The sequence below is a fragment of the Affinundibacterium fentianense genome, assembly GCF_018139545.1.
Classification (GTDB): domain Bacteria; phylum Pseudomonadota; class Gammaproteobacteria; order Burkholderiales; family Burkholderiaceae_D; genus Undibacterium; species Undibacterium fentianense.
This window is the reverse complement of record NZ_JAGSPJ010000007.1, coordinates 1-57671: the sequence shown is the minus strand read 5'-3', so window position 1 is coordinate 57671 and position 57671 is coordinate 1. Positions and strand designations below refer to the sequence as shown.

43 protein-coding genes (1 of these 43 running past the window's edge) are annotated in these 57671 nt (G+C 46.8%); 29 read left to right on the top strand and 14 right to left on the bottom strand.

Features of this window, described 5'->3' with window-relative positions; all coding sequences use genetic code 11:
• Positions 1–1242, bottom strand: the 5' portion of a protein-coding gene (locus KDM90_RS15650; protein WP_212676577.1) for a DNA cytosine methyltransferase. The gene continues 129 nt to the left of window position 1, outside the view; only the first 1242 of its 1371 coding nucleotides appear in the window; its start codon is at positions 1240–1242; its stop codon lies beyond the left edge, outside the window.
• 169 nt (positions 1243–1411) lie between these two features.
• On the opposite strand from KDM90_RS15650, the gene KDM90_RS15645 reads away from it, so the two are divergent.
• Together KDM90_RS15645 and dcm are read left to right on the top strand one after the other, a co-directional pair.
• Entirely contained in the window at positions 1412–2131 is a 720-nt protein-coding gene (locus KDM90_RS15645; RefSeq protein ID WP_212676576.1) for a PmeII family type II restriction endonuclease, read from the top strand.
• A 257-nt stretch (positions 2132–2388) separates the two neighbouring features.
• Positions 2389–3696, top strand: coding sequence for a DNA cytosine methyltransferase (gene dcm / locus KDM90_RS15640; RefSeq protein WP_212676575.1), 1308 nt, complete (start codon positions 2389–2391; stop codon positions 3694–3696).
• 43 nt (positions 3697–3739) lie between these two features.
• On the opposite strand, the gene KDM90_RS15635 is transcribed toward dcm, so the two are convergent.
• Positions 3740–3967 (bottom strand): hypothetical protein, encoded by a 228-nt coding sequence (locus KDM90_RS15635; protein ID WP_212676574.1) that lies wholly within the window; start codon positions 3965–3967, stop codon positions 3740–3742.
• 155 nt (positions 3968–4122) lie between these two features.
• Here KDM90_RS15635 and KDM90_RS15630 point away from each other — a divergent pair, with 155 nt between their 5' ends.
• The 3 genes from KDM90_RS15630 to KDM90_RS15620 all read left to right on the top strand — a co-directional run bounded on the left by KDM90_RS15630 (position 4123) and on the right by KDM90_RS15620 (position 6301).
• Entirely contained in the window at positions 4123–4602 is a 480-nt protein-coding gene (locus KDM90_RS15630) for a MarR family winged helix-turn-helix transcriptional regulator (protein ID WP_212676573.1), read from the top strand.
• A gap of 50 nt (positions 4603–4652) precedes the next feature.
• Complete coding sequence (locus KDM90_RS15625; protein ID WP_230409846.1) at positions 4653–5063, top strand: DUF1398 family protein; 411 nt, start codon at positions 4653–4655, stop codon at positions 5061–5063.
• A gap of 542 nt (positions 5064–5605) precedes the next feature.
• On the top strand, positions 5606–6301 hold the full coding sequence (locus KDM90_RS15620; RefSeq protein ID WP_212676572.1) for a DUF3334 family protein: 696 nt from the start codon (positions 5606–5608) through the stop codon (positions 6299–6301).
• Between the two features lie 139 nt (positions 6302–6440).
• On the opposite strand, the gene KDM90_RS15615 is transcribed toward KDM90_RS15620, so the two are convergent.
• Positions 6441–7337, bottom strand: a complete 897-nt coding sequence (locus KDM90_RS15615) for a LysR substrate-binding domain-containing protein (protein WP_212676571.1) — start codon at positions 7335–7337, stop codon at positions 6441–6443.
• Between the two features lie 274 nt (positions 7338–7611).
• On the opposite strand from KDM90_RS15615, the gene KDM90_RS15610 reads away from it, so the two are divergent.
• The 4 genes from KDM90_RS15610 (at position 7612) to KDM90_RS15595 (ending at position 9839) form a co-directional block, all read left to right on the top strand.
• Positions 7612–7890, top strand: coding sequence for a CBU_0592 family membrane protein (locus KDM90_RS15610; RefSeq protein WP_212676570.1), 279 nt, complete (start codon positions 7612–7614; stop codon positions 7888–7890).
• Positions 7891–7899: 9 nt separating this feature from the next.
• Complete coding sequence (locus KDM90_RS15605; protein WP_212676569.1) at positions 7900–8364, top strand: GNAT family N-acetyltransferase; 465 nt, start codon at positions 7900–7902, stop codon at positions 8362–8364.
• 163 nt (positions 8365–8527) lie between these two features.
• Complete coding sequence (locus KDM90_RS15600; RefSeq protein WP_212676568.1) at positions 8528–8866, top strand: KTSC domain-containing protein; 339 nt, start codon at positions 8528–8530, stop codon at positions 8864–8866.
• A 352-nt stretch (positions 8867–9218) separates the two neighbouring features.
• Positions 9219–9839, top strand: coding sequence for a glutathione S-transferase (locus KDM90_RS15595; protein ID WP_212676567.1), 621 nt, complete (start codon positions 9219–9221; stop codon positions 9837–9839).
• Between the two features lie 132 nt (positions 9840–9971).
• Here the strand turns inward: KDM90_RS15595 and KDM90_RS15590 are convergent, their stop codons facing one another.
• Together KDM90_RS15590 and KDM90_RS15585 are read right to left on the bottom strand one after the other, a co-directional pair.
• Positions 9972–11030 carry an alkene reductase gene (locus KDM90_RS15590; protein WP_212676566.1) on the bottom strand — a complete coding sequence of 353 codons (1059 nt, stop codon included), beginning with the start codon at positions 11028–11030 and terminating at the stop codon, positions 9972–9974.
• A 139-nt stretch (positions 11031–11169) separates the two neighbouring features.
• A complete protein-coding gene (locus KDM90_RS15585; protein WP_438947443.1) occupies positions 11170–11778 on the bottom strand; it encodes a TetR/AcrR family transcriptional regulator in 609 nt (202 codons plus the stop codon).
• Positions 11779–12056: 278 nt separating this feature from the next.
• On the opposite strand from KDM90_RS15585, the gene KDM90_RS15580 reads away from it, so the two are divergent.
• The 5 genes from KDM90_RS15580 (at position 12057) to KDM90_RS15560 (ending at position 18226) form a co-directional block, all read left to right on the top strand.
• On the top strand, positions 12057–12863 hold the full coding sequence (locus tag KDM90_RS15580) for a tRNA-uridine aminocarboxypropyltransferase (RefSeq protein WP_212676565.1): 807 nt from the start codon (positions 12057–12059) through the stop codon (positions 12861–12863).
• Positions 12864–13048: 185 nt separating this feature from the next.
• Positions 13049–13297 (top strand): DUF3297 family protein, encoded by a 249-nt coding sequence (locus KDM90_RS15575; RefSeq protein WP_212676564.1) that lies wholly within the window; start codon positions 13049–13051, stop codon positions 13295–13297.
• 20 nt (positions 13298–13317) lie between these two features.
• The gene (locus KDM90_RS15570) at positions 13318–14538 is read left to right on the top strand and encodes a hypothetical protein (protein ID WP_212676563.1); all 1221 of its coding nucleotides are present in this window, start codon (positions 13318–13320) and stop codon (positions 14536–14538) included.
• A gap of 104 nt (positions 14539–14642) precedes the next feature.
• The gene (locus KDM90_RS15565) at positions 14643–15065 is read left to right on the top strand and encodes a guanosine-3',5'-bis(diphosphate) 3'-pyrophosphohydrolase (protein WP_212676562.1); all 423 of its coding nucleotides are present in this window, start codon (positions 14643–14645) and stop codon (positions 15063–15065) included.
• 263 nt (positions 15066–15328) lie between these two features.
• Complete coding sequence (locus KDM90_RS15560; protein WP_212676561.1) at positions 15329–18226, top strand: M16 family metallopeptidase; 2898 nt, start codon at positions 15329–15331, stop codon at positions 18224–18226.
• Between the two features lie 131 nt (positions 18227–18357).
• On the opposite strand, the gene KDM90_RS15555 is transcribed toward KDM90_RS15560, so the two are convergent.
• Positions 18358–21609 carry a PKD domain-containing protein gene (locus KDM90_RS15555; protein ID WP_212676560.1) on the bottom strand — a complete coding sequence of 1084 codons (3252 nt, stop codon included), beginning with the start codon at positions 21607–21609 and terminating at the stop codon, positions 18358–18360.
• A gap of 831 nt (positions 21610–22440) precedes the next feature.
• On the opposite strand from KDM90_RS15555, the gene KDM90_RS15550 reads away from it, so the two are divergent.
• Both KDM90_RS15550 and KDM90_RS15545 read left to right on the top strand, forming a co-directional pair.
• On the top strand, positions 22441–22827 hold the full coding sequence (locus KDM90_RS15550; RefSeq protein WP_212676559.1) for a hypothetical protein: 387 nt from the start codon (positions 22441–22443) through the stop codon (positions 22825–22827).
• Positions 22828–22885: 58 nt separating this feature from the next.
• A complete protein-coding gene (locus tag KDM90_RS15545) occupies positions 22886–23860 on the top strand; it encodes an alpha/beta fold hydrolase (protein WP_212676558.1) in 975 nt (324 codons plus the stop codon).
• An 86-nt stretch (positions 23861–23946) separates the two neighbouring features.
• Here KDM90_RS15545 and KDM90_RS15540 read toward each other — a convergent pair whose 3' ends face one another.
• Positions 23947–25362, bottom strand: a complete 1416-nt coding sequence (locus KDM90_RS15540; RefSeq protein ID WP_212676557.1) for an FHA domain-containing protein — start codon at positions 25360–25362, stop codon at positions 23947–23949.
• Positions 25363–25731: 369 nt separating this feature from the next.
• On the opposite strand from KDM90_RS15540, the gene KDM90_RS15535 reads away from it, so the two are divergent.
• A complete protein-coding gene (locus KDM90_RS15535; protein ID WP_212676556.1) occupies positions 25732–27135 on the top strand; it encodes an aspartate kinase in 1404 nt (467 codons plus the stop codon).
• A gap of 83 nt (positions 27136–27218) precedes the next feature.
• On the opposite strand, the gene KDM90_RS15530 is transcribed toward KDM90_RS15535, so the two are convergent.
• Positions 27219–27587, bottom strand: a complete 369-nt coding sequence (locus tag KDM90_RS15530) for a DUF4124 domain-containing protein (protein WP_212676555.1) — start codon at positions 27585–27587, stop codon at positions 27219–27221.
• Between the two features lie 270 nt (positions 27588–27857).
• Here KDM90_RS15530 and KDM90_RS15525 point away from each other — a divergent pair, with 270 nt between their 5' ends.
• Both KDM90_RS15525 and KDM90_RS15520 read left to right on the top strand, forming a co-directional pair.
• Complete coding sequence (locus tag KDM90_RS15525) at positions 27858–29057, top strand: hypothetical protein (RefSeq protein ID WP_212676554.1); 1200 nt, start codon at positions 27858–27860, stop codon at positions 29055–29057.
• Positions 29058–29197: 140 nt separating this feature from the next.
• On the top strand, positions 29198–34636 hold the full coding sequence (locus KDM90_RS15520) for a type I secretion C-terminal target domain-containing protein (protein ID WP_212676553.1): 5439 nt from the start codon (positions 29198–29200) through the stop codon (positions 34634–34636).
• 130 nt (positions 34637–34766) lie between these two features.
• On the opposite strand, the gene KDM90_RS15515 is transcribed toward KDM90_RS15520, so the two are convergent.
• The 5 genes from KDM90_RS15515 to KDM90_RS15495 all read right to left on the bottom strand — a co-directional run bounded on the left by KDM90_RS15515 (position 34767) and on the right by KDM90_RS15495 (position 42897).
• The gene (locus tag KDM90_RS15515; RefSeq protein ID WP_212676552.1) at positions 34767–35813 is read right to left on the bottom strand and encodes a polymer-forming cytoskeletal protein; all 1047 of its coding nucleotides are present in this window, start codon (positions 35811–35813) and stop codon (positions 34767–34769) included.
• Positions 35814–35881: 68 nt separating this feature from the next.
• Positions 35882–36364 carry an SRPBCC family protein gene (locus KDM90_RS15510; RefSeq protein ID WP_212676551.1) on the bottom strand — a complete coding sequence of 161 codons (483 nt, stop codon included), beginning with the start codon at positions 36362–36364 and terminating at the stop codon, positions 35882–35884.
• A 176-nt stretch (positions 36365–36540) separates the two neighbouring features.
• Complete coding sequence (locus KDM90_RS18365; RefSeq protein WP_212676550.1) at positions 36541–38406, bottom strand: methyl-accepting chemotaxis protein; 1866 nt, start codon at positions 38404–38406, stop codon at positions 36541–36543.
• Between the two features lie 348 nt (positions 38407–38754).
• Positions 38755–39132, bottom strand: coding sequence for a DUF423 domain-containing protein (locus KDM90_RS15500; protein WP_212676549.1), 378 nt, complete (start codon positions 39130–39132; stop codon positions 38755–38757).
• A 165-nt stretch (positions 39133–39297) separates the two neighbouring features.
• Positions 39298–42897 (bottom strand): indolepyruvate ferredoxin oxidoreductase family protein, encoded by a 3600-nt coding sequence (locus KDM90_RS15495; RefSeq protein ID WP_212676548.1) that lies wholly within the window; start codon positions 42895–42897, stop codon positions 39298–39300.
• 336 nt (positions 42898–43233) lie between these two features.
• Here KDM90_RS15495 and KDM90_RS15490 point away from each other — a divergent pair, with 336 nt between their 5' ends.
• From KDM90_RS15490 to KDM90_RS15460, 7 genes are all read left to right on the top strand, one after another.
• Positions 43234–45534 carry a methyl-accepting chemotaxis protein gene (locus KDM90_RS15490; protein WP_212676547.1) on the top strand — a complete coding sequence of 767 codons (2301 nt, stop codon included), beginning with the start codon at positions 43234–43236 and terminating at the stop codon, positions 45532–45534.
• Between the two features lie 25 nt (positions 45535–45559).
• The gene (gene dapF / locus KDM90_RS15485) at positions 45560–46417 is read left to right on the top strand and encodes a diaminopimelate epimerase (RefSeq protein ID WP_212676546.1); all 858 of its coding nucleotides are present in this window, start codon (positions 45560–45562) and stop codon (positions 46415–46417) included.
• A gap of 55 nt (positions 46418–46472) precedes the next feature.
• On the top strand, positions 46473–47132 hold the full coding sequence (locus KDM90_RS15480) for a DUF484 family protein (RefSeq protein ID WP_212676545.1): 660 nt from the start codon (positions 46473–46475) through the stop codon (positions 47130–47132).
• 31 nt (positions 47133–47163) lie between these two features.
• Positions 47164–48090 carry a tyrosine recombinase XerC gene (gene xerC / locus KDM90_RS15475; RefSeq protein WP_212676544.1) on the top strand — a complete coding sequence of 309 codons (927 nt, stop codon included), beginning with the start codon at positions 47164–47166 and terminating at the stop codon, positions 48088–48090.
• A gap of 111 nt (positions 48091–48201) precedes the next feature.
• Positions 48202–50046 carry a CIA30 family protein gene (locus KDM90_RS15470; protein ID WP_212676543.1) on the top strand — a complete coding sequence of 615 codons (1845 nt, stop codon included), beginning with the start codon at positions 48202–48204 and terminating at the stop codon, positions 50044–50046.
• Positions 50047–50122: 76 nt separating this feature from the next.
• Complete coding sequence (locus KDM90_RS15465) at positions 50123–51241, top strand: sensor histidine kinase (protein WP_212676542.1); 1119 nt, start codon at positions 50123–50125, stop codon at positions 51239–51241.
• Between the two features lie 58 nt (positions 51242–51299).
• On the top strand, positions 51300–51905 hold the full coding sequence (locus KDM90_RS15460; RefSeq protein ID WP_212676541.1) for a response regulator transcription factor: 606 nt from the start codon (positions 51300–51302) through the stop codon (positions 51903–51905).
• Positions 51906–52050: 145 nt separating this feature from the next.
• Here KDM90_RS15460 and KDM90_RS15455 read toward each other — a convergent pair whose 3' ends face one another.
• Complete coding sequence (locus KDM90_RS15455) at positions 52051–53604, bottom strand: amino acid permease (protein ID WP_212676540.1); 1554 nt, start codon at positions 53602–53604, stop codon at positions 52051–52053.
• Between the two features lie 706 nt (positions 53605–54310).
• Between KDM90_RS15455 and KDM90_RS15450 the strand changes: the two genes are divergently transcribed.
• From KDM90_RS15450 to KDM90_RS15440, 3 genes are all read left to right on the top strand, one after another.
• Positions 54311–55306 carry a TraB/GumN family protein gene (locus tag KDM90_RS15450; RefSeq protein WP_212676539.1) on the top strand — a complete coding sequence of 332 codons (996 nt, stop codon included), beginning with the start codon at positions 54311–54313 and terminating at the stop codon, positions 55304–55306.
• The gene (locus KDM90_RS15445; RefSeq protein ID WP_212676538.1) at positions 55306–55698 is read left to right on the top strand and encodes a hypothetical protein; all 393 of its coding nucleotides are present in this window, start codon (positions 55306–55308) and stop codon (positions 55696–55698) included. Before KDM90_RS15450 ends, KDM90_RS15445 begins: the two co-directional genes overlap by 1 nt.
• 571 nt (positions 55699–56269) lie before the next feature.
• On the top strand, positions 56270–57671 hold a 1402-nt coding region (locus KDM90_RS15440), incomplete at its 3' end, for a calcium-binding protein (RefSeq protein WP_268977754.1).

Here is a 57671-nt window from a genome sequence, read left to right as displayed (position 1 = left end):
ACACTCTAATTTTCGACGTGCGCCCCCCGTTGTATATGGACCAAGAAACTCAAACCAATCTGGAAATGATTGGAGCCTCGCATTCTCGCGAACCGTGAGTATTCGAGGTTCAGAGTAATGCAAAATGTCGTCAGGTAAAGTTGTCACTGTGGGCGAAGGAAGACTCTTTTTTAGCACTGTAATCGAATGTTTTTTTGTCCCAACTTTTTTCATTTCATCCAACGAAATAGAAACCCCCGCACGACAGACTTCTCTAATTTTCTTAAAATGCTCTATCGTTTTCGCCTTGTGTTTAGCAAGTCGTAAACTGTTAGGCTTAAGTTCTTCACAATCGCCCCTCATCAATTTCAGATAGGGTGATAACTCTCGTCTCGTCCAGTAATTGAGTTCTTGAAATCCCTTTATTGGCGAGTCGGTCGAAGAAACCAATTTTTTTCCATATGTCTCAAGATCATAAAGTGCATCGTGTGAACTAACATTTCGATCAACAGGAAGGTTTTTATTCACCAGATAGGATGATCGAGTTTTCAGAAATTCAGAAAAGAGGTTTTGGAAATTTGTCTTATCATCTTGGCGCTCGCAAATTAAAAAAAATCTCTTACGATTTTGCGGAACCCCAAAATCAGCGCAATTCAGTAAACCAGCAGAAACGGAATAACCCAATTCTGTTAAGCGATGTGCGATATACGCGGCGTAACTTTTTTGCTTATTTCCATCAACTAGAAGCGCATCGCCCTCAGCACCACCGAATCCAATGTTAAAGCCAGCGACGTTCTCAATAACAATGTACTTCGGCATGACCAAACCGACCACTGCTAAATATTGCTCACTCATTTTATTTCGAGGGTCAGCTGGATTACGTTTGCCCGCAGTCGAGAAGCCCTGACACGGTGGGCCTCCAACAATTAGATCGACATGTCCACGCAACTGAGATACTTGAACCGAGTAATCTTTTAGTAGATCTTCACAAGTTTGTGCTTTTTGAGGTAACCATGTAGGCCAAGAAAAAAAGCCTTTATCGTTATTAATCAAATTCTTTTCGAACGTAGAAAAAGCGCTTTCACTTTTCTCTATGGCGAACAAGCCATTCCAACCTGACTTGACGAGGCCCAAGGAGAGTCCTCCACATCCTGCAAAGAGGTCAATGAAAGTGAGTTTTCGTGTCATATTAGGTCCTGATGATAGGTTGCGATTCAAATACGAATCAAGGCTTCTGAAGCACTGGCTCTCTTGACGCAACATTCTATTAGTTAATGCACAAATTCGGGAAGTTTTGTGATCCTTTTTTATTGATTACAACATAAAGATGATCGAATTTGTCCATTCAAAGTTGCAAAATGCACGTTATCATATCGCTGAGAATATCGAGTGACCCCTAACTTCATAAGAATAGTAAGAAAGTCCCTTCTTAATGATCGAAAACAAAAACACCATCCTAGCCAAAGCAAAAACCTGGTTCCGCGAAACCATCGTCATCAATCACGCAGGCAATTCTCAAAAACTCGTTGATCCCAAAGAGTTCAACATCAATCCTTTTCTAACGGTCTATTTGGCGAATTTTTTGACAGGTAATTCTTCACCGCAGAGTATCGCTAAGGCACTGATTTATCCGCGCGTGTTGGGTCAATCCATCACGACTTCGTTTGGTGCGAACATTCAAAAATTTGCTTCGGATGTGCTGGATGGTTTTGCTAGTACGACTAGCGGGATTGATATTGAGTTTATTGATCAGGTTGATGGCGTTCGTAAATATTGCCAGCTTAAAGCGGGACCGAATACGATTAATAAAGATGATGTGGAATCGATTGCCGGGCATTTTAAGGGTGTGATTAATCTCGCTAAGGTAAATGGCTTGCGGGTGAGTTATGACGATATGGTGGTGGGTTTGATTTATGGTGAGGCGCATCAGTTGAGTGGGCATTACAAACGGATTACTTCGCAATATAACTACCCAGTATTGGCAGCGCATGATTTTTGGTTTCGCTTGACCGGTGATGATGGTTTTTATGGTGAGCTGGTTGCTGCGATTGGTGAAGTGGCGATTGAGGCTGATTATAGCCAGGAGCTGAATAAGATTATTGACGAATTGGCTCAGCAGGATGAGATTATTCGCTTGTCGCGAATTAAGTAGTTTTTGTTTTGGTCGGGTTGTTATTGGGCGTTATCCTTCTGAAGTTTTTGTAGTCATGCTTAACCTCCCTCATCCCCAGCCCCAGAATTTTCACCTCACCGCTTGCGGGAGAAGGGAGTTTGTATCGCTCTCCGCGCTGGCGTTCCTCACAAGCTTTTTTCCTCATTTTTTACACACTCAATAAAAATAGGTTGACAGATTTACTGAATAAAAATACAGTAGTAACCATGTATAAGGTTTGAGTAAAAGGATGAAACATGGAAGATCGTGCTGATTATTATTCTATCGCCCAGGCGGCGGATATTTTGGGCGTAACGAAAGAGACTTTGCGCCGTTGGGATGAGAATGGCACGATGGTAGCCCAGCGTATTGAGTCGAATAACTATCGCGTTTATCATAAGTCACAATTAGAGTTTTTTGAGAATACGCAGCATATGTTCAAAAACGCTTGGGATGCTGAATTCGTGACCAAGCCAAATCGCGGATATAAATTATTAGAACTATTCGCTGGTGCGGGTGGTTTAGCGATTGGTATGGAGCGTGCTGGGTTTGAATCTGTTTTGCTCAATGAACTCGATAAGCATGCGTGCAATACGCTGCGGCAAAATCGCCCTGATTGGAATGTAGTTGAGGGTGATATTTCTAAAATTGACTTCACCAAATATCGCGATCAAATTGATATTCTCTCTGGCGGATTTCCTTGCCAATCATTTTCTTATGCGGGTAAACAATTGGGTTTTGAAGATACGCGCGGCACTTTGTTTTATGAGTTTGCGCGTGCTGTGCGTGAGACTAATCCTAAAGTATTGTTAGGTGAAAATGTACGTGGTTTGCTCAATCACGACAATGGCGCAACACTTAAAACGATAAGCAATATTATTCGCGACCTAGGCTATACCTTGGTTGAACCGCATGTGTTGAAAGCGATGTTCTATCAAGTGCCACAGAAGCGGGAGCGTCTATTTTTAGTCGGTATTCGCAATGATCTAGCAGATAAAGTGAAGTTTGCTTGGCCGTCTTCCTACAAGCGCATTTTGACCATGCGTGATGCACTGAAAAAAGGTGAGTTGTATCCATGTGATGTGCCAAAATCAGAAGGTCAAACTTATCCGAAGCGTAAGGCCGAAATTTTGAAGATGGTGCCGCCTGGTGGCTACTGGCGCGATTTACCAGACAATATTCAACGTGAATATATGATGAAGAGCTACTTCCTTGGTGGTGGCAAAACAGGCATGGCGCGTCGCTTATCATGGGATGAGCCGAGCTTGACTTTGACGTGTGCACCAGCACAGAAACAAACCGAGCGCTGTCATCCAGAAGAAACCCGCCCACTCACGGTACGCGAATATGCTCGCATCCAAACCTTTCCTGATGATTGGCAATTTGCTGGGCCAGTGTCTGCCCAATATAAGCAAATCGGTAATGCGGTGCCAGTGAATTTAGCTCACGCGATGGGTCGTGCTCTTGTGCGTCTATTAAATCAAATTGATGATCACATGAACATACCAGCTAGTGCTAAGAAGAAAAAGACTTCAGCAAAAGATTTCGACGAAGTCACTGCTTAGCTCATTTAGTAAAGGTGCGACGTCGCTCGCACCTCTTTTGTTTTCAATACGAACACGGTCTCGCGACTAGCGCATTAACATATTTATTTGCAACTCTTTCCGCTAATCGCCTCGAATACTCTAAGCCACAGTCTAGCTCTTCATCTCTCAAGCTCACTGACCATATAAATCCACCACGCCATGTGTCTGGATTGGGGTCGATTGTTATCTCATAGCTGTTGATTTTTTCTTCGGCCACACTAACACCACTAGCTGCATGATTGCTTCTCATCGCGAACCTCCATTTGTCTAACGCAATAGCGATATTGCGCTAATCATCAAGGTAGGTCTACGGACTATGAGTGACATTTCTAACTCGTTAAAAATAAAATTGATTTTAGTTTCCAAGGAAACTAAACTACGAACATTCAATAAACGACGTTAGCCATGAAACCCACATCAAAACCAACCACTAAACTCCTCCCCAGCGCCCTAGAAGCCCATCTCGGCTTCTGGATGCGTTACGTCTCAAACCAAGTCTCCGCTCGCTTTGAAGCAGAGTTAGCTACGCACGATGTGAGCGTGACGGAGTGGGTAGCTTTGCGGGCTTTGTATGCGGAAGCGATTACGACCCATGCCGGTTTGATTGATGCTTTGGGTATGACTAAGGGCGCGGCTTCTAAGATTATTTCTAAGTTGGAGGCCAAGGATTTGGTGGCGCGAGATTTTGTCGATGGTGGTGCGCGTGAGCAGGTGTTGCGTTTGACTGCCGCTGGGCGGTGGTTGGTGCCTAAGTTGGCGAAGCTGGCAGATCAGAATGATGATTATTTTTTTGCGCATTTGGGCGATAAGAAACGCCAAGCTTTGATTGCTGATTTGCAGGAATTGGTGGCCTATCATCAGATGAAGCAAGTGCCTGTCAAATAGCGAGCTTTTCTTCTTTTTTTATTGAGTTAAACATAAATATGAGTACAAATATGAGTACAAATATGAATGCAAACAATAAGCACGAGTTGATTCACCAGACTTTTGTAGCTTCGCAAGCTGGCAGCATCCATTTTGGTCAAGTGATCGCTGCTTTGATGAGCGTTGATGTGGAGTCTTACTTTGTTGATTACCGTACGCGCCAAGTGACGTATTACTTTCCTAGCGATGAGACTTTGCAATTAAGCTATGACGCGGATGGTGAAGTGTTTGCTCAAGATTTTGATCAAGCGGCGGTGAAGGCGGCGATTGTGGGGGCGCAAAAGGGCGAAGTGATGTATCCCGAATTTAAAAAGCTAACGCAAAAAGCGGGTTGTATCGGCTATTTTGTGTGGATTAAGGGTCGTCATGTGTCTTATCTTGGCCGTAATGGTGAGACGCATGTTGAACATTTTCCTAATTAGCCTCGTGTTTTTTTATTTATTAATTATTAATTTTGATCATTAATTATTGGCTTTAAGCTACTTGTTTCGGTTGTCTACCAATACCGTTTGCGCATCACTCTTGTCGCGTTGAAACTTGCGAATGCAGCGTAAATTGAAGTCGATTTCCCTCGGCTACGCCACAAATCCCACATTAATAGTGAAATTACTAGACGGACGAAGCGCCATTGAATATTCTTTCACTATGGCAAATAGTTATCGTAGATAGCATTGTTGTAAACATATAATTTAACTTCCGTCTAGGGAAGTGCGTATGTTTCTTTCATCCGCGACCTGCGAATCAATTATGGCTATTTTCACACTATATTCACATCACGTGCTCGCTGAGGCTTTCCATCTCTTTTTCGCGGCGTCCGCGCAGTTGAACGGCTAAGAGGAAGACTGGGGTCGATAAAGTAGGCTGAACAGCCAACACGAGTAGTCAAAGTGAAACCCTGTCCTAGAGCGAGATGGCCCGATTCGCCATGCTTGGGACTATTTGGATTTAAGTAGAGGAGTATGTAATGGATCAGCATGAAAAAACGGTCGTGTACGGCACCGAAGACCTGCTCACAGGCTTGTGTAACTCAGTCACTCGTGTGCTCAACGTCGCCACTCAAAGTAAGATTCATTATTCGGCAATGGTGCAACGTATTACCAAGATTGGCTTGAAGCCTGATATTGGTTGCTTCGTCTTGTTTGATGGCGGTTTTTCGGGCTTGGTGGTGTTGAATTTTTCTGGCCAAGCAGCAATGGAAATTTACGCCAAATACATGCTGACAATGGGAATGCCAGAATCAGAATTGGCATCGGCATTTACCTCGGATGAAGTGGCAAATATTTTGGGCGAATTGATGAACCAAATCGTTGGCGATTTCACTGGCAAGATCCGTCGTGAATTGCAAACCAACATCACCCAAAATCAGCCAAAAATGTTGGTGTTGACCAAGCAGGTCATGTTAAGCGTGGATACGCCTTTGGATAGACCTGAGATCCGCCGCGTGTCGTTCTTTACTGAAAACAATAATATTTTCTATCTCGAACTCGCGATTGATCGTACAGAATTCATCAAATTGCATGACTTCGATATCAGCGAAGTGCCTGATCCAGATGATTTGCTGGAGTTTCAACAATCCAACCAAGGCAAGTCGGCGGCAAGCCCTTCAGCGCCGAGCGGCGATGACGATAGTGACGAATTATTGCGTTCACTTGGGATGTAAGGCGGCCCCATCTTAGCAATGCTTTTTGAGGATCGCCACGTCTAAGAAGTCGTGAGCATCTTCCTGTTGCGCGTGGTCTCTATTGGATCAAAATAGGACCACCGCGCGATTTATCTTGATCCGCAGGCCCGTCAAGCGGCTACGACAGTCCCATACGAAAGTCGAATTGTTCCATCACACCTAAGAAAATCTGCAAAGCCGGACTGGTGTCTTGCGCTCGCCACAATGCCAATAGACTAGACGTCGCAGGTAAAGGTATAAATTTCAAATGATGATTCAAATGATGCGAATACGAAATGGGCATCACTGAGATTCCAAGGCCTTTCGATACCAAGCCCAAGAGAGTCACACCAAAATCTGATTCGACACGGATGAGGGGATCAAATCCCGCAGCTTCAAACACGGCTTTGACTTGGGAAGCGTGCTCGCTGTTCCCCGTTAATGCAGGTAGCACGAATACTTCATCTCGAAGTTGGAGCAAGTCCTTATATTGCAGACTGCGCTTGTTGGCATAGCGATGCTGTTCCGGCACAACCAATGCGAAATGTTCGTGCATCAGGGGTCTAGAAATCAAATCGCGTGCCTTAGCACTTTCACGATTAAAGGCGATATCGATCCGATGTGCTTGCAAAAATGGATCAACATCCGCTGCATCGACCTCAAACATTTGTACAGCAATTTGGGGATATTGCTGGTGTAAGGCAAGCAACAGATCGGGCAAGATCGAAAATGTAATCGAGGCGGGATGCCCTATCCGTAGGGTGGCAACCTCACCTTTGGCAATTTGACTGGCGCGTCGTGTCACGCTCTCAAATTCACTGAGAAGTCGTCCATAGTGATCGCGCAGAAATTCACCAGCTGGTGTCAGATTCACATTGCGTTTATCTCTTTCAAACAAGGCAAATCCCAATTCTTCTTCCATGCTCTTAATGTGGCGACTCAAGGCCGATTGCGTGATAAATACTTTTTCTGAAGTTTTCCAGAAATGCTGTTCTTCAGCGAGCGCTAAGAAGTAGCGTATTTGTTGTAAATGCATGAGGACCACCGATTTTTTGCACTTGCTTGTGCTTGCTTGTGCTTGTTTGAGTTTGCTGGAGGAGTGATCTGCTTCAATCGGGAAGACGATCTTTTAAATCAATATTCGCATTAATCAACTCGAATTTAGCATTTTATTGCATTAAACAGAAGCGTAAATTATGTCCTAAGTCATTAAGCACGAGTCCATCCCAGTCGCGCTATTCGACACTGTAAGAACAGGAATAGCAAAGTCGCGTTTACGCACCGCCCAGCACATTCAAGAAAGCTAGCCTATGCAAGTACGTCCTATGAAAATACGTCAGTTATCCAGCCAAATCGCGCATCATTATTTGAACAGCCTGGGATGGGGAGGCGGCATCGTTTGCCTAATTGCATATGGCTTGAATACCCAGGAGCTGATTGCCAGCACCTCACTGACCTTTCTGCTGATGAATGTATTTGGCTGTTGTTGCTTAATCTATTACACCTATAAAAAAGAAGCCTTCGCGAACACGTTTCTCAATGGCGTGTATTTATTCATGACTGTCTTGGCATTGATCAAACAATTCTAGGAGTAAAACATGCTGCAATTTATTCGTACTGATTCTAACAATCTCGACTTTCAACAATTGGTGCTTGCGCTTGACCGCTATCTAGCGATTACCGACGGCGATGAACATGCGTTCTACGCACAATTCAATAAATCAGACGGCTTAAAGAACGTGCTGGTGGTCTATCAACAAGATCAGGCCATTGCCTGCGGAGCAATCAAACACTATGCGGATGGCGTAACCGAACTCAAACGTATGTATGTAGCACCCAATGCCCGTGGCCGCGGGCTTGCTTCGCAAGTCTTAACGCATCTCGAGAATTGGGCAATTGAATTGGATTATGGCAGTTGCATACTTGAAACCGGTGTCAAACAGCTTGAAGCCATTCGACTCTATCAAAAGAATAGCTATCAGGTGATTCCCAACTATGGACAATATGTGGGCATGCAAAATAGTGTTTGCTTTTGCAAGAATCTCTCTAAATCAGCGGCATGATGGAATTGCACTGAGCAACTCTGCGCACAATGTGAACGCAGATCATTTGATTCCCACAACGCGATACATGATGAGGGCTAGCGTGCGTATCTTGCAATTTTATTTTGGGTGCCGTGCCTTTGCGTGATATCGTGATGTAAGAGCATTTTTTGAAAGCACATCGATGAATATGCAGAAAATCCATGCAGGTAAGCTTCGCGCCATAGGCTACGATGCACGTGAACGTGTGCTACGGGTGGAATTAGACGATGGGAGTGCGATCGATTATTCAGGTGTCGGGCAAGAGATTTGGCGTCGCCTCTCTAGCGCGTCATCGAGTGCCGCTTGGAGTTTTTATCGCGACAATATTGAAGAAGAATTTCATGGGAAACGTGGACGTGCGTCGACTTCATCGGCCAACAACCGCGCAGCCTTAGACGCATTGTTTGGTCCCGCTGCTTCTGCTTCTGCTTCTGCTTCTGCTTCTGCTTCCGATTCTGCTTCTGACTCTGGGTCGGAATGAAAATCGGAATTGGACGAAGGTCTCCCAACGATTCTGACAAGGTGTGCTGATTTGCCCGATATGACATGTCCGATTGCAATGCAATTTCTTAGTTCAGAGCGACGACTCTGATTCCTCTCCAGCCGCCTTCAGATAAGATTATTCACGCGTGATATCATAGTTATGTTTATGTCGAGGCGACGTTTCTTGCGGCGGATGCGAAGAACGATCTTTCGACATATTTCATGCGTTTCATGCTTTTTTAAGGATCGAATTTCAGTGCGTGCAGCTGGGCGTACCGCGCCCAACTCAATCCCGTTATTTCTGCGCACCTATTCGCGTTTATTTAGGGCTTACTTTGAAAGAATTTTCTATGCCAAAACTTAAAATCACCTATTTTGATTTTCATGGTGGCCGTGCAGAGCCTGTACGTCTCGCGCTCGCAATTGGCGGTGTGCCGTTTGAAGATCACCGTTTTTCTTATCCTGAGTTCGCTGAAGTTCGTAAAAACACTCCGTTTGGACAGGTACCAGTGTTGGAAGTGGATGGCGAACAGATTACGCAATGCGATGCGATGTTACGTTATGCGGGCAAACTAGCAGGCTTGTATCCAAGCGATGCTTTGCAAGCTTTGGTATGTGACGAAGTCATGTTCGTAATTGAAGAAGCCGGAATCAAGATGGGGCCAACTTATCGCATGTCTGGCGAAGAGCAAAAAGCTGCGCGCCTTGCCTTGGTGAATAGTTCTATTCCAGTTTATCTAACATGGTTAGAGAAGAAGCTTGCGGCTGGAGGTGGCGAGTACTTTGCAGATCATCGTTTGACAGTTGCCGACTTAAAAGTTTTCATTGATATTCGGACTTTAAATTCTGGCCGCCTCGATCATATTCCAACTGACTTGGTTGAAAAAGTGGCACCGAGCTTGAATGCGCATATGAAACGTGTGGCTGAACATCCAGCGATCGTGGCCTATTACGCTCAGTTTGCGAAATAAGCTTCGAATTGGCGCAAAGCCGAGGATATAAAAAGGGTCTCAAAATAGAGACCCTTTTCTTTTGCCTGCGCCGAAAGCGATGCGTGAAAATTTGCTCGGTCAGCAGAACCGAACAAGATCATGGCTGTACGATTAGGACATGCTTGGGTAATCGGTATAGCCTTTAGCGCCTGGCGTATAGAAGGTCGATGCGTCCGGTGCATTCAATGCTGCGCCTGCTTGTATGCGCGCTGGCAAATCGGGATTCGCCAAGAAGCCGGTGCCAAATGCAACTGCATCCAGTTTGCCGTCTTGAATTGCCTGCTCTGCTTCGGCTCCTGTGTAGCCCATGTTACCGATCAACACGCCCTTGTAATGAGCACGTGCCACTGTCATCACATCGCCTGTTTGCGCTTGGAAGAAGTCGGCACGCATCACGTGCAAGTACGCCAAATTGAAACTATTCAAGTGGGCACTCAAATACTCCATCCACGCCAATGGATTGCTGTCTTTCATGCTGTTATAACTATTCAGCGGTGACAAACGCAAGCCCACGCGATCCGAACCAATTGCCGCGCACACAGCGGTCAATACTTCGTTGAGGAAGCGAGCACGATTTTCTATATTGCCACCGTATTCGTCCGTACGTTGATTAGATCCATCGCGCAAAAACTGATCGATCAAATAGCCATTGGCTCCGTGCACTTCGACGCCATCAAAGCCCGCTGCCATGGCATTTTTTGCGCCTTGTGCAAAAGCTTGCACGATTTCTTTGATTTCAGCCTGGCTCAATTCTGCTGGTACAGCGTGCTTGACCATGCCTTGCGGTGTATGAATTTCTCCGTCAATCGCGACTGCACTGGCGGAAACGGTCGATGCACCTTGGTTGAGATCAGGATGGGCAGCGCGACCAGCGTGCCAGATTTGCATGACGATTTTGCCGCCTTTAGCGTGTACCGCAGCGGTGACTTGTTTCCAAGCGTCGATTTGTTCTTGGCTATAGATTCCTGGCTCTGCTGCAAATGCAGAAGTGCCTGGCATCACCATGGTGCATTCTGTGATGATCAAGCCAGCACTGGCACGTTGTGCGTAATATTCTGCCATCAACGCATTCGGTAAATGTTCGAATCCTGCACGAGTACGTGTCAATGGTGCCATCAAAATACGATTCGGCAACTCAAGCGCGCCCGCTTTTAATGTAGTAAATAGCATGAGATTTCCTTCTTATTGGTGATACCTCAACCAAAGGTATCGGTTTGAAATTACAAATAAAGTTTCCCTGAGTTGGTGATCAAATCCGATCACGTCGCCCAATGGAGCAAACTGGTTTTGAATCTGTCGCTGAGGCAAATCAGTCCTGCCTAGCATCGATCATCAAAATATGTTGGGTGCTGCGCATTGCACTATTTAATGCGCTTGCATCGCGCCGCATTTTGGTCAATAAACTCGCCCCCAACCACATCTGATATAGGCTGGTTGCGGTATCGAGCGGATGAATCGCGCTGGATAAGGAACCATCCGATTGTGCCTCTACTATGCAACTGGCAATTCTAGCGATGATGCGTTGCGTGCCCTCTTGCAAAGCGATACGCATCGCTTCTGATAAGTCGGACACCTCACCAGCAAGTTTTGCCGCGAGACACTGACATTGCATGTCCTGATTCACCAAGGACGCCCGCCAGCCCTCCCAATACGCCATCAATCGAAGCGCAGCGGGACGATGGTCGGGTGCCAGCAAGCTGTCGATACTGGTCAGATAGTCATTGAAATAATCGGCGAGCAAAGCTTCGCCAAATAATTCTTTGGATTTGAAATAGTGATAAAACGAGCCTTTTGGTACCGCTGCCGCAGTTAGCACTTCATTAAGGCCAACCGCAGCGAAGCCTTTTCCCAAAATAATGGGTTTAGCTGTGTCCAAAATATGCTGTCGTGTATTGTCGCGAGTCATCATGTGTTGCATTGTAAACTAAATTAGACCAGTCGTCTTGAACCCTTCAGAAATGCGGATGGAAAGCTGAATATCAAGACAAATTTCTCCTGTAAGCGGCAAAATGATTTCAAAATGACCATTCAGTCCAAATTACTCACAGCGATCTCGTATGAATCGCCTAAAATGCTGACTCTTTTGCTTCAGCCATTTTTTTAATCCCTGAATTTTTTGCAGGCCATGCCAACTATCCGTCACGCATTTCGCGAGGCGGGGCTAGTCAAGACGAAATCAGTAAAAATAGTAAGCCCATGACATCCGCGCTCACCCCTCACGCTGTTTCGCGCTTACGCGCTTCTCGTCTCGAACGTAGTACTCGCCCTTTTCTCGCGCGCGGCGGCCCCAGCGGCGAACGCTGTCCATTTTGTCGTTTGATATTGAGTCATTGCTTTTGCGCTTTACGTCCTACCGTAGTAAGCCAAGCAGGAGTTTGCTTATTGATGGCAGAGCACGAAACACTCAAGCCTAGTAATACAGGTTGGCTGATTGCCGACCTTATTCCTGATACCAGCGCTTTTGGCTGGGCACGAACGAGCGTTGATCCTGCATTAACAGCCCTTCTTGCCGATCCTAAATGGCAACCCTATGTCGTCTTTCCAGGTGAATTTGTTGCACCTGAGCGTGTTGTGACAGATCTAAACGAATCACGTTGTTTGGGTCCCGAGCAACAAGCCAATACCAAACGTCCCCTTTTTATTCTGCTCGATGCAACCTGGCCAGAAGCACGTAAGATCTTTAAAAAAAGTCCGTATCTAGAAAAATTTCCTGTCTTGAGCCTCAAACCCGAGCAAGTTTCGCGTTACAAATTACGCCGCTCACGTCGCGAAGACCATTTATGCACGGCAGAAGTCGCGGCACTTTGCTTCGCGCTGGCAGGCGATCACATGGCGGCACAAACCTTAGAGGCTTATCTTGATGTATTCACTGAGCACTACCTCAGCGCAAAACAGCAACGCCATATCGACCTCAACGATACGGTCCATCAGCGCTTACGCGCATTGCATCAACACAATACTGAGGGCAAAGCTAGCATAGGAAATGCGAGCTTTCCCGCTTAAAAACGGATAAACTAGCGAACCCGCAATTCGCTGTCGACGAATTGCAATGAGATTCCCGAAAGCGCACCTTGGCAAACACAGAAAAACGCTTGGCCGACCATTAATACGGCGATGCAAATCGAAGCTTGTCGCAATCGCAATGCAATATCTCACTCTCGAATCAACGTAACGCAATACCAAAAACTATGACTGATAATACTAGCAAACCTGATTTTCCTGACCGCCTCTCGGTTGATCCTCGCAGCAAGTACTACGTTGCCGCAATCTTCGAACACGAAGTAGGCATTTTGCTCAATGGTAAAGAACGCCTAGGCGTTGAAGAATACTGCATTAGCGAAGGCTGGATCACTGTTCCTGCAGGCAAAACTTTAGATCGCAAAGGGATGCCGATGATGATTAAGGTCAAAGGCACAGTCGAGCCTTTTTATCGCTAATCGAATTTCTTAAAAGCCGCATGTCGAACTTCCATCATGTGCAGTTTATTTCATGGGAGTTATACACCGGTCCGTGTAAGGATCTCGCGCACCCTGAGCGAAGTACTTACGCGGGATTGCGCAGTGATACCACAGACCACCGCACCGATGTGGCTAGCCAATGCCGCGACATTGAAGCGCGCCTCGCTTTTATTGCCGATGCATTAGAACAAGCCCATGCCTTAGCCGATCCGTCGCCACAAACGCTCAAAATTTTTATGGCTCCAGAGTTCTTGTGCCGCGGTGCTGGTGGTGCCTATTTGCATGACTTATTGAACGGCTGGGTCGGTGCAGCACCGTCGAATTTTTGCCTTTCGACGCCATTTGACCATGCTTGGCCCGGTTTGTTCGGTGGCATGCAGCGCATCGCTGCGCAAGCCCAATACGCTGACTATCTGCTGGTTTTTGGAAGTGCTGTAAGCGCATCCTTCCCCACGGCTTTATCCAGCAACGGTCGTTATGAATTAGATCCAAGCCAACCTGGAGAGGTGTATAACACGACGTTGATTCAGCGCGGCGGTGCAGAACATCGTTCCTCGTGTTATGCCGCACGCAAACAATACGTATCTGGGATTGATTTTCTCAAATGGTGTGGCGATGCCTTACACCATACCAACCATACAGTGGTTCCGGCTGATCCTGAATCCGTCATCCCCAAGGATGTCTTGGGTGTCACTGAAGGCGGTGCACGCTTTACCCTCCCTAGTATCCAGCATGCCGATGGCAGTCTAATTGATTTCGGTATCGAGATTTGCTTAGATCATGCGTATAGCGGCGGTTGCCGTCGCAATGAATTTGGTCGACTTCGTACAGCCAATCAATCGGTAACCATCCAACTGGTACCCTCTGGTGGAATGGTGTTGAATCCTGACTCAATCCGCCTATTGCCTGAAGCAGGTCCAACGCCCTACAGTTATGCCTTCAATTGCGATGGCTATACAAGCTTAGATTTTCGCGTTTTTGGCAGCCACACACAAATATGGAATGGCGCAAATGGAGACGAAGTTCCAGTAGAGAATCGATTAATCGAAGTCGGTGGAGGTGATCCTTTTCCTGGTACACAACTACGCCGGGTGGCAACCGAGTGTACAACGCATTTCGGACCTGTCTTAGCAGAGCAATTATGGAAAAGTAGCGCGGAAGCAAAAGGTGCAGGTTATGTGCGGGTCATGCAGGTCATGCCCCTAAAGCCTCTTAGTTGATAAACTGAGTGGATAAACTAAGTAAAAAAACTTAGGGAATCAATGCACGATAATTTGTCTACAATTGGTCGACAAACACATCATCAATACTAAAGGAAACGATCATGTCTACATTAGAAAAAGCGCTCGCAACAGCGAGTCAGGCTCACGCAGGGCGTATTGGCGAAGATGGCGAAGCTGAAGTGCTACATCCAATCCGTGTCATGCTAAGGCTTAGCGACGATGAAGAACGTCAAACCGCGCTGTTGCATGACACCATAGAAGATGGTGGAATGACTGCAATAGAACTCCGTGCCGCAGGATTTTCAGAGCGCATCATCGAGGCAGTGGAAACGCTCACTGGTCGCCCCAACGAAACTTACGACGACTATATTCGTCGTGTTTTATTGGTCCCACTTGCTGCTCGGGTAAAACGTGCCGATGTCGAAGAACATGCCAGTGTGGTAGCGCAGATGCCGGTCAATGCGGAACAACAAGAACGCATGGGCAATTACGAACGCGCGAGGATCGCTTTATCACAAGCCTAAATGTGTGCGCCATGGCGCAATGTGTAACGACTCGCAGGGAACTTTTTTGATAAAAATAAGTCAATGATTGCCTGCTCTGTTTGAACTCAAAACGCTGTCAAGCTAAAGAGAATCATGGCCCCAATCTGCTCTTCAAATCAGATATTTCCATATGGGAATTTTGAAGATGAATTATTTCGAGGACATGAACTTTGTGCATACAATACGCGTTCTGATGTCTTCAAGATCAAACCAATTCATCTCTCTATTTCGAGGAAATCTCCATGACAACAAGAATATCGACTCCACTTCGTAACACCGTTATAGCGGCAGCAGTCTTTGCGCTGTGTGCGAGTGCATCCAGCATCGCCAACCCAACCTCAACGGCGGCTTCAAGTAAATCTGCACCGACCGCCAAGACTTCGTCTGGGCTCAAAGTCGACTATCAAAAATTCACTTTAGCCAATGGGCTCGATGTGATCTTTCATATTGATCGCTCCGACCCAGTGGTCGCTGTGAATTTAACCGCCCATGTGGGTTCCGCGCGCGAAAAAGCAGGCCGCACTGGTTTTGCCCATCTTTTCGAACACTTACTTTTTCTTGAATCAGAAAATCTCGGTAAAGGCGGCCTCGATAAAATGACCGCGCGTATTGGTGGCTCAGGGGCAAATGGATCGACTTCTCAAGACCGCACCAATTATCTACAAACCGTTCCTAAAGATGCCCTAGAAAAAATGATTTGGGCCGAAGCGGATAAACTAGGTTGGTTCATCAATACCGTGACGGATCAAGTATTAGCAAAAGAAAAGCAAGTCGTCAAAAACGAGAAGCGCCAAAGTGTTGATAATAATCCTTACGGTCATACTTCATACGTCATTGATAAAGCACTCTACCCTGCGGATCATCCCTACAACTGGCAAGTGATCGGTTCGCTAGAGGATTTACAAAACGCCACTGTGGATGATGTGAAAGAATTTTTCCGCCGTTGGTATGTTCCCAATAACGTCACGCTCGTGATCGCGGGCGATTTCGACACCGTCCAAGCGAAAAAATGGGTAGAAAAGTATTTTGGAGAAATCCAACGCGGTGAAGAAGTAAAACCCCAAGCGAAACGGCCTGGGTTTGTAAAAGAAACCGTCAAGCTCTACCACGAAGATAATTTTGCACGTGTACCAGCCTTAACCATGGTGTGGCCTGCGGTTGAACAATTGCATCCTGATTCCTATGCATTGGAGGTACTGGCCCACTATTTAACACAAGGAAAACGAGCCCCTTTCTATCAAGTGTTAGTGGAAGGCAAAAAACTGAGTGCGAACGTCAGCACACGAAATGACACCTCCGAACTAGCAGGACAATTTGTTTTGAACGTGCGCGCATTCGACGGCAAAACCTTGGATGAAGTTGCTTCCGCCATTAACGAAGCATTCGCACTCTTTGAAAAAGAAGGGATCGCCGACAAGGACCTCACCAGAATTAAAGCAGGGCAAGAAACGCAATTCTACAATTCGCTCTCTAGCGTCTTAGGTAAGTCTGCACAGCTCGCCGAATACAACTATTTGATCGGCAACCCTGGCTACGTCGAACAAGATATCAAAAATATTCTTGCTGTCACAGCCGCTGATGTGATGCGTGTCTACGAAAAATACATCAAGGGCAAAAATTATGTTGCAACCAGCTTTGTGCCTAAAGGTAAACAAGCTGTAGCCCTGAGCGGCTCGACCAAGGCGGAAGTCGCTGAAGAAAAAATTGTACAAGGAGCTGAGGACGCGGTCGATCCTAATATCAACGCGACCTACACCAAAACTCCGTCCAAAATCGCGCGTGACAAAGAACCTGCTTATGGTCCAACCGCTAGCGTCAAGGTGCCCGCTGTCTGGGAACAAACATTGAAGAATGGATTGCGCGTCTACGGCATTCAAAATAACGAAGTCCCCTTAGTTCAATTTGAGATCGTCATCGATGGCGGCTTACTCTTAGACGACCCACAAAAAGTTGGTGTTGCTAATTTGATGGCTCGGATGATGACGCAAGGTACTGCGAAGAAAACACCACAAGAATTAGAAGAAGCGATTCAACAACTCGGTGCGATGATCAACATCTCTGCGCGCACCGAAGATATTCGAATCACGGTCAATACTCTCGCTCGCAATTACGCAGCAACTCTGGCTTTAGTCGAAGAAATTTTATTAGAGCCACGCTGGGATGAAAAAGAATTCGCGCTACAAAAGCAAAATATCTTGAGTCAAATTCGTCAACAAGAAGCGAATCCTAACGTCGTTGCCAGTAACGCTTATAACAAATTGCTCTATGGCGAAGACAATATTCGTTCGCGTAATTTGTTAGGATCAATCGAGAGCGTCAACGCGATCAGCATCGCTGATTTGAAAACCTACTACAGCAAGAATTTATCCCCTTCGATAGCTCGTATGCATATCGTTGGTGCTTTGCCCAAAGCGAGCATCAGTCAATCACTAGCTGGTTTAAATCAACGATGGTTAGCAAAGCAAGTCACTATTCCTGCTCCAAGTAAGGCCAAAGTACCGAGTGAAGCGAAAATCTATTTCGTCGATATTCCTGACGCAAAACAATCCGTTTTGCAAATTGGCGCGCCGGCACTAGCGGCGACGGACAAAGATTATTATGCAGCGCAGGTCAGCAACTACATCTTTGGCGGTGGTGGATTTGCATCGCGATTGACACAGCAATTGCGTGAAGGGAAAGGCTATACCTACGGCATCAATTCCGCTTTCAGTGGAAGCAAGAGCACGGGGGAATTCAAGATTACCAGTGGTGTGCGCAGTAATGTGACATTGGAGTCAACCCAATTGATCAAACAAATCCTACAAGATTATGCCCGAACATACTCGGATGCCGACTTAGCGACAACCAAGAGTTTCTTAATCAAGAGTAATGCACGAGCCTTCGAAACTGCCAATGCCAAGTTGGGTCTGTTAGAAAATATTAGCAAATACGGTTGGTCAGCAAACTACATCAAGGATCGCGAACAGATAGTCAAATCAATGAGCATCGAGCAAATCCAAGCCTTATCGCAGAAGTACCTCGATCCAAACAAGATGATCTGGTTAGTGGTCGGTGATGCCAAAACCCAATTACCACGCATGAAGGAACTGGGATTCGGTGAACCTGTTTTGCTTAATAAACCACGCGAAGAAAGTAAGTAAGTAAGTAAGTAAGGCACGGCAGTCAACTTCACAAATGTAGTCAGACAAACAAACAACGACGCCAAGGCGTCGTTGTTTGTTTTTATGGCTGCGGTGTCATCGCCATACTATAGTCGGGCACACCACCTCAGCTACTGACAGTCACTCGGGAAACGCCACTCATTCACAAGATAATTTTGAACCTCTGCACTGCGCTGCGGCAGGGCTTCTTTCGCGCTATTCATAATATTGCAGGCTGCCATGCGCGGACTCACCGCATCTTGCTTGGCGTTCGCACGCTTGAAAAAACTATCCATAAATGTGTCGCCAAATGTTTCATTTAGATAGAAAAGCACGGCTGTAATCATATTGCTAGGATCGGTCGCTGGATTACTACCGGGAATAGGTCTATCCGTAATGGCCGGCTCTACTGCTTGTATATAAGATTGGCTCGAACTTAAGAAACCGTCTCGATATTTTTTGCTCGCAAAACGACCGCGACGTAATAAATGATCTTGGCTATACCCCATGTCGCGCAAACATCTTTGCCAAATATATTCTGGGAACGCTGAGGTCATACGCCCACCTGGTAAATTGGAATCCCCATAAAAATTATCGAGTTTTTGGAAGATAGGGAATGCACGCCCACCTTGGCGACCAAATTCATAAACACCAACCCACCAAGCGTAGGCATCCGCCTTGCTACGTGTGCCTCGCGACTGATCGAAAGTGTCTTTGGTCATTTCTGCACGGCCACCCGCACCACATCCCGCACCACAAGTGGTGTTGTCGGGGACCACGCTCAATTGTCCTTTCCCCACAAAATCGGGATCCCAAATGGTAGGCCATCTATTTTGCCCCAATTGTTGGTACAGTCCAAAACACTGATCTAGATTGGTCACGATGGTTTGGATGTCGGCTTGATCATATAAGTCTTGTGAACGAAGAATGACTTTTCTGCCTTCCCAAACATGGAAAGAACCCGTGTAAGTTCCCGAGCTCGAACCCCAAGTTGTGTAATTGCGTAAGTCACGATAAGTCACAGGACTGCGATTTTCGACAGTGATCGTGACACGGGCTATTGGACTAAAGACCAGACCGTCATTGACCTTTAGACCAAACACATACGTGCCTGTTTGGTCAGCAGTGAAGCTCGGTGTGGCGATATCGAACGCATTGAGTATGGCACTACTATTATTAGGTTTACTGATGAGTGACCAACTATACTGGAGCGAGTTGCCATCGGCGTCAAAGCTGGCACTACCGTCGAGATTGACGAGACTACCTTTCACGACAGATTGCGGATAGCCAGCAAAAGCCTCAGGCGCAGCATTGGTCGAATCAGCGCAGTCCGTCGGGAAGCGCCATTGCGAAACCAGATAATTCTTCACCTCATCTTTCAAGGACTCATTGACTAAGCGTGCGGTCGACATGATATTGCAAGCCGATTCCTTAGCCGTGACGGGTGTTTTTCTCGCCAGGATGCTCTTGAAAAAGCTATCCATAAATTGGTCACCAAAATTGTCATGCAGGTAGAAAAGAACCGTAGAAATTAATTGCCAAGGCACGACCTCCGGATTGGAACCGGGAATCGGCCTATCTGTGATAGTTGGCTCAATAGCTTGAACATAGCTTTGATTCGACTCTAAGAAACCTTTCCGGAAAGTCAACATCGAAGGCTCTCCTCTTTGGCGAATAATTTCTTGTGGCATACCAATATCCGTCAGGCATCGTTGTGCAATATACTCGGTGAAAGCCCTTCTCAATCTCTCCCCAGATGTGCCATTTGTTCCAGTGAAGTGATCGATCTTTTGGTAGATCGGAAAAGCATTATTGCCTTGCTGTCCGAGGACATTAAATGCGCTCCACCAGGCATAAGGGTCAGTATTAGATCTGCTTCCACGTCTATTCTCATAGATAGTGACATCAATGTCGCCTCGCGCCCCTGCTCCGCAGAAATTTGGGCCACAGCTTGCTTGCAGGGGAAGAAGGCTAATTTGCGCTTTTGCCCCAAACTCTGGATCTGAAAGTGTTGGCCAAGCTCTCTGGCCATAACGCTGATACAGGGACAAGCAATAATCGATATTTCCAATAATCGTCTGCAATTCTTGGTTTGAAAATTGTGACTTCGATCTGATTATTGATTGATTTCCCTCCCAAACATTAAAAGTGTCCGTCACGTTGCTCCAACTTGTATAACTTCGCGATCCTTTGAAATTAACCGAAGAAGTTGCCTCTGCTTTAATCGCAACTCTCGAAATATTTAAACTATTTAAACTTCCATCATTAACACTTAAACTGATGATGTAGCTTCCTGGCCGATCTGCTATAAAACTAGGCGTAGGTGATTTTACGTTATCCAGGCTTGCATTACTGAAGTCAGGTTTAGAATCAATTCTCCAACTAAACGTTAGGTTTTGATTCGCCCTTTTAACACTATCTCTTCCATCCAGCTTCACTGTGCTGCCCGTCAGCACAGTTTGTGCATAGCCTGCTACCGCGATCGGTGGAAATGCATTCAGTGATCCATACTCAACTTTAAAATTGGCATCATTCGTGTTGTAAGTGGCTATCGCTAAGGATGTATCGCTTGACGTAATTTTGGCAACGATCGCCATTGTTTTCGCAATGGATTCGTTCGCCGTGTTGTAGTTGATTCCTTGTTCGATGGCGAATTGGCGCGCCACGCCAATTTTATTGTCGAGCAATTGAGGCACCCAGCCCCAGTTTGGATCGCGGACAAAACTATGTGCTGAGTTGAGCATGGTAATGACCAACTTACCTTTGGTACTTTGTTTAGTCCTTAATTGTTCAGCCCAATAGTTCACATCCGCATCGGGTGGCGCATATTGCCCCGTTCTTCCCAATACATTCTTATAGATAATTCGAACGAAGTCTGCATTTGTCATGCTCTCCGAATACGATGTGAGGTCACTGTATTGAACTGCCGCCGCATAAAAATTCTCTGCAAGCTGATCGATTGTCATACCGGCCTTAATTTGTCCAGCCCAGTACACCAAACCATCGGCATCCGGTACCCGATTAAAAAAAGCAATGTAGAGCTCTATCAAGGATGTCAATTGCTGTTGACTAATTTGAGCGACCTTTGCGGCAACCTGCAAATTGATCGTCATATCCGAAAATTTTAATGCTTCGCTCATCGGCAGAACCGTCTTCGATTTCACCCCGATACTACTTTGTAAAACAATCCCTTCTGGCGAAAAACTAATCATGTAGTCCTTACGCGCGCCATTGATGATTTGAGTCGAATTGCTCACTGGTGCCGGGCTTTGGCTTTGGATCGGCGGGGCGTTTGCTAAATCAGGCGTGTTGCCGCCACAGGAGACCAGCAAAGGTAGAAAAAATATGAAAAATAGATAGGGGGAAACAGTCTTAACACGCATTTCGGTTCACCTCAAGGTAGTCAAACCATCAATTTGCGGTCAATCGAGTCGTACTCTTTCGAGACCAACCATCAGACGCACAATTCATCTCAAACAACAAAAGGTTTTCAGCATACGTCGATTACTAAGTAGCCTAAATTTCCGCGGGGGGAATGAAAGACACTGTGCGACTTCTTATGACAGATTGCATATCAAGCTTGGTCAATACAATCCCAATTCGAAACAAAAACTCGCCTAGCTATTTTGCGATATCTGGGGAGCATCCCTCAAACCATTTTTTATAGATTCTTGGAATCGATTGAATTTTGTCTGCTCCGTGCGACACGTGATCCATATTGGTGCGGACAATTTATTTCCAAACAGAAATTTGCTGGTGACGTTTGCTGACGAACGACCGACTTTATTGTCTTGCTTAACCTTGCTTAGGCCTCTCGCTCGATTAAGAGCAAGTTGCAGGTGATTTTCTTAATTCGCAATCAATTAAAAAAATATGTAAAGGGTGCTTGACAAAGTTTTTTTTTGGTTTAATATGTCAAACATGCTTTACACATTAAGTGATGCCAACACACTCACTTAGACTGTTGAGCAGCAAGAATGAGCAGCGATGATGAGTCTTTCTATACGCTGCTTATTTTTTAAATTGATATGTCAAGCGTACTTTACATAACGATCAGATCGGACGTGAACGAAAGTAGGCCTCCAGATTGAGAGCAAGGTGTCCTTTACGATTCCCTGCTTTTTTTATCGACCGACGTGTCAACTTTGCTTTACATTGACTTGCACGCAACACCGAATTTAACTTAATTGAATACAACAACATAGGAGCCCATCATGCGCAACATCGACATCAACCCACAATCCCGTCGCGAACTCAATGCTTCCATTATCTTGGCAGCAATGTTGTGGTCTTTCACCATGATTTTCGGTGATGAATTGATCATCAGCATAGGTCGCACCGCATTTAGCTTACTGCCGATTCTTCCGATTGCCGTCTTTGGGATCGCCTTAATCCGCCATGTCAAACGCACTGGTCAAAGCGAACAAAGTGCGATGCGTAGCAATATCGGTTTAGCGACCGCATTCACCGTCGTCTTTGTTTGCGGTTTAGGCCAAGTAAAAGGTGCGGGCTTTGCGCAAATCACTGCGATGGCCGCATACACATGCTTTGCCGCTGCACTCAGCCTGATTTGGACCGTACGTCGCGTCTGCAAATGCTAACCCACTTCCGCACACCTAACCCAGTTCGCTGTCTATTTACCATTGCAAAGAGACCATCATGCCTTTAACCCATTTACTGAAAACCACTTTGTCGACGATTGCTTTTGCAACGGCCCTCTCATCAATCTGCGACGAATCTGTCTACGCAGCCAACATCCAAACAAGCGCAACAACTTCAGCGCAAAGCGCGCATATTCCGATGCGCGAAGAGTTTCAAGTTGGTAGCCTTTACGTCGAGAAATACGCCAATCCTAACGCCAAAGGTGCACCGATCATCTTAGTTCCAGGCTTGTCGAGTGGCAGCTATGTTTGGGATGAAACAGTCAAGCAGTTGCGTGAGGGGCATGAATTGTATGTCTTGACCCTAGCGGGTTTCAATGGCAAACCCGCCATCAACGGCGCCAAACTTCCTAAAGCGAAAGAGTCTTTAATTGACCTAATTCAGTCACGTCACATCGATCGCCCCGTGTTGGTCGGTCATAGTCTAGGTTCAGCGATGTCAATTTGGCTTGCCGAAACCCATTCGAATTTAATCCGTGGTGTTTTCGCTGTCGATGGACTTCCTGTATTTCCTGGCACGCAAAATTTGACTCCAGAGCAAAGAAAAACGATGGCAGAAGCAAGTCGCCAACAAATGGCAAACGCAGATGCGCAAACTTACGCGACCCAACAATTGCGCTATATGCAGGCAACAGGCGTGGTCAATCCTCAACTAGCAGAACAAATCGCTGCACGTAGCGCGAAGAGTGATCCCGTCGCGACCGCAGACTACATGGCAGAATTGCTGATGATGGATACGCGTCCAGACCTCCCAAAAATCCAAGTACCCGTGACCGTTGTATCTCCGTATCACGCACCGGATTTTGCAAGGGCAAACATGTCAGAGGAATCGAAAACCCAATATTACATGGGCCTAGTGCAAGGGATACCAAAACTCAAACTGGTGAGTATTAGCGATGCACGTCACTTCGTGATGCTTGATCAACCGAAAAAATTTCACGATGCATTGATGACGTTTCTTCAAGAACTGTAAGATCGATCAAATCGTGTGATGTAATCAGCAACGTGGCCAACACAAATTTGTTTGGCTGGTACGAGTGACGTTGATGCATCCACGACTTAATCTGGCACCAAGCGATACGGGAAATAGCTTGTTTGAGGCCTTAGTTGATCGAGTTGATCGAGTTGATCGAGATTTAACTGAGTGAGATGCAGCAGATTGATGTCCCGCATCGTCTGCTGGTCATGCAAGTAAAACTGTCCTTGCGAATGAAAAATCAGAGGAAGAGGTATTCCATCGAACTGAGTGGTCGTGCAACTTGCCTCGGGCCGCAAATCAGGGGTCAGCAAATACCACATTTCACACAATCGATTCTCATCAAGTCGAGCCAAAATAATCAGATGCGGCAGTACTTGAACCACTCTTAGTTGGACTAGATTGGGAAAATCTGCGCATAGAGAAAGCTGCATCCCCGACAATATTGGCATGGGGTGCAGTTTATCCAAAATCACCGAATTCAACACCGTTCCGTACCGTGAGGTGTCAATAATCTCCACCCCTCGTGCTGTACGATGGAGTTTGGCATGACGAGCACTAATACGCGCGGCCAACTCGGGATGCTGAAGAGCGATATCGGCAACCGATACTGTATTTGAAGCGGTATTCGCCCGTCCGATAATCCACGATGTTTGCGCCAGTAAACGAATCGGCACTGCGGTGTACATCTGAGAGTTCTGGTTAGTCGAGTTGGGTTCGCGAATCGGTAACAAGCTCGCCCGAACCCATTCAGGCCGCGACCTCGCCGAGACGGAGACGGACCTCGCTGACGTTGTTAGCGATGCATAACTTGGCAGGCTCACTTCGGTCATCCATTCATCCCACGCCAGACTAGCCAAATTCGCTTCACTTGCATTGTGCTGTTCGCGCTTCGACGCAGGCGCCATATCCCATTGGGCAATCGCAGCATCTTTGGCGTAGATATCCACGTTCAAATGGCGCTCATTCGAGTCACTTAAAGATCCTAAGCCGCCTAATTTGGCGATGGCACCATCTTCCGCATGCACTCGGACATTCTTTTGTACAGCCAAAAAGACTTGATGAATTTCACTCAAGCTCGCATTCGCGCGCGGTAACAGGAGACTGGTTTTGCAAACCCAATGATGTTCAAGTGCCTGTTCATCAATATAAGAAAGTTGAATGTCCAAAGGATATTGACCATGCTCTCGACCTTTCCCGGAAAAACTTAACATGATGGCAGGCCATGCACCGGAGGGAGTGCGCTGTAATACAAAGCGATCACATTGGGATGTCAGAAGTTCCGAACGACATTCTAATTCTACGACTTGAACCGATGCATGCAATACCGCTCGCAATGCTAACTTCAAGGTCTGTCGTCCACCTGCTGCACGCGGATCATAACCGCTAAAATGTAGCTGTAGAGGGGATTGCGTCACTTCAGAGAAGGACGCCTTTGCAGCGGCGAGCCCTTGTATAGCGCGTCGTGCTTCTTTTGGAAATGGTGGTGTCGTCTTCATTGCCTTGCTCTCACGCCTTGATCGCGTTGGAGATGGAAACATTCTTTGCTTTCCGGCCTTGCCGAAAAGTGAGAGCCAACATGGCTTCATCGCACTGTAAAGCAGTGAGCGTTGATTGAAGGTCAGAATATCGCAACAAAAAGCATGCTGTTTTTGGGATTACCTTTGTAAAAATACTATTTTTTCGGATTGACCCGCTGGCTTCAGTGCAGTAACCTAGCCCGCTTTGTGTCGTCGGTGTAGTCGGTGTCGTGTGCGAATGAAAACAATAGGGCGCTTCGGCTCAGTTCTAGAATAAAACAGGTCGTCAAGCGAAGAGACAGATGCCAGCACGACACACGAACAATCAAGCGCTAACTGGAAATAATTATGAAAAAAATCGTTGTCAAATTTGGGGGTTCGAATCTTCGCCAACCGCAAGATATCGATCGCATTATTAATGTGATTCAAACCTACCAACGTCCACTGGTTTTGGTCGTTTCCGCATTTTATGGGATTACCAATGCATTGATAACTTGCGTTCAAAATGCCAAAGAAGGTGCTGGAACAAAAGCGGCATTGCTAGAGAGTCAAAGCTATACGCACCAACTGCGGCAGATGAAACGGCAAATTATCGAGGCGAATGTCGCCACCGCAGCAGATCGTGATCGTATCGAAAAAGCGCTCGCGGTACGTATCGATCAACTCGATCGCTATTTGACTGGCATTCATTGCATCGGCGATGTGCCCACTTTTGTCAACGATGCGATTTTAAGTTATGGCGAGCGCTTGTCTAGTTTATTGCTGACTGAAGTCTTATTGACACACGGTATTCAAGCGCGCGAGGCACTGCCAGAAGATATCGGCCTGATTACTGATGGCGTATTTGGCAATGCTGCATGTGATTTTGAAGCTAGCACCGCATCCGTAGCGCGCGCTTTAGATGGCGATGAGATCATCATCGTACCCGGATTTTACGGGGTCGACAAAGAGGGGAAAGCGACCCTGTTTGGACGCGGTGGTTCCGACTATTCCGCGGCGTCGATTGCCTGTTGCATTGGCGCTGAATCACTCGATGTATGGAAAGACGTTGATGGATTCTTGAGCGCGGATCCCGGCTCAGTCAGTGCGCCACGCTCCATTTCACAGTTAAACTATCTTGAGGCGGCGGAATTATCGTATTTTGGTGCGAAAATTTTACATCCACGCACGGTCGAACCACTATTTAACCAAGACATTCCTATTCGTATCTTGAATATCACGAAACCTGAACGCGGGCTACAAGCCTATACCGTCATTAACGCGCAACGCAAAGTGACCAAAGATGTGGTGAAGAGCGTAACTTCTACCGAAGATGTGGCAATCCTCAAACTGCACGGCCCTGGCGTTGGTTTCAAAGCCGGCATCTTGGCCCAGGTGACAAATGCATTAGATCGTCATGGCATCAATATTAAGAGCGTCTTAACTGCACAAACTGCGATCAATATTCTCCTAGCACGCGACCATCTAGATGCTGCTTATGCGATTGTGGCAGAACATCACTTGGCTGGTGTCGTTGAAGTATCGAGAAATACTGAGGTCGCGATCGTCGCGGTTGTGGGCGACGGCGTTTTAGAAGCTTCTGATATTGGCAGTGCGATTGCTAGTCGTGCGCTATCCGCTGCAATTGCCAGTGGCGTGCGGGTGTGTCTAGCCGCCGCCGGGGCGAGCGAAGTAGCAGCATATATGTTGGTACATCAAGATGATCGCAAGCTGGCATTGCAAGCTGTGCATACTGAATTTTTTGGAGTTTAGTTGATTGGCACTGCTTCGTCAGTGCCAATTCAAAACAAGCGCAGACTCGCAGCATCGCTGCACATTCTTAAACGCAGCTTATTTTATTTGATAGTCAGTGTTGTACGACGCACTTCACCTGGGGCTAAGGGGCGGTTGACTGCCTTTTCGAAAGCAGCGATTGCTTCACGATTCGAATTCTGTACGGCTTCGATCCGATTTCGTTGGGCTTGTCGTTGATTGAATGCCTGATTCTCCGCGTATAAATCACGCCCTGCTGCTGGGGCGGCATTACTCACTGGCGTATAGGCCATAATCGTTTTGTCTTTCGCGGTCGCTTGCGGGCACACCGCTTGAGTATAGGTCACCTTCCCGTTTTTATCGGTGCATTTCTTTACTTGGGCAGTCACATTAGCACTGAGTACAACAAGCCCAGAAAAAAGTGAGAAAGCAATGAGTCGAGTCGATTTCACGATTGAGACCTTTCAAACCATAAGAAAAAAAGATATTGAAAAGTGTAACCCACAATTCAAACATCGCGTCAAAATCTTGCTCCGTTTGTGAAATTTCGACGCCCCTCTCCAATCCCCTGCACCGCAAAAAGACAAAATAAAAGACAAAATTCGTCAAGCTCGGAACGAATACGGTGTTTACCGTATGTCGATTTACACACCGACTCTTTAGACTGCGCTTCATCGTATCAACCAAATCGTCGTGGTTGAATTTTTTTGATGGAGTAGAAAATGTTTGCAACTCTTTTAGTGACATTATGGCGTTGGACCTTAGCCTTGTTAGACTGGCGATGCCATTGGCGTGTCATTTGCGGCCGTCCTACGATTGATGTAGTTATCATCACGAATGTCCGTGATCCACAAGAAAAACATCTCTTTTGGGGGAAATGGGCACCCAAGCACGGTCATTCAAATGGTGCAAGAATCTATTTGCACGGGGTCGCTGGACGGGTACGCGGAATCTATAGCACAGCCGAAGAATTGCTCACCAAATCGGGACGTCAACTCGCCAAGCAGCAATTTATTCAGGCAGTAAAATGGGCGGACCGCCGAGGAGCTAAAGTCGTCTTATTGGCTGCATCGACCAAACGCTTATTTGGACGCGATGGCGCCGAGTTGAAAGCCCTGTTCCCACACATGCTATTTACGATAGGTGACAATGGCACCGCGCTACTTCTATGCCAAGACATCATGAATGCACTCAACAAAGCACAATTGACGACAGAGAGCAGAATATTGGTCATAGGACCCTACGGCATACTAGGGACTGAAGTCACGAAATATCTGCTCAAGCAAGGATTTGATGTTGCAGGTTTTGGTACAAATCCGACTTTATTGCATGAGTTTTCATCGAATTTTCCGATTCAACTAAGTAGCAATATTGAAGATTTTGGCAAAGTTGATGCAGTGATTGCATGTACCCACAGTACTCAGGCCAAACTCAACGCCAAGTCCATCGAACAGCTCCGCCGTACTGATCGAAAATTGCTAGTCATTGACGTCGCTGAACCAGCCAATCTCGATGCGACCACTTATGCGCAATGCCAACACGCCGTGGTTCGTCAGGATGCGGGCAACGCATGGTCTCCAGAGCTAGGTTTTGTCCTAGGAAAAATTTCATCAGATATGTTAAATCTCGCACCCAATAGTGTGTTTGGTTGCTTTGCGGAATCGATGGCGCTCTACCATGCCATCTATCGACAACATCAACATACACTACTGAATCAAAATTGGTTTCAAGTGAATCGCCTCAATAGCGCGATCCTCAGCTATAACTTTGAACACTTGGATGTGATGGCTGCACCAGCTTACTGTTTTGGCGAAAAAGTATTCGATTTTTCTTTAGAAGGACATCCAAACAAGCGGGGGGCCGATGCGCCGCCTTCTCTCGCCAACGTTGAGAGCAAGCATGGTCGCTATGCCACGACTTAATGGGGACGCCAAACAAAGTAGCGAAAATAGAATGAATCGCGAGTCAAATCGACATAGTCATTAACTTGGTATGTCTGTTTTGTTATTCAAAAGAGTTAAAATACTTGTTTTTCTATTCAGTCTATTTTCACTCCAAACAGATGGCTCAACAAAATACTTCGCAAAGTTACAATTCTCCGCTCACGATTCGCTCAATCACACCCGACTCTTACCAAGGTCGGGTTGCCGTTGACTCGAATATCGTCATTACTTTTAGCGAAGCGATACTAGCCGGTAATGGATCGATTACGATCAGAAATTCCCTCGGTGAAATAGTCTTTCAGGAAAGCATCAATAGTCCCAACATCACGATTTCAGGCGCGGTGTTAACGTTTAATCCGAGCACGAATTTGGCGTTTGTCTCGCAATATTCCATCGAACTATCAACTGGTATCGTCAAAACGGCGAATGGTGTGCTTTACCAATCGCCCAACTACGCAATCGCCAACTTCAGCACAGAATTTAGCAATATCGCGATGAATGTGACAGGCACGCCCGGCAATGACACCATCTACGGCAGTAGCAAAAACGATGTCATTCATGGTGGTGCTGGCAGGGATAAAATTGAAGCGAATGACGGCGATGATATTGTCAACGGCGGCGACGAGACTTCGGGCTACTTTGATGGAGACTCAATTTCTGGTGGGGATGGCAATGACATTTTGCACGGAAATGCAGGAAGTGACGAAATCGATGGTGGAAATGGCGACGACAAACTATACGGCGACGCGGACAACGATAGTTTGAATGGGGGCAGTGGGAACGACGAAATTTATGGCGGCAGTGGTGACGATACAATCGATGACTATGCTGGCAATAACGTGCTCCGCGGTGAGGATGGCAATGACTTGATCACCAGTGGTTATCTCTATGCTGACAACGGATTCAGTCTACTCGATGGAGGTGCCGGCAATGATATGATCAACGCGGGTGCCTCAGATGATGTGCAAGGGGGTGATGGCGATGACAAAATTCGCTTTAATGCTCGCTCAGGATATACTCGCGTCGCAAATGTCGACGGCGGCAACGGTAACGATACATTTAATGTCTATGCAGAAAGGGCCGACAACCTTGTCCTTCTACGAGGCGGGAGTGGGACAGATACCTTTATCATCGACAATTACGGTCTAAGTCTAAACAGCAATTTTACGATCGTAGATTTCGCTGCTGGTAAAAACGGCGACAAAATCGACCTCAGCAAAATTATCAACGCATTCTATCAATTCACTAAAAATCCTTTTGATGTTGACGGTTTTTTGCGTTTAAAACAGGATGGCCAAAATACCCTAATTCAGACCAAGGTCGGGACTTTAACGAATACGAATTTCTGCACGATTTTCACCTTAGAAAATATCACCCCCAGCCAACTCACTGGCGATAATTTTACAGGTGGACTTAATCCTAACGGGAGCACCGTTGGTATGGTTTTGATCGGTACTGAGCGTTCTGAAGAACTTAGGGGAAATATTCTTGATGACCAGATTTCAGGAGAATCTGGTGCAGACACCATCTTTGGCGACAAAGGCAATGACGTATTGATTGGCGGCACAGAAACTTCGATCAATGATGCTGACACAATCTACGGAGAATCAGGCGATGATTTACTACTCGGTGGCGCAGGGAACGATTCATTGCATGGCGGCGATGGTAACGATACTTTAGAGGGCGGAAGCGGTGACGACTATCTGAGTGACAGCATAGGAATCAATCTAATTCGAGGCCAAGATGGGAATGATCTTATCTTCATCAATTCGAACGAGGGCGGTATTTTTGAAGGTGGAAACGGTAATGATCAATTCGAAGTGAACACCTATGGGAAGATACAGAATGTCAGTATGACCGGAGGTACAGGCGCAGACATCTTTGCGATTCGCATTTCAAATGTCAGCAATATCCGGATTAAAGATTTTTCCGTCAGCGATGGCGATTTAATTGACCTCAGCTCCCTGCTTCCACTCGTCAAAGAAAATCCATTTGGCAGTAGTGCCTTTTTAAAGGCAAGCCAAGACGGCTCAAACATCGTGATTTTGTTTGACGATGACGGCGCAGCTGGCAGCGCCTATGCGATGCATCCGATCTTGACGATCGAAAATCTCAATGTGAATTTACTTGACGGAACTAGCTTCAAGAGTGGTTGGAATCCGAATGGAAGCGATCAGGGCGAAGCAATTCGAGGCACAACAAATGACGATAGACTCGTAGGCAGAGATCTCAACGATAGCATTTACGGTTCTGCAGGCAACGATTACATCAACGGCGGAAAGGGCAACGATCAACTGTCTGGGGACGAAGGATCAGACGTTCTGGTTGGCGAGACTGGGAACGACACACTCAACGGTGGTGCTGGCAATGATGATCTATCGGGTGGCGATGGCAATGATCTCTTAGATGGCGGAACGGGCGATGACCATTTAGTAGATAGCGTCGGTGACAATATTCTGCGAGGAGGGACTGGCAACGATATCTTGATTTCGGATGGCGCGAATAGCGTGGCTGATGGCGGCGATGGCGATGACCAAATTATGACACCCGGTGGAAACGATACGGTAATTGGCGGTACTGGCAACGACATCGTCATGTATGGCGGCGGAACAACGACAGCGACTAAGGAGATCACTAGCATCGACCTTGGTGAGGGGAATGATCGTCTGCATTTCGAGCCCACCAAGGCTGAATCCAAAGCCACTGTAAGCGGAGGTCTCGGTATCGACACCTACAAGCTAGGCGCTTCAGCATACAACGGCGTCTTGACGATTAGTGACTTTCAAGTTGGTCCCCGCGGTGACATCATCGATTTGTTTGACCTTTTAAACGGGCACTACAAAGGTGGTAATCCATTCGGCACGGCAGGCATGCTGCGCTTAGTGCAAAAAGGAAGTGATGCCGTTATCGAATATGACTACGATGGGCAGGAATTCAGTACCTATGGTTTCCGTCCAATCTTAGTCCTAAGCGGAATTCAAGGCAGTACGCTGATCGCAGAAAATTTCGGACAGGGCATGAATCCAAATGGCGGCGATCAAGGTCAAAATGTCACGGGAACGATCTCTGACGATCGGCTCATCGGTGGCATTTTGAACGACCGCTTGTCCGGTGATGCAGGAAATGACACGATTGACGGTGGCAATGGGGATGATCAACTTTCAGGCGGAGACGGAAAAGATCGACTCAACGGTGGCATGGGAAACGATGTACTCAATGGCGGCAATGGCAACGATATTCTGGATGAACAAGATGAGATCGGAGACAACCAATTTTTTGGCGGCGACGGAAACGATTATTTAAAGACCTTCGGCACCGGCCTCAATCAACTCAACGGCGGGAATGGAGATGATGTACTGATTGGTGGCAATGGTACTGACACGCTAAACGGCGATGATGGTGATGACACGATTGACATCAATTTCAATTTTGGCAGTGCTAGCCGTGCTCGAGAAATTGTTGTTAACGGCGGCAATGGCCATGACAAAATCACTTTTAGTGCCGGCTATGATATGACCCAAATCAAGTTGACCGTCACAGGCGGCAATGGGATCGATACCTTTGTCGTACCCAACATGGTAAATAACACGCAGTTGATCGTGACCGATTTTACTCCTGGAGCAAAGGGAGACTTCATCGATATCAGCAAACAATATTACCAGCACGACAAAAATCCATTCGGCGAGGTTGGCTACGCTCGTCTATTACAACGCGGCCAAGATACCGTTCTGCAAATCGACACGGATGGTCCTGACGGCTTACGCCAATTTCAAGATATTTTGACGCTAAAAAATGTTCTATCGTCCAGTTTGACGCCAGCCAATTTTATAGGTGGCTATGCACCAAATGGCATCTCTCAGGGCATGCTGCGAGATGGCGACGAACAAAACGATACAATTGATGGCACGAGTCTGAACGATACGCTGAATGGCGGTGCTGGCAATGATGAACTAAACGGTGGTTTTGGGGATGACGAACTACATGGCGATCTCGGAAACGATATTTTAGTCGACAATAGTGGTGACAATGTCTTTCTCGGCGGCGCTGGCGACGATGCGATCTATTCAAACGGTGACGGTACGAATAACGCGGATGGCGGCAGTGGCAATGATACTTTCTTCATTTCTGGAAACAGCGGGACGTATAGCGGTGCTGATGGAAACGACACATTCACGATCACGACCAATCACTATTCCTATGGTAGTGTCCGCGTTCTCTCTCTGAATGGTGGCTCTGGCGAGGATCAATTTACGATTACTGGAAGTTTTAACCAAAATCTCAAGTTGAATGTCAACGGCGGCCCTGACGCAGACCTTTTTACACCTCGGAATAGCTACAGTTCTGGCACATTCAATATTCTTGATTTTGATACGAATGTCGGCGGCGATAAGATTGACCTGACCGCTATCCTCGCTGAGATGAATTTTTCGACAGAGCGTCAAGGAAATCCATTCGCCAATGGCTACTTAAGTCTGCAACAGAGTGACGGCGACACCGTGTTAATTGCAGACCAAGATGGAACCGGCCCGATATCCAACAAGGTCATCTTGACTCTCAAGAATCTGAATGTCAATGCACTCAATCAAAGCCATTTTGTCGAATCATTCGATCCTAAAGGCGGGAACATTGGTGTGGAAAAAGTCGGCGACGCCCAAGATAATCGCTTTATCGGCACTTGGACCAAAGACACCCTGACAGGCTTAGCAGGAAACGACTACCTGACTGGTCAAGGAGGCAATGACTTGCTCGATGGAGGCACTGGCAACGATACCTTGGTTGGCGGTGCTGGTGACGATCAAATCATGGGCGGTTTGGGCTTTGATACAGCGTCCTATTCATCCGGCCTATCCGACTTTCAATTCACCAAGACAGAAACAGGCTTTAAAGTTGAAAGCAAGTATGGTGGCAATAGTGGTGTAGATAATCTCAGCGGTATCGAATATCTTCACTTCACCGATATCAATTTGAATTTAACAGTCAAAGAGAAAGCTGCATCCATTGCGTCTGCCGATGTCAAAATGCTCATCGAACTCTATGTTGCATTTTTTAATCGTACGCCAGACGCCGATGGTGTGGCGTATTGGATCGACCAATTCAAGAACGGACAGTCGATCGCACAAATCTCGGAATCGTTTTACAACATCGGTGCATCCGACCAATTTGCTGCGCTGACGGGATTTACCACCTCGATGAATAATGAAGATTTTATCCACACGTTCTACCGCAATGTACTTGGTCGGAAAGACGGCGCTGACGAAGGTGGCTTGCGCTATTGGAATAACAAACTCATGACCGGCGAGTCAAGTCGCAGTTCACTCGCGCAAGATATCTTAAATTCAGCGCATACCTTCAAGGGAAATGCTGATTTTGGCTATGTTGCAGATCTACTGGATAATAAATACTTAGTAGGTCGCACGCTTGCGATTGATTGGGGTATTAGCTTTGTTGAGAATCCTTACGAACGCGGCGTGAGCATCGCTGCGGCGGTGACACCAACAAATACGGACTATGCATTAAGTTTAGTGGGTGTCGTCGGAAAAGATCTGAATTTCTTTTAGATTGCGATGTTCCCAAACAAAAAGGCTTCTGAATTTGAAATCAGAAGCCTTTTTACTTGTGCGGGCACCGCGACACTTGGCTCATATACGTTCAGCCAAATGCAATAGACCACCCTACTCGCGCACCGTTTTAGCTAACCATATCACGCTGCAATCGACGCGGGACTTCCCAATCAAGTTCCCAGTCACGTTTCTTTTCTAAGGCATCGATATGTTTCAGCTTTTTATCTTCAACGAATTTACCTGACAATAAATATTTTGGTTTCGTTGGTGCCGAAACGTAGCCACGTACTTCCCACAAGGAACGCTTCAATGTTGTTGCTGCCAGAATGCCATAATCGGCACCGCAGCTGATTCCTTTTTCGGCGACCACTGCTTCACCAGCTTTGATGTACTTCGCCGCATAAATCGTTGCTTTTGTTGCGATCCACCGTCCGCTATGAATTTCGCCATTTAAACTTGTAATTTGTCCCGTCGCACGTATCGTCCCCCAAGCACTAATGTCCCCATGACTATGAATCGCACCGACTGTAAGATTTCCCTGGCAAATTACTTCACCAGCATAGAGGCCGCCGTGTATATGTATATCGGTTTCACTAAACACTTCACCTTTAACATTGACATCGCCATCAACGGCAATTGCAATGGCGCTCAAATGCCCACCGACATACTGGATTTCCGCGACATCTAACACATCATCTAGCTGGACATTCCCATGGCAATCAAGCACATCACAAGACAAATAGCCAAGCACTTGAATGTCGCCATAACCGCCAAAACTTTCGTGATGTGCATCGCGTTTTAAAATGGCTGGGTGCACCAATTTATCAATAAAGTTGCTACCATCTTTAACAGCCTTCGCTTGATCTAATTCAAGCACACGCGCCATCCACTCAGCGTTGCAACCCGTTTTCAACAAGAACTCAACTTCGATATCGCCAGCACAATCTAAAGCTTGGCCGACATACAAAGACTGCACACGAATATCGCCTGTTACCGTGAGTTTACCTAAACAAAAAACTTCTTCCGCTTCGAGATTGCCGTCAACCAACAGGTCGCCACCGATAATGACTTGGTTGGTAATTTGCAAATCACCCTGAATATGCGCGTCACCAGTGACAGCGAATTGTTTGCGTTTCAGTTTCTTTGCCAAAAAAGGAATGGGTGCTGTTGTCATAGTGAGCTCGGTTTCAGGTATAGATTAACGGTTTAAAATAAGACGAGATGAAATAATGATTTCGCGAATTATGAGGGCAGGGCGTCTAAACGCCCCGCTTCCGCCAATTCACGAATCACACGTATCGTATCGATATCTGCCTCTTGATAGGCAGCACGACGGTATTCGTTCAACATGTCATTCTCTGCATCAGGATTCGCATCCTCGCCACTGTTGTAAATAAAACGGACAAATAGAGCATCGGGGGCTGGCTCTTCTATCAACATGCGCAAGGACGAAGGATGGATATTCTGTTGCGCTGGAACTTCATAGTGAACGTGCGCAAGATGCTCGAAATCGACACGGTCAGCAATCACCAATTCTCCGTAGCGCAATTGTCGCGTCATCGATACCGCAGTACGCTCACTCAGTAAACATTCATCAATATAGTCAACAAATAACTTCGGTGACTCTGCACGTAGCACAAGACCACGCCACAATTGTTCTCGAGTCATCACACTGACCATGGGATTGGTTAAGTCGTTAATTTCGACCAAATGTTCAAATTTCATCGCGTATCCTTTCTGACGGACGATAGTTTACACCGCTTCCCGATCAACACCCAATGATTTCCAAATGATAGAGAGGATCATAAAAACAAAAAGCCATCAACACGTTCGCATTGATGGCTTAATCGTCGGCAGCCCGAAAGCAGCCATACTCCACTCAAAGACTCGTCTTAGTAAGCTTAGTAAGACAAGCGCGGCGTGGTTCTCTTGATTTGTGATGCAGGTTTCGCAAGTCGCTTGTCCTGTGCTTCATCCACGGTAAATGCTGACATTGCATTTTTGAGCAAGCCAACTTGCTCTTCCAAGGCACCAGCGGCAGCTGCTGCCTCCTCGACCAACGCAGCATTTTGTTGAGTGGCTTCATCCATGTGCTCCAGGGCTGAGTTGACTTGTTGGATGCCATCACTTTGCTCAGCGGACGCAGCTGTAATTTCATTGATCACAAAGGCCACTTGTTTGATTGCTTCAACGATTTGCGTCATTGAGGCGCCAGCCTGATCGACCAAAGTAGAGCCTTGATTGACCTTTGTCACCGAGTCTTCGATCAAGCCTTTAATTTCCTGAGCTGCCGCAGCACTGCGTTGCGCAAGAATACGCACCTCGCTCGCCACCACGGCAAACCCTCGTCCTTGCTCACCGGCTCGTGCCGCTTCGACTGCAGCATTCAATGCAAGAATATTCGTTTGAAATGCGATTCCTTCTATCACAGCAATGATATCAACAATCTTTTTCGAGCTATCGGTAATGCCCTGCATCGTCGTCACGACTTTATCGACTACCTTGCCACCATCCAACGCTAAATCTGACGCATTTAAAGCCATCTTATTGGCCTCGCGCGCATTTTCCGCATTATGCTGTACGGCACTGGTCAGCTCCTCCATGCTGGCTGAAGTTTCTTCCAAAGTGGACGCTTGTTGCTCAGTACGCGAGGACAAATCCATATTGCCGTTCGCAATTTCTGAAGCGCCCACTTCAATAGATTCTGTGGCTTTTCGCACATCCATTACCATCACTTGGATTTCATCAATAAAATGGTTAAATGCTTGTGCCGTTTGGGCGACTTCGTCGTCACCTTTGACGTGGATACGACGGCTTAGATTGCCGCCGCCACCCGCAGCAATTTCTGTCATGGCGTCACGCACGTGCTGCAGTCCTTGTAGCATACGTCCCACCATCAAGGTTGCTAATGGCAACAAGATCGCTAAAACAATCAAGAGTACGGTCGCAGAGGTCATCAACAGTTGATTGAGTGCTTCCTGTGCATTATTTTTATCAATCACTAAGGCCAAATATATTTCAGACCCTGCTATCTTTTGTAACAACAAAAAATGAGGATTGCCTGCAATTTGGGTGATGAGCGGATCTTGCTGTTTTGCGACTTGAGGGATCTTATCGAGTTCCAAATCACTAGTTATTTCTTTGGCGGGTTTCATGACCTTCGCAGCATCTGGATGGGCTAGCACTTGACCTGATTTATCCAGAAGAAATGCGTATCCACCGCCCGCCAATTTAATCGTCAAAATTTGTTCAACAATCTTTGTCAGAAACACGTCAGACCCCACTACACCTCCCGCCCCACCGGAGACAGGCGCCGCAAAAGAAATCATCAAGCCGGGTGGCGCAACGCCCATATAGGGTGAAGTGACAATCGTTTTCTTGGCTTCCAATGCATCTTTGTACCAAGGCCGTACAGTTGGATCAAATCCTGCTGGTGGAGGATCTGCAGGGACGTTCACAAAGGTCTTGTCTGGCTTACCTTGATACACACTTAGAAAACCTCCTCCCTTTTGCACCATTGCTAAAGATGCTTGCAGATCAGCACCATTTCCTATGCTTTCCGCAAGACTCGTCATCAGGTTCATATTGGTTTGAACCCAATTGCTCAATAAAGCGTTGTAACCTGATGCGACGCCACGCATTTCATTATTCAAATCGGATTCGATTTGCGATTTCAGGCGCACATAACTTGCAATCGTCACCATCACCGTACAAATGATGATCAGTAAGCCAATGGCAGCGATTAGTCGATTTTTGAGAGAATTCATGCGGATTTCCGGTAAAGATTTGATTTAGATCAAGAGATACAGGCTAATAAGGCTGTCTATCTTACCGAGGAATTGGAAAAGTGCAATGGAGAAATATTTCCAAATTTCAATATATTCAAACCTGCGAGCACGTCCCGGCGATCAATGTGCAGTTCCACCATTGCTTTAACATGATTTGTCCTCGCTGCTGAACAGGTGCGTCCTACGAGTTTGAATAAAACTGAATATTTTGACAAGGGACCAGTTTCGAATAAACTAGGTCATAGAGAACAAAATCTACCTTGAGGATTTTTTTGACTATCGCAAAAAGTGTTGCAAATCGACAGCATTTTGCACGACGGTGATTCCTTATTCTGCCGTACGCAAGGCATTCCAGATCACGAGCAACCAAGCCGCAAGAAAGGCCAATCCACCGATAGGCGTAATGGCACCAAGTACGCGAATACCAGTCAACGCCAGCACATACAAACTGCCGCTAAAGAAAACGATACCCAGTAACATGAATCGCAGACTCCAACGCATCACCGTGGTTTGCCAGCGCGTGGCTAAATGCGCAAGTGCTAGAATTCCGAGTCCGTGCACCATTTGGTACTGCACTGCAGTTTGCCAAATCGCCAGCATTTCACTAGACAATAGCGTTTTAAGGGCATGTGCGCCAAATGCACCGGCCCCGATCGCGACCAATAAATTGAATGCACCAACGGCGATCCATTGACGTTCTCGCATTACATTTCCCTCGTCTTGTTGAAATAGTAAACATAGACTTGCGGACGAAAAAAATGACCGGACAGGCCGGTCATTTTTCACACACAAACACTACACACTCTTTATTACACACTACACAGTTCAAATTCTAGCATGCATTAATTTTTGCCGCCGAATATGACAAATTTAAGCAGCAGTTTTTTCTTGGGTTGTTGCAGACATGCCAAATTCACCTAGCAATTTCGCTTCTTTTTGCTTCGCCAACTTGAAATGCCGCTCTTTAACGTGACCATAACCACGAATATCTTCGGGGATACTCGCAATAGCCACGGCTTTCGATAAATTTTCAGCATTTAATTGTGGCAACAGTTTGCTAATCAACTGCTTATATTCCACCGGCAATGCACGTTCCATACGACGTTCTTCGGTATAACCAAAGATATCCAACGCTGTTCCACGTAAGGATTTGAAACTCGCTAGGACGCCAAATGCCTTCATCATCCATGGACCAAATTGCTGCTTGATCAATTCACCTTTTTCATTGCGCTTAGCGAACAGCGGTGGCGCGAGGTGGAAGTTAATCGCATAGTCACCTTCAAACATATCGGCAATCTTTTGTTTGAATTTGCCATCGGTGTACAAACGCGCGACTTCGTATTCGTCTTTGTAAGCCATCAATTTGAACAAATACTTCGCTACGGCTTCTGTCAGGCGCAAGCCTTTGCCATCGACTAATTTGCTTTCGGCGGCTTTGACTTGATTCACAAAATCGCTGTAGATTTGTGCATACGCGGTGTTTTGGTAATCCGTTAAGAAAGCAACGCGTTTTGCGATAATGTCGTCCAATGTTGGTGCGCGTTTGAGTTCGATGACTTGCGCTGGCGTCGTCAAACGCTGTACTGCTGCCAAATCGTTCGCGGCAATACGGCCCCAGTTGAACGCTTGCTTGTTGAAGTCAATTGCCACGCCATTCAATTCAATCGCGCGCATCAAAGCGGCTTCGCTCAACGGCACCCAGCCTTTTTGCCATGAATAACCGAGCATGAACATATTCGCTGCGATACTGTCGCCCATGAGTGCAGTCGCAATCGTGGTTGCATCGACCATATCAACGCGGTCTTGACCGCAAGCCTTACGAATTTCAGCTTCCGCAGAACCCGCTGGGAATTGCCAGTTAGGATTCTTAATAAAGGTTGCTGTTGGGCTGCTGCTGGCGTTGATCGCGCCTTGGGTACGGCCTTCGCCCATACGAGAAACCGCATCTTTGCCTGCGGTGACGATCAAATCGCAACCGATAACCAAATCCGCCATACCAGTACCAACACGCGTCGACTGGATGTCTTCCGCTTTGTCCGCTAAACGCACATGCGACATCACCGCACCGCCTTTTTGCGCCAAGCCTGTCATGTCCAGCACTGAGCAAGATTTACCTTGCAAGTGCGCTGCCATCGCCATGATTTGGCCAATCGTAATTACACCGGTACCACCCACACCAGTCACGATCACACCATACGGCGTTGCGGTGCTTGGCAACACTGGTGCTGGCAAACTGCTGACGTCAAATGCGCCACCCGCTTCGACCTTGGTCTTCGCTGGCTTCTTCAATTTGCCGCCTTCCACTGTCACAAAACTTGGGCAGAAACCATTCACGCAAGAATAATCCTTGTTGCAGGAAGATTGATTAATCTGACGCTTGCGACCGAATTCAGTTTCTAGAGGTTCAACGGATAAGCAATTCGATTGCACGCCGCAATCGCCACAGCCTTCGCAGACCGCTTCATTGATCACCGCGCGTTTGGCTGGATCAGGGAAACCAGGCTTACCGTCTTTACCGATTTTTTTGCGGCGACGACGTTTTTCTGAAGCACAGGTTTGATCGTAAATCATCGCGGACACGCCTTTGCATTCGCGCAATTCGCGTTGTACCGCATCGAGTTCGCTACGATGACGAACGGTGACACCCGCTGCCCAAGGATAATTCGCGGGATATTTTTCTGGCTCATCCGTCACCACAATAATCGGTGACACGCCTTCTGCCGCAATTTGACGTGAAATCATGCCCGGATCGAGTGGGCCGTCAAACTCTTGACCACCCGTCATCGCGACGGCATCGTTAAACAAAATTTTGTACGTGATATTCACGTTACCGGAAACGGCAGCGCGGATCGCCAACAGACCTGAGTGGTAGTAAGTACCGTCACCCAAGTTAGAGAACACATGCTTCTCATTGGTAAATGGTGCTGCGCCAACCCAAGTCACACCTTCGCCGCCCATGTGCGTAAAAGTGGTGGATTCACGGTCCATCCATGTCACCATGTAGTGGCAACCGATACCGGCCAAAGCGCGGCTACCTTCTGGCACTTTGGTTGAAGTATTGTGTGGGCAACCAGAACAGAAATGCGGAATACGATCTTTATTCGCATCTGGCTTAGAAACGGAATTCAACGCCGCTTCTTTCGCTTCTAAATACGCGACGCGTTCTTTGACTTGTTGCTCGACTGGATGACCAGCGAAGTAACGGCTGATACGTGAAGCAATCGCATGCGCGATCTGTGCTGGGCTCAGTTCATAGGTCGCTGGCAATAACCATTCGCCGTGACCACTGCCCTGAATATTGGTCCATTCACCCGTATCATCAAACTTACCGACTACGCGCGGACGCGCTGCTTCTTCCCAGTGGTAGAGCTCTTCTTTCAGCGCATATTCGAGAATCTGACGCTTCTCTTCAACCACCAAGATTTCTTCCAAACCAGTCGCAAACTCACGCACACCGTCGGATTCTAAAGGCCAAGTCAGGCCAATTTTATACAAGCGAATACCGATGTCTTTCGCAACTTGTTCATCAATGCCGAGATCAGCCAAAGCTTGACGCGTGTCGAGGTAAGACTTACCTGCAGTGATAATACCGATCTTCGCGTTCGGGCTATCCCAGATAATTTGATTGAGTTTGTTAGCACGCGCATAGGCTAAAGCCGCATACCATTTGTAATTATTCATGCGCGTTTCTTGCGCCAAGATTGGATCAGGTGTACGGATGTGCACACCATCGGCTGGCATCACGAAATCGCTAGGAATCACAGGCTTGACGCGATCAGGATCGATATCGACCACGCAACCAGATTCAACGATATCGGTTACGCATTTCATCGCTACCCACAAGCCGGTGTAACGCGACATCGCAATGCCGTGCAAGCCGTAATCCAAATATTCTTGAACCGAGGATGGATACAAAACAGGAATACCGCAAGCTTTTAAAATATGTTCACTTTGATGTGCTGCCGTGGAGGATTTCGCCGCATGATCATCACCAGCAATTACCAATACACCGCCGTGCGGCGAAGTACCCGCCAAATTCGCATGTTTAAACACGTCACCACAACGATCCACGCCTGGGCCCTTACCGTACCAGATACCAAACACGCCATCATATTTCGCCCCAGGGAACAAATTCACTTGTTGCGTACCCCATACCGACGTCGCGGCTAAATCTTCATTCACGCCTGGGTGAAATTTAACGTGATATTTGTCCAAATGTTTCTTGGCTTTAGCGGCGGTCATATCTACTGCACCGAGCGGAGAACCGCGATAGCCAGTTAAGAAACCAGCCGTATTCAAACCGGCTTTTTCATCGGCCTGACGTTGCAACATGGTCAAACGAATCAAGGCTTGCGTACCGGTCATAAAAGCACGGCCGCGTTCTAAAGTGTACTTATCGTCGAGAGAGATGGTGGTATTGATGGCGGCATCCGCTACTGCGGATTGCTCAGTTTTATTGGGTGAATTCATGCTGCCTCCGGAATTTTTCTAATGTGGCTTGGGTTTGCCTGCGCCATGAAACGAATCCTGCTAGCTTTTGGCTAGATCATACGCTCAAAGCAAAAAAGAACGACAAAATTAACAAGGCTCGCACAGTATCACGCGCGTCTTTCGCTCCCCATGCACAGTCACCACCAAAAAGACCAGTACAGTATGACTGACAATTTTGCAAAGTGTACTGGTTGAGGTATATTAATTTTAGGCAATTTTTTTGTCTCAGAAAGACACAATCCGAATGCATTCCAAATAAAATCTGCGAGAATAGAAAAGGCCTTGTCCCTCCATTACCATCTGAAAGTTAGCACCATGAAGTTTGAGAGTGATTCTTTGTTCGCGGCCATGATGGCACCCTGTTTGCAGTTGATGAGCAAAATAGGACTACGCACTAAATTACTCGGCATGTTCTTAAGCATTTTGTCAGTTTGCTTGCTTCTCGGTTTAATTTTGCTCGCTAAAGAAAATGCCCAAACGACGACAGCCGAGAATGAGTTGTATAGCATTGAACTCGCGCAAAAGAACAATGCAATTATTCATGCCATTCAACGACTACGCAGCAGCACCTCGCCGAACGAAATTCGCCCCCAACAGCAAAGTTTAAAAACGGCTATCAGTGACTTCTCTTTGCTATTGAAAAGAGATGATCGTTTAGACTTAGTCGAACAGTGGCAGATCTTGGCAAAGGATTTGCAAAATATCGCTGAACACAAAAACTTACAGGAAGCTAAAGGTTTACTCACAAGTAATGTCGATCAGCAATTAGTGCAACTTGCAGACAATATCAACGAACGTAGCGGATTGCTATTTGATCCTGAGGCCAATTCGTATTTATTGATGGACTTCGGCTTACAAAAATTGCCTGTCTGGTTAGATGCCTTATCAAAACTATCTGCAACGACGCAAACCGCACTACAAGCCAATGCAAATGACCCACTCCATTTTGCAAAAATAAATTCACTCTTTGATCAAACTCAAGTGGCGATACAACAAAGTGAAAAGAGCTATGCTGCGATATTACGCACTGGCGAAAAAGAAATCCCCGCATATAAAGATGCATTGCAGCTTAGTCGACAAGCTCTAGAATTCATTCAAAAAAATTATCTTGTTAACCTACAAAGTGAAGCGCAAAACAAGATCAAACAAGCAACAGATCTGGCGCTCGGTAAGACTTATCTACTGCAAACCCAATCACAAACTCAATTGAGCCAAATCCTACAACAGCGCCAAAAACATCTGCGTTGGCAATCTTATCTGGTGATTATCGGTTTGCTAATCACGCTTATCCTTACTGCCTATTTATCGTTTGGCTTTTACTTGAATCTTATGTATGCCGTTGAAAATCTTGAACAGGCCGCTGAAACTGTTGCTTCCGGTGATTTAACGACCTCGGTTCAAGTTCAAGGGAGCGACGAACTCGCCAAGACTTCAAGTGCAATTGACAAAGCAAATTTCAATTTATCCGCACTTGTGGCAAATGTCCGCACCAACGCAAGCATGGTGTCGGATCTCGGCAAACAATTATCGAGCGGCATCAATGACATGGCGATCCGCACCGAACTACAAGCTCTCAGTCTGGTGGATACTGCCCAGAACATGGAGACCTTAAGCGAAACTGTCAAAACGAATGCAGCCAATGCCAAATCAGTCGACAATCTCGCGTCGAATGTTCGCATGATTGCCGAATCCAGCAGCGACACCATGCGCGCCGCTGTCTCAACAATGCAAGGGATCCATACCAGTGCGATGAAAGTCCACGAGATTGTCAGCATGATAGACAAGATCGCCTTTCAAACCGATATTCTGGCTCTGAATGCTGCAGTGGAAGCATCCCACGCGGGTGAACAGGGTAAGGGCTTCGCAGTCGTAGCAAACGAGGTTCGAAATCTAGCACAGCGTTCCGCGGATGCGGCACGTCAAATCCGGCGCTTGATTGATGATTCGGTGAATCGCGTCGAAACTGGGGTCGAACAAATTTATGAAGTTAACGAAACACTTTCCGATATTGTTGGCGGCATCCGCAATCTGGCGAAAGACATCAATGCGATCTCGACGGCATCAACCGAACAAAGCAATAGCTTAATCCATATCTCGCAAGCCATTCGCGAGCTTGATGAGATCACGAAGAGCAATAGCAAAATGGCTGAAAATGCCAAATTTGCCTCATCAGAGCTTGAAGTCCGCGCAGAAAAACTAACGTCTGTCGTCTCGGCATTTCGTTTACGCCAAGGGACAGCTGATGAAGCCAAACTCCTAGTGAATAAAGCCAAAACACTCTTTAGTATCCATGGAATGCATGTGCTAGACATCATCACATCAGATCCTGAAAAAATCTTTGCTGATCGCGATATGTATGTTTTTGCGTTCGATCGCCAAGGCCAATACCGAGCATTCGCGGGAAACGCTGGAAAACTGTCGGTCAACCTGTTTCATGTGCCTGGCTTGGATGGTAGAAAATTGGTAGAAGATGCCTTTGCACTGCCTGAAATCGGTGGTTGGGTTGACTATTCTATTGAAAACCCTGTCCTGAATCGTATTGAGCAAAAAACTTCCTATATAGAGAGAATCAGTGACGATATCGTGATTGGTTGCGGCGTTTATAAATCTGCTTAGACGATGAACACGCTATAATCGCTGTATGAAACTTCAATTTACTAAAATGCACGGCGCTGGCAATGACTTCATTGTGATTGACGCCATCAACCAAGCTATCCATTTTTCGCAAGAACAATGGCGTTTTTTAGCGGATCGCCGCTTTGGCATCGGTGCGGATCAAATTCTGGTTGTTGAAAAAGCACCAAGCCCCGACCTGGATTTTCGGTATCGCATCTACAACGCGGATGGGGGCGAAGTAGAACAATGCGGCAATGGTTCACGTGCATTTGTGCGCTTTGTAGTGGACAAGGGCTTAACAAAAAAATCGAGTATCCGGGTCATCACCAAAGGTGGTGTGATCGAGCCTAGCATCGCCGAGGATGGTCGCATCACTGTGAATATGGGCGTGCCCAGCTTTGCTCCGGTGGATTCAAATTTTCTCGCCAACAACTTAAGTACGAGTCTGCGAGGACAGGACACACTCTATGCCTTGCCTTTAGCGAACCGCGTCGCGCAAATTTCTTGCGTGTCGATGGGCAACCCTCATGCGGTACAAACCGTCGACGATGTCGCGACGCATCCGATAGCCATTGAAGGACCCATCATCGAACAACATCCCTTGTTTCAACAAAGAGTGAACGCTGGATTTATGCAAGTGATCAATCATCACCATATTGATTTACGCGTATTTGAACGTGGAGCTGGCGAAACATTGGCGTGCGGTACTGGCGCGTGTGCAGCTGCCGTTGCAGGAATACGTCGCGGTGAGTTATTGAGTCCGGTTGAGGTCAAAATGCGCGGCGGAAATTTACAAATCACCTGGGCTGGCGAGGGACAACCTGTCTTCTTAAGTGGACCAGCCGTCGCGGTTTTTGATGGTGAAATTGATATTCCCGACTAAGTATCTAGAACTTGATCAAGCCTCCCAAGACGACAATTTAATAAGTAAAACCAACATGAACAGCCACGATATTGCCGACTATTTAAGCCAACACCCGCATTTTTTTGAAGAACATGCGGAGCTACTAGCGCAAGTAAAGCTGACCAGCCCAATTATGGGTCGCACCATTTCGCTGCAAGAAAGGCAAATGGAAGTCGTCCGCGAAAAACTCAAAGTTATGGAATTGCGTTTGTCGGATCTCATGCGCGTCGCGCAAGAGAACGATGTCATCACCGACCGCTTTCAGCAATGGACGAGGGAATTATTACTGGCACGAAATGACGTCGACTTACCCTATATATTGACACGTAGCTTACAAGACATTTTCGCCCTGCCTTTTGCCACACTGCGTTTATGGAATGTTGCAGCGGATTTCACCCATACTTGGTTTGCCGCCCCCACCACCGAAGACGTGCAGTTATTCGCGAAGGGCTTACGTACCCCTTTTTGCGGGGCGAACAATGATTTTGAAGCTGCTCAATGGATAGAGTCAGAACAAGCTGTTGCCTCAGTCGCCATGCTACCTCTGCGTTTGAGTTTAGATGAACCCTGTTTTGGACTTCTGGTACTGGGCTCACCCGATCCAGCACGTTTTACCAAAGAAATGGCAACGGATTTTTTAAGCAAAATCGCTGACACATCCAGTGCGGCGTTACTCTGCATGATCGACGCCTAAGGTAAGTGAACACGAAGCGGGGTAAATCAAGATGCCATCCACCGCAGAACATAATTGGATACAAGACTATCTCAATGTCTTGCAACATCAACGCCAGCTCTCAGCACATTCGATCGATGCCTATCGCCGCGATCTCGCCGAACTAGCACAGTTTGCACAGTCTAGAGAGCTCGCCAGTCTTAGTTATTTTGATTTACGCCGCCTCACATCACAGGTCCATGCTAGCGGTTTGAGTCCCCGCAGTATCGCCCGCAAACTATCAAGCTGGCGTGGATTCTATCGTTGGCTAGCAGACCAAATTTCCCTACCTGCAAACCCAGTCGATGGGATCAAAGCGCCGAAGAAAGTTCAATCCCTTCCCAAAGCGTTGGGGGCGGATGATGCAGTACAGCTTGTCTCGGCACGCGGTAGTGACACAGCATCTGCGCTCGCAAATCGCGCCATGTTCGAACTCTTATACTCTAGTGGCTTACGAGTTTCTGAATTGGTCAGTCTCGACTTACAGGACGCGAGCAATGCCACTTATCGCAGCGCTGGTTGGGTCGATTTCGCACAAGCAGAGGTGCGGGTAACAGGAAAAGGCAACAAACAAAGAATCGTCCCCGTCGGCCAAGCTGCAATAGATGCACTGAAAGACTGGTTAGCGATTCGACCCACTTTGATTCAACAAGAAATACATGCTTTGTTTCTGAATGAGCGTGGTAGGAGAATGTCGGTACGTTCAGTCCAACTTCGGCTCAAAGCCCATGCACAAATCGTCGGCATCCCAAGTGATGTGCATCCCCATGTATTAAGACACTCGTTTGCTTCTCATGTATTGCAATCATCAGGCGATCTAAGGGCTGTGCAAGAAATGCTAGGGCATCGTTCCATCGCCGCGACACAGGTCTATACCGCACTCGACTTCCAGCATTTGGCAGCGGTATATGACGCAAGCCATCCGCGCGCCAAGAAATAGTTGTGCCTCTTGTCATGACAAAAGTCATGCTAAATCAATGGCATTTTGATCTAACAGTATCATTCCAATTCAAGGATACTCTCTCCATCAAACTCAATGAAGGAGAACTCCATGCGATTTAAATCAGCCATCCAACGCTCACTTGGCACCCTGCAAAGCGCTTTGCTTGTGACTAGCGCAGTCCTATCTGGCAGCTGCGATGCGACAACACTCATTCAGAACGTACGTCTATTTGATGGTGAGAAAATGCAAACGCCACGGCAGGTTTTGATTGATCAAGGAAAGATAATAGATACCCACTTCAAGGGCAAGATAACGTCAGCAATGCAGTTGGTTGATGGTCGCGGGCGCACCCTACTACCAGGTCTGATCGATACGCACGTGCATGCCTTTCAGGATCAAGATTTGCCTTTGCTGTTTGGTGTGACGACGCAAATCGACATGTTTAGCAGCGTACAAGCAATGCGAGATATGCATAAAACGCGAGAACAAGCTACTGGTCGGACCACAGCCGATATATTTTCCGCTGGCATCCTCGCAACCGCACCGAAAGGGCATGGTACAGAATATGGGATAGAAATTGACACGATCACGCGACCAGAGCAGGCAGCAGCATGGGTCGATCGTCGTCTCGCCGAAGGCTCCCATTTCATCAAGATCGTGATGGAACACGGTGCCATCGGTATGCCATTTAACAGTCTCGACTTAAGGACGGTCGAAGCCTTAATTGAAGCTAGCCATGCGCGCGGAAAATTGGCAGTCGTGCACATTAGCACTTACGACGACGCGAAGGCAGCACTCGCAGCCGGCGCCGATGGATTAGTCCATCTATTTAACGGTGCGAATCTCAAGGCGACACAAGTCGAAGAACTCGTCCGCCTGGCCAAAAAACGTTCAGCATTTATTATTCCAAGCTTTTCTGTCTTAGAAAGCATGGCTGGTATAAGAGCCGAGGACATCTTGAATGATCAATCGATACTAAGTTTGCTCAGCAAGAATCAACGGATGCCGCTCAAGGTCAGCTACGGATCGACACCGCATCCCGATAGTCTTAATGCACCACGCCAAGTCACAGCCGCTCTGTACAAAGCTAAAGTCCCAGTGTTGGCAGGGACCGATGCGGGGAATCGTGGAACCCAGTATGGTGTCAGTCTGCATCATGAGATGGCTGCCTTGGTTGATGCTGGCTTACCACCCATCGCGGCACTAAGAGCAGCAACTTCGGCAGCGGCCAAGGCCTTTCAATTAAACGATCGTGGTCATATAAAAAATGGCTATAAAGCCGATTTACTACTGGTTGACGGCGATCCCAGCGAAGACATTCGCTCAACTCGTCGCATTATCAACGTGTGGAAAAATGGCGAAAGTGTCGCATCGCTCCGCCATCAAAAACGTGTACTAGTCAGCGACGAACAAAATAAAATGACTTCAGCCATAGATTTGCCAAAGCACGGTCGAATTAGTCTGTTTAGTCAAGAAGAGGGTGCCAAGGCATTCGCAAGTCCATTTGGCATTGGATGGATGCCTTCGAATGATGCAACAATGGGAGGGCATTCTACTGTCGCATTGCGCTTCGGGGAATCAGAACCAGATGGCCAAGCATCAATGCAAATCAATGCAAGCATTCAACCAGGCTTTGCCTTTCCTTGGGCTGGCGTTGTGTTTTTTCCCGCTCAACAGGCAATGCAACCAGCAGATCTGAGCAATGCCAATACCCTGAAATTTAAAGTAAAAGGAGACGGCAAGATCTATAATGTTGGCTTCACAATGCAAGGAAGTTTCATTCCGTTGAATATCAACTTCAAGGCATCCCCGAATTGGCAAGAGATCAGCATTCCGTTCAGTCGGTTCAAAGGACTCGATCCTAGCATCATTACCATGCTCAGTTTTAATGCAGGACCAACCACGGGTGAGTATCAATTTCTCCTAGCTGATGTACGGTTAACCAAAGAATGAAACATGTATTTGTCGAAAGCAGCGGTTGTCGTCAATCGCTGCATATCGAGCGATCAATGACTTAATAGGAAATACCATGTCCGTGCTATCGCAACTACGACAATTTTGGGTCGCACCATGGATACCTGCGCGCTATGGTAAAGCACCATTATTCTGGTTACTTTCTTTCGTTATGTTTGGTTGGAAGTTTCTGTACGCGACACCGAGTTCGTTGGAAGTCGGCATGGTCATTCTGAGTATTATTCTCTTTTTGCCCGTCTATTTGTATAGCTTTTGGGTTAGTGACTGGCGAGCTGCTGTCTGCATTATTTTTCTTACGTGTCTCGGCCTAGCTTGGGCTCGGTTTAATTTTGGCGGATCTAGCTTCATCATTTTTGCGGCGGCCCTGTGTTCACGCTTTCCTGTGCCACGTAACGCTTATCTCGCCCTATTTCTGGTGCTCTTTGTAACGGCCTTAGCCAGCTATATATTCAAATTTCCGAGTTTTTTTTGGATTCCAGCTCTCGTTTTCAGCCTTCCAAGTGCAATTGGCGCCATCGTTGGTGAAAACTTAAATCGCGCGAATCAGAAACTATTTCGCAACCAGGAAGAAATTGAACATCTCGCTGCACTCGCCGAACGAGAACGCATAGCACGCGATCTGCACGATTTACTCGGTCACACTTTGTCAGTCATCACGCTGAAGGCCGAGTTAGCAAAGAAGTTATTTGATAGAGATAGTGCTGCGTGTAAGCAAGAGATTCTCGATATTGAACAAACGGCTCGTCAGGCACTGGCCGAAGTGCGAGCAGCCGTGCTGGGCTATCGTGCCACCGGGCTCATCCACGAACTCGCCAATGCGTCCAATACACTGGCGTCAGCACAGGTTCAATTGACATCGCGCGTCGAGTCGGATCAACTGCCTGCAGCCGTTGAAAACGTCATCAGCCTTGCTCTGCGAGAAGCCGTCACGAATATCATACGCCATGCGCAAGCGAAAACATGTCAGCTCTCTATCTCACAAGATAAGCTGTTCGTCTATTTTCAAATTCAGAACGATGGTTTGCCAAATAACGCTAAGCATCTCACCCTGGATCAGGGGCACGGACTCAAAGGTATGCGCGAACGTGTCAGGTCGGTCGGTGGAGAAATGCAAATCTCAACACATAATGGAATGCAAATTGATATTCGGATTCCCTTACATAGCTCAAATTAACTGACTAGTACGCGTAGCGACTACATTGGTAGCTGCCTCATTTTGACAGGAAAAATTAATGATCAAAATCATACTCGCTGAAGATCAAGCGCTAGTTTCTGGGGCGCTTGCCGCACTCCTCAAGCTAGAAGGAGACATTGACGTACTCGCCTTGGCAAAAAATGGCAAAGAGGCATTGGAGCTTTGCGTCGCCTTAAAGCCCGATATCGTTGTCACCGATATCGAGATGCCACTCATGACAGGCTTAGAATTAGCAGCGGAAATTGCCGATAAGAAGCTATTCAGCAAAGTGATCGTCCTCACTACATTTGCTCGCTCGGGCTACCTGCGTCGTGCAATGGCCAGCGGCGTGCGTGGTTATATGCTAAAGGATGCGCCTGCGGAAGATTTGGCGAAAGCAATTCGGACGGTTCATAACGGTGGACGAGCGATCGCGCCTGAATTAGCAATAGAAAGTTGGAGCGGCCAACAAGATCCGCTGAGTGAACGTGAACGTCAAGTATTACGCTTAGCAGGCACTGGTTCGAGTAGCACTGAGATCGCCAAGATGATGCATCTTTCGGAGGGCACCGTGCGAAATTATTTGTCTGAAGCGATCAGTAAGCTACATGCAAAGAATCGGGTTGAAGCCTATCGCCTTGCTCGTGATGAAGGTTGGCTTTAAGAGGTAGCCAACTTGGATTCGGCAAAAAAAAAACGGCGCCATTTGCGCCGTTTTTTTAAACGATGAAATCACTACATGCTCATCGTTCAAGTTGCTTGAAACAGACGCCATTCAGAATGAAGCTTGAATGACGTTTTTTGCTAGCTTATTTTTTCGCAGCCTCTTGCGCTGCGATAGCTTTACCAACGTGAGAATGCTTGCGGCTATACAAGAAGTAAATCACCAAGCCAACGCTACCCCAAATTGGCAACACCAATTGTGCGACTGTCGGCAAACTGAAGAACAGGAACAAGCAGCCACCAGCAGCGACAGGGGCAACTACCCAGACCATAGGTGTCTTGAATGGACGTGTACGGTTTGGATCTGTTTTACGCAAGATCAAGACCGCAATCGCCACCATAAAGAATGCAAACAAGGTACCAGAATTGGATATGTCCGCTAATTGACCTACCGGGAAGAACGCAGCAGCCACGGCAACAAAAATGCCTGTCACGATTGTCATCAACCAAGGTGTTTTCCATTTTGGATGAATATCGGCCAATTTTTCTGGCAACAAACCGTCACGTGCCATAACGAAGAAAATCCGCGTTTGGCCGAAAATCATCATCAAAATAACGCTAGGCAATGCAATACTTGCTGCTAAACCGACCAATTTAGATACTTGATCATAGTGCAATTTACTCAACACTTCTGCTAGTGCTTCATGCGAGCAAACGATAGGCGTGCTACCCGCAGAGGCGAGTTCTTTACAACGCGTCACAAATTCAGCGGAATCTGGCGACAACACCGCACCAGTAATCGACGTGATAGGTTGAGCACCAACGGAACCGACCACACCAGCAGCGACCAACATGTAGAAAACCGTACAAATACCCAAAGAACCGATCAAACCGATTGGCACATTACGCTGTGGGTCTTTGGTTTCTTCCGCCGCGGTAGAAACCGCATCGAAACCAACATAAGCAAAAAAGATCGACGCCGCCGCACCAACCACGCCGACACCGCTTCCCTGTGTACCTAACCAACCATTTGGCAACATCGGTACGAAATTCTCACCGTTAATCAACGGCAATGTGATAACGATAAAGGCTGATAAGGCTGTTACTTTCACCGCAACCAAAATGGAGTTGACTTTCGCGCTTTCGCTTGTGCCCTTCACCAATAAAGCGGTAATAACGAGCGCAACAACGATCGCAGGAACATTGACGATTCCATGCGAGAAATCAATCACTGGCATGTATCCATTCATGGACCAAGAGGGTCCACGGCTCAGCAATTCGGGCAAAATAAATCCGGTCGCTTTTTGAATCAAGCCCATTACATAGCCTGACCAACCGACACAAACGGCCGCAGCCGCGACTGCATATTCGAGCACCAATGCCCAACCCACTGTCCATGCCAGCAATTCACCCATTACCGCATAGGTATAAGTGTATGCAGAACCTGAAACCGGAGCCATCGCAACCAATTCGGAGTAACACAAAGCGGCAACCGCGCAAACAAAACCAGCGATGATGAATGAGTACATCATTCCTGGACCTGCTTTTTGTGCCGCAGCAGCAGTCAAAACAAAAATACCCGTGCCAATGATGGCACCGATTCCCAACATTGTCAGTTGGAATGCACCCAGTGAGCGATGTAAAGATTTCTTCTCTGCTGTTGCCAGAATGTCGTCTAGCGACTTAACACGCCAATCCATTATTCTTCTCCTTTGCACATAGACGTCGCGGCATTCTCTTGTCTAACGCTTTGCGTTAGCTCTTTCGCCAGCTTCAATTTCAACCACTCCTCGCGTTCAAATGACATAATATTTCCTTAAGGCAAATATAATTTAATTTCTTATCTCTATTTCAAGACACCTTGCAAGATTGCTCAGTGACAACCGAAACAGATCTGTTTTTGTAAACCTGCGTAACATAGCGATTTATGTCTAAACAGTAAAGAGAAAAAACGCGAAAACCTGCCCAATGCGCACGTTTCAGACAATATTTCTGCACTGCATAGCAACAAACCACCAGAATGTGGTACGCCTTCGCACAAATTGGCGAGACGTAGTAGTGATGCGCGTCTTCGATTGTACGGGGCGAATTTAGTTCCCCGAAAAAATTGTTTTTTCTACATGGAAATATTTATCGCTGTTCACCATCACAACTGATGTCGTTTTCTGATTGAATAGCTTGCACCGGCAAACCGCAGAAGGCGTAATCAAACAGCCTTTGAAACGATCAAATATTCCGTTAGTCGCCAGGTTAGTTTGCCTTAAAGCAAACTGGTGTATATTGCGGGCAACTTGACCTACAGATGATTGAAACAGCGAACTGGCACCTAACGGTCAACTGAAACTTCGCGCTCATGGTTTTTTATCTAGGACAAATCTCAGTTTTATTTTACTTTTTGGAACGCCTATGCACACCAAACGAACGCTCCATGCCCCCCGTCTGTTCCACTTCGGGCTGACCGGAATAATCAGCCTGACTTGCCTGACATTGAGCCTTTTTGCCATCGCCAATAGCAAATTGCCATCACCGCAATCAAAAGTCAGTGCGAATCTCCAAGCCACGCCGGGCAAAATGAAAGGTGTGTTCTACGAGATCAGCCTAGCGAAACAAGCCGACGCAAAAGCTAACCAGACTGTACGTGCCTATTTGTACGGAACCATACATTTTGCGAAACCTAGTTTTTACCCACTACCCAAAATCGTCAGCCGCGCATTTGCTCAAGCGGATACAGTCGTCGTTGAAGCAGATAATACCGATGAATCTGCCAGCCCATCCATCGTCGCCAAACTCAGTTACGCTGAACCCGATAAATTAGAAAATCATCTAAGTCCAACCACTTGGAATCGACTAAAAAGTATGACCGGCGCAGCAAGCCAACAATTTCAACAATATCAGCCGGTCCTCGTTGCGATGGGCCTCAGTATCAGTGTTGGCCAACAAATGGGCTACGATCCTGCTGCGGGTTTAGATCGCTACTTCATTTTGGAAGCAAAAAAGGCAAAAAAGGAGTTGTTTGAAACCGAAGGACTCAATTATCAAACCGACGTTTTATCCAGCCTCAGCGATGATGAAGGCAATGCTTTACTGGCCGCTACCTTAGAGGCTTTTCAAAAGGGTGAAGTCAAACGAGAATTTCAAAGTCTGGCACAGGCTTGGTTGGAAGGCGACAGTCAAAAACTGTCGCGCGTATTTCTTGAAAGTAGTCGCAGAGACATAGGCTCACAAAAAATTACCCAGAGACTCATAGACGACCGCAATCCTGCGATTGCAAAAAAAATCCATGACTTGATGCTATCTAACAAAAAATTATTCATCGTGATGGGAAGCGGACATTTCGCCGGTGAGCAAAATCTGATCGATCAACTGAAACAACTAGGTCTCCAAGTTCGAGCATTACCCTAATGATAAATCTGAATGAACCACAAATTGAACACCCGTGGATTCCTCTTGCAACGCTAGTGGAAATCGAAGGGTGGATGGAACTCAACAATCAAGAGCTACAAAAAGCCCTAGAAAACCAGCATACTGAAGGACAGGGAATATGTCTAAGCTTAGTGCACGGTGGTGAAATTTACTTTCATACAAATAGTGATGGCGATCTCCTACTCGATGTCACGCCAGAGGCAAGTTGGGTGCAGCCGGCAATCATTGCAAGTACCAAAGCAACGCCGCCCAAGGGACAAATTTGGATATTGCCCCAACACGCCTTGTTGCCACTCCTATTTGGACTCAATCCTTTGATAGGAAGTAGCCGATTGGTTCTAAAACACGCATTCCGAATTCAGAAATTTTAAGAAAAAACTCAATAATCATGCTGATCTCGCAAAGAATTACCTGTGTGAGATCTGTCATGGCGTTTTCACTTGATTGGCATGATATCGGTTACTTGATAACATGCGGCCCCCCCTTGTTACTTCTCTTAATTCAGAACGCGAAAATCATCGAATAAAAAACCAGCCTGACGAATTCCATTCTGGAAAACATTTCATTCCTATGCGAAAGTCCAATTGGAACTCCAATTGGACACCGCGTCGATCTATCAACAGCTTTGCCGATAAAAATCGTCCTACGAGAATCTAATTAACGGGACTTTGGATCTCGTTTCAAAAAGATGTGCTCCATTTTTCTAATCTCGAAACCGACCCCAAAAGGTTAAACGCCTCAACGAGGTGCAAACACTCCAATTCCATTACCCCCTCCCCTCCTTGCTCGATATCTTGCTTTGGCACTTTCCCTTAGTTTTTAGTTAGGGCATTGAGCCTTACCACTCCTCCTTTCGAAGGAGCACTTCCCCCCACCTAGGGGATTCTGCCTTTTTCAAGATAAATATATCCTCAAAAATTTTAAGCTAAGAAGGAAATATAAATGAACAATATCTGGGGAACAAACGGATCCGATACACTTTATGGTACTGGTGGCGATGACAAGATTAGAGGTCTGGCTGGTAACGATACGATATACGGTGTTTCGGGATGGGACATTATTTTAGGCGGTTTTGGGGATGACGTGATTTATGGCGGAGATGGTCATAATGAATTGTACGGGCAAGAAGGAAATGACATGCTTCTTGGCGGTAGAGGTGTTGATACTATACACGGCGGGGCGGGAGTTGATCAGATTTATGGAGGCGCAGATAATGATTTAATTTATGGGGGTGACGATGACGACGAGATTAGTGGTGGTACAGGTAAAGATGTAATTTATGGTGACGATGGAGATGATTACTTATTGGGCAACGGGGGAGATGACGATTCTAGTAGCGAGTCCGACTTCCTCGATGGAGGCAATGGCGATGATACCATCGCTGGATCAGAAAGCGCCGATATCCTAGTAGGTGGAATGGGGCACGATCTCCTTGGCGGATTTGACGGAAACGATGTCATTTATGGCGATTTTCAAGATCTTAACTCACCTTTTGGAAATTCAGACGAATTATTGGGAGGACTCGGGAATGACACTCTTTACGGCGGAGTTGATGTAGATAGATTATGGGGAAATGAAGGAGACGATTTATTGTCAGGTGGTAACGGTGACGACTCTCTCTATGGCGGGACCGGCAAAGATGTTCTATTCGGCGACGATGGTAGTGACGCCCTGTTTGGTAATGACGGTAACGACACATTATTTGGTGGCAATTATTCTGATGAGCTAGTCGGTGGCAATGGCAATGACATCCTATTTGGAGGAGAAGGCACTGATCAGATGTATGGCGAAGCTGGCGACGATACTTTAAATGGCGGAACTAGCGACGATTACATGGAAGGTGGAATAGATAATGACTACCTCTATGGTGACCTAGGCAATGACGCTCTATATGGTGGAGATGGTAACGATTACCTAGACGGCGGACAAGGTGACGATAATATTGCAGGTGACAACGGTAATGACACTCTACTAGGTAACGATGGTAACGACAAAATTTATGGGGACGATGGTGTCAACTTGCTCAATGGTGGAAATGGCAACGACGTATTGTATGGCGGCGAACACGGCACCGACACCCTTTATGGAGAGGCTGGGGATGATCAACTGTATGGCTTTGATGGAAATGATGAGTTGGACGGTGGAACAGGCAATGATCTTCTCGATGGTGGTGCTGGTAACGATGTGATTCGCGGTGGTGATGGCATTGATACTTTGCAATTCACAAATCTCACTGGCTTGGCGGGGGTTACGGTTGACCTTCAACTGGGGTATTCGTACAACGCAACTTTAGGCAGCGACACGGTCAGCTCGATCGAAATCGTTCAAGGGTCTTACAGAAATG

What these genes read in the sequence shown, in the direction of transcription:
- KDM90_RS15645 (WP_212676576.1), top strand. Translation starts at nt 1,412, where the DNA reads ATGATCGAAAACAAAAACACCATCCTAGCCAAAGCAAAAACCTGGTTC.
- dcm (WP_212676575.1), top strand. Translation starts at nt 2,389, where the DNA reads ATGGAAGATCGTGCTGATTATTATTCTATCGCCCAGGCGGCGGATATT.
- KDM90_RS15635 (WP_212676574.1), bottom strand. Translation starts at nt 3,967, where the DNA reads ATGAGAAGCAATCATGCAGCTAGTGGTGTTAGTGTGGCCGAAGAAAAA.
- KDM90_RS15630 (WP_212676573.1), top strand. Translation starts at nt 4,123, where the DNA reads ATGAAACCCACATCAAAACCAACCACTAAACTCCTCCCCAGCGCCCTA.
- KDM90_RS15625 (WP_230409846.1), top strand. Translation starts at nt 4,653, where the DNA reads ATGAGTACAAATATGAATGCAAACAATAAGCACGAGTTGATTCACCAG.
- KDM90_RS15620 (WP_212676572.1), top strand. Translation starts at nt 5,606, where the DNA reads ATGGATCAGCATGAAAAAACGGTCGTGTACGGCACCGAAGACCTGCTC.
- KDM90_RS15615 (WP_212676571.1), bottom strand. Translation starts at nt 7,337, where the DNA reads ATGCATTTACAACAAATACGCTACTTCTTAGCGCTCGCTGAAGAACAG.
- KDM90_RS15610 (WP_212676570.1), top strand. Translation starts at nt 7,612, where the DNA reads ATGCAAGTACGTCCTATGAAAATACGTCAGTTATCCAGCCAAATCGCG.
- KDM90_RS15605 (WP_212676569.1), top strand. Translation starts at nt 7,900, where the DNA reads ATGCTGCAATTTATTCGTACTGATTCTAACAATCTCGACTTTCAACAA.
- KDM90_RS15600 (WP_212676568.1), top strand. Translation starts at nt 8,528, where the DNA reads ATGAATATGCAGAAAATCCATGCAGGTAAGCTTCGCGCCATAGGCTAC.
- KDM90_RS15595 (WP_212676567.1), top strand. Translation starts at nt 9,219, where the DNA reads ATGCCAAAACTTAAAATCACCTATTTTGATTTTCATGGTGGCCGTGCA.
- KDM90_RS15590 (WP_212676566.1), bottom strand. Translation starts at nt 11,030, where the DNA reads ATGCTATTTACTACATTAAAAGCGGGCGCGCTTGAGTTGCCGAATCGT.
- KDM90_RS15585 (WP_438947443.1), bottom strand. Translation starts at nt 11,778, where the DNA reads ATGCAACACATGATGACTCGCGACAATACACGACAGCATATTTTGGAC.
- KDM90_RS15580 (WP_212676565.1), top strand. Translation starts at nt 12,057, where the DNA reads ATGACATCCGCGCTCACCCCTCACGCTGTTTCGCGCTTACGCGCTTCT.
- KDM90_RS15575 (WP_212676564.1), top strand. Translation starts at nt 13,049, where the DNA reads ATGACTGATAATACTAGCAAACCTGATTTTCCTGACCGCCTCTCGGTT.
- KDM90_RS15570 (WP_212676563.1), top strand. Translation starts at nt 13,318, where the DNA reads ATGTCGAACTTCCATCATGTGCAGTTTATTTCATGGGAGTTATACACC.
- KDM90_RS15565 (WP_212676562.1), top strand. Translation starts at nt 14,643, where the DNA reads ATGTCTACATTAGAAAAAGCGCTCGCAACAGCGAGTCAGGCTCACGCA.
- KDM90_RS15560 (WP_212676561.1), top strand. Translation starts at nt 15,329, where the DNA reads ATGACAACAAGAATATCGACTCCACTTCGTAACACCGTTATAGCGGCA.
- KDM90_RS15555 (WP_212676560.1), bottom strand. Translation starts at nt 21,609, where the DNA reads ATGCGTGTTAAGACTGTTTCCCCCTATCTATTTTTCATATTTTTTCTA.
- KDM90_RS15550 (WP_212676559.1), top strand. Translation starts at nt 22,441, where the DNA reads ATGCGCAACATCGACATCAACCCACAATCCCGTCGCGAACTCAATGCT.
- KDM90_RS15545 (WP_212676558.1), top strand. Translation starts at nt 22,886, where the DNA reads ATGCCTTTAACCCATTTACTGAAAACCACTTTGTCGACGATTGCTTTT.
- KDM90_RS15540 (WP_212676557.1), bottom strand. Translation starts at nt 25,362, where the DNA reads ATGAAGACGACACCACCATTTCCAAAAGAAGCACGACGCGCTATACAA.
- KDM90_RS15535 (WP_212676556.1), top strand. Translation starts at nt 25,732, where the DNA reads ATGAAAAAAATCGTTGTCAAATTTGGGGGTTCGAATCTTCGCCAACCG.
- KDM90_RS15525 (WP_212676554.1), top strand. Translation starts at nt 27,858, where the DNA reads ATGTTTGCAACTCTTTTAGTGACATTATGGCGTTGGACCTTAGCCTTG.
- KDM90_RS15520 (WP_212676553.1), top strand. Translation starts at nt 29,198, where the DNA reads ATGGCTCAACAAAATACTTCGCAAAGTTACAATTCTCCGCTCACGATT.
- KDM90_RS15515 (WP_212676552.1), bottom strand. Translation starts at nt 35,813, where the DNA reads ATGACAACAGCACCCATTCCTTTTTTGGCAAAGAAACTGAAACGCAAA.
- KDM90_RS15510 (WP_212676551.1), bottom strand. Translation starts at nt 36,364, where the DNA reads ATGAAATTTGAACATTTGGTCGAAATTAACGACTTAACCAATCCCATG.
- KDM90_RS18365 (WP_212676550.1), bottom strand. Translation starts at nt 38,406, where the DNA reads ATGAATTCTCTCAAAAATCGACTAATCGCTGCCATTGGCTTACTGATC.
- KDM90_RS15500 (WP_212676549.1), bottom strand. Translation starts at nt 39,132, where the DNA reads ATGCGAGAACGTCAATGGATCGCCGTTGGTGCATTCAATTTATTGGTC.
- KDM90_RS15495 (WP_212676548.1), bottom strand. Translation starts at nt 42,897, where the DNA reads ATGAATTCACCCAATAAAACTGAGCAATCCGCAGTAGCGGATGCCGCC.
- KDM90_RS15490 (WP_212676547.1), top strand. Translation starts at nt 43,234, where the DNA reads ATGAAGTTTGAGAGTGATTCTTTGTTCGCGGCCATGATGGCACCCTGT.
- dapF (WP_212676546.1), top strand. Translation starts at nt 45,560, where the DNA reads ATGAAACTTCAATTTACTAAAATGCACGGCGCTGGCAATGACTTCATT.
- KDM90_RS15480 (WP_212676545.1), top strand. Translation starts at nt 46,473, where the DNA reads ATGAACAGCCACGATATTGCCGACTATTTAAGCCAACACCCGCATTTT.
- xerC (WP_212676544.1), top strand. Translation starts at nt 47,164, where the DNA reads ATGCCATCCACCGCAGAACATAATTGGATACAAGACTATCTCAATGTC.
- KDM90_RS15470 (WP_212676543.1), top strand. Translation starts at nt 48,202, where the DNA reads ATGCGATTTAAATCAGCCATCCAACGCTCACTTGGCACCCTGCAAAGC.
- KDM90_RS15465 (WP_212676542.1), top strand. Translation starts at nt 50,123, where the DNA reads ATGTCCGTGCTATCGCAACTACGACAATTTTGGGTCGCACCATGGATA.
- KDM90_RS15460 (WP_212676541.1), top strand. Translation starts at nt 51,300, where the DNA reads ATGATCAAAATCATACTCGCTGAAGATCAAGCGCTAGTTTCTGGGGCG.
- KDM90_RS15455 (WP_212676540.1), bottom strand. Translation starts at nt 53,604, where the DNA reads ATGGATTGGCGTGTTAAGTCGCTAGACGACATTCTGGCAACAGCAGAG.
- KDM90_RS15450 (WP_212676539.1), top strand. Translation starts at nt 54,311, where the DNA reads ATGCACACCAAACGAACGCTCCATGCCCCCCGTCTGTTCCACTTCGGG.
- KDM90_RS15445 (WP_212676538.1), top strand. Translation starts at nt 55,306, where the DNA reads ATGATAAATCTGAATGAACCACAAATTGAACACCCGTGGATTCCTCTT.